This is a genomic window from Candidatus Neomarinimicrobiota bacterium (assembly GCA_012964825.1).
Classification (GTDB): Bacteria; Fidelibacterota; Marinisomatia; order Marinisomatales; family S15-B10; genus UBA2125.
Window position 1 is genome coordinate 1 of the sequence record DTTI01000028.1, and the last position, 57,671, is coordinate 57,671.

General features: G+C 47.2%; 55 protein-coding genes, 1 pseudogene and 1 riboswitch (1 of these 57 running past the window's edge). Of the genes and pseudogenes, 19 read left to right on the top strand and 37 right to left on the bottom strand.

What is annotated here, in order from left to right:
- The 7 genes from EYO21_01960 to EYO21_01990 all read left to right on the top strand — a co-directional run.
- Positions 1–99 (top strand): homocysteine S-methyltransferase family protein (locus EYO21_01960; GenBank protein ID HIB02576.1); only part of this gene is annotated, 99 nt, incomplete at its 5' end.
- A gap of 49 nt (positions 100–148) precedes the next feature.
- Entirely contained in the window at positions 149–574 is a 426-nt protein-coding gene (locus EYO21_01965; protein ID HIB02577.1) for a MarR family transcriptional regulator, read from the top strand.
- A gap of 23 nt (positions 575–597) precedes the next feature.
- Positions 598–1,671, top strand: a complete 1,074-nt coding sequence (mutY, locus tag EYO21_01970; GenBank protein ID HIB02578.1) for an A/G-specific adenine glycosylase — start codon at positions 598–600, stop codon at positions 1,669–1,671.
- 60 nt (positions 1,672–1,731) lie between these two features.
- Positions 1,732–2,595 carry a 1-acyl-sn-glycerol-3-phosphate acyltransferase gene (locus EYO21_01975; protein ID HIB02579.1) on the top strand — a complete coding sequence of 288 codons (864 nt, stop codon included), beginning with the start codon at positions 1,732–1,734 and terminating at the stop codon, positions 2,593–2,595.
- Between the two features lie 68 nt (positions 2,596–2,663).
- Positions 2,664–3,407 carry an HAD family hydrolase gene (locus EYO21_01980; GenBank protein HIB02580.1) on the top strand — a complete coding sequence of 248 codons (744 nt, stop codon included), beginning with the start codon at positions 2,664–2,666 and terminating at the stop codon, positions 3,405–3,407.
- Entirely contained in the window at positions 3,389–3,883 is a 495-nt protein-coding gene (locus tag EYO21_01985) for a hypothetical protein (protein ID HIB02581.1), read from the top strand. Before EYO21_01980 ends, EYO21_01985 begins: the two co-directional genes overlap by 19 nt.
- 20 nt (positions 3,884–3,903) lie before the next feature.
- A complete protein-coding gene (locus tag EYO21_01990) occupies positions 3,904–4,440 on the top strand; it encodes a TlpA family protein disulfide reductase (protein ID HIB02582.1) in 537 nt (178 codons plus the stop codon).
- 52 nt (positions 4,441–4,492) lie between these two features.
- Here the strand turns inward: EYO21_01990 and EYO21_01995 are convergent, their stop codons facing one another.
- The 6 genes from EYO21_01995 to EYO21_02020 form a co-directional block, all read right to left on the bottom strand.
- Positions 4,493–6,007: a hypothetical protein gene (locus EYO21_01995; GenBank protein ID HIB02583.1), complete on the bottom strand. Its 1,515-nt coding sequence runs from the start codon at positions 6,005–6,007 to the stop codon at positions 4,493–4,495.
- Positions 6,008–7,258: a hypothetical protein gene (locus EYO21_02000; GenBank protein ID HIB02584.1), complete on the bottom strand. Its 1,251-nt coding sequence runs from the start codon at positions 7,256–7,258 to the stop codon at positions 6,008–6,010.
- A gap of 79 nt (positions 7,259–7,337) precedes the next feature.
- Positions 7,338–8,273: a malate dehydrogenase gene (gene mdh / locus EYO21_02005; GenBank protein ID HIB02585.1), complete on the bottom strand. Its 936-nt coding sequence runs from the start codon at positions 8,271–8,273 to the stop codon at positions 7,338–7,340.
- A 20-nt stretch (positions 8,274–8,293) separates the two neighbouring features.
- Entirely contained in the window at positions 8,294–8,545 is a 252-nt protein-coding gene (locus EYO21_02010) for a 50S ribosomal protein L27 (GenBank protein ID HIB02586.1), read from the bottom strand.
- Between the two features lie 2 nt (positions 8,546–8,547).
- Entirely contained in the window at positions 8,548–8,916 is a 369-nt protein-coding gene (gene rplU / locus EYO21_02015) for a 50S ribosomal protein L21 (protein ID HIB02587.1), read from the bottom strand.
- A 59-nt stretch (positions 8,917–8,975) separates the two neighbouring features.
- A complete protein-coding gene (locus EYO21_02020; protein ID HIB02588.1) occupies positions 8,976–10,508 on the bottom strand; it encodes an Rne/Rng family ribonuclease in 1,533 nt (510 codons plus the stop codon).
- A gap of 367 nt (positions 10,509–10,875) precedes the next feature.
- Positions 10,876–10,952, top strand: a riboswitch (SAM riboswitch).
- A gap of 25 nt (positions 10,953–10,977) precedes the next feature.
- Here EYO21_02020 and metH point away from each other — a divergent pair.
- From metH to EYO21_02045, 5 genes and pseudogenes are all read left to right on the top strand, one after another.
- Positions 10,978–14,511, top strand: coding sequence for a methionine synthase (gene metH, locus EYO21_02025; GenBank protein HIB02589.1), 3,534 nt, complete (start codon positions 10,978–10,980; stop codon positions 14,509–14,511).
- A gap of 17 nt (positions 14,512–14,528) precedes the next feature.
- Positions 14,529–14,935 (top strand): annotated as a pseudogene (locus tag EYO21_02030) (EVE domain-containing protein).
- Between the two features lie 102 nt (positions 14,936–15,037).
- The gene (locus tag EYO21_02035; GenBank protein HIB02590.1) at positions 15,038–15,856 is read left to right on the top strand and encodes a 3'(2'),5'-bisphosphate nucleotidase CysQ; all 819 of its coding nucleotides are present in this window, start codon (positions 15,038–15,040) and stop codon (positions 15,854–15,856) included.
- On the top strand, positions 15,849–16,820 hold the full coding sequence (locus tag EYO21_02040; protein ID HIB02591.1) for an FAD-dependent thymidylate synthase: 972 nt from the start codon (positions 15,849–15,851) through the stop codon (positions 16,818–16,820). The genes EYO21_02035 and EYO21_02040 overlap by 8 nt, the downstream gene beginning before the upstream one ends.
- Positions 16,821–16,919: 99 nt before the next feature.
- Positions 16,920–17,504: a pyridoxamine 5'-phosphate oxidase family protein gene (locus tag EYO21_02045; GenBank protein ID HIB02592.1), complete on the top strand. Its 585-nt coding sequence runs from the start codon at positions 16,920–16,922 to the stop codon at positions 17,502–17,504.
- A 35-nt stretch (positions 17,505–17,539) separates the two neighbouring features.
- Here EYO21_02045 and EYO21_02050 read toward each other — a convergent pair whose 3' ends face one another.
- Both EYO21_02050 and EYO21_02055 read right to left on the bottom strand, forming a co-directional pair.
- On the bottom strand, positions 17,540–18,862 hold the full coding sequence (locus tag EYO21_02050; GenBank protein HIB02593.1) for a 2-oxoglutarate synthase: 1,323 nt from the start codon (positions 18,860–18,862) through the stop codon (positions 17,540–17,542).
- A complete protein-coding gene (locus EYO21_02055; GenBank protein HIB02594.1) occupies positions 18,855–19,949 on the bottom strand; it encodes a pyruvate flavodoxin/ferredoxin oxidoreductase in 1,095 nt (364 codons plus the stop codon). Before EYO21_02055 ends, EYO21_02050 begins: the two co-directional genes overlap by 8 nt.
- Positions 19,950–20,048: 99 nt before the next feature.
- On the opposite strand from EYO21_02055, the gene EYO21_02060 reads away from it, so the two are divergent.
- A complete protein-coding gene (locus tag EYO21_02060) occupies positions 20,049–21,218 on the top strand; it encodes an acyl-CoA dehydrogenase (protein HIB02595.1) in 1,170 nt (389 codons plus the stop codon).
- 2 nt (positions 21,219–21,220) lie between these two features.
- Here EYO21_02060 and EYO21_02065 read toward each other — a convergent pair whose 3' ends face one another.
- The 4 genes from EYO21_02065 to EYO21_02080 all read right to left on the bottom strand — a co-directional run bounded on the left by EYO21_02065 (position 21,221) and on the right by EYO21_02080 (position 25,132).
- The gene (locus EYO21_02065) at positions 21,221–22,003 is read right to left on the bottom strand and encodes a biotin--[acetyl-CoA-carboxylase] ligase (protein HIB02596.1); all 783 of its coding nucleotides are present in this window, start codon (positions 22,001–22,003) and stop codon (positions 21,221–21,223) included.
- Positions 22,004–22,079: 76 nt separating this feature from the next.
- The gene (locus EYO21_02070; protein HIB02597.1) at positions 22,080–22,733 is read right to left on the bottom strand and encodes a LysM domain-containing protein; all 654 of its coding nucleotides are present in this window, start codon (positions 22,731–22,733) and stop codon (positions 22,080–22,082) included.
- A gap of 150 nt (positions 22,734–22,883) precedes the next feature.
- Positions 22,884–24,377 carry a methylmalonyl-CoA mutase gene (locus tag EYO21_02075; protein HIB02598.1) on the bottom strand — a complete coding sequence of 498 codons (1,494 nt, stop codon included), beginning with the start codon at positions 24,375–24,377 and terminating at the stop codon, positions 22,884–22,886.
- A 2-nt stretch (positions 24,378–24,379) separates the two neighbouring features.
- On the bottom strand, positions 24,380–25,132 hold the full coding sequence (locus EYO21_02080) for a molecular chaperone DjiA (protein HIB02599.1): 753 nt from the start codon (positions 25,130–25,132) through the stop codon (positions 24,380–24,382).
- Positions 25,133–25,235: 103 nt separating this feature from the next.
- On the opposite strand from EYO21_02080, the gene EYO21_02085 reads away from it, so the two are divergent.
- The 4 genes from EYO21_02085 (at position 25,236) to EYO21_02100 (ending at position 27,841) form a co-directional block, all read left to right on the top strand.
- Positions 25,236–25,790: a hypothetical protein gene (locus EYO21_02085; protein ID HIB02600.1), complete on the top strand. Its 555-nt coding sequence runs from the start codon at positions 25,236–25,238 to the stop codon at positions 25,788–25,790.
- A complete protein-coding gene (locus tag EYO21_02090; protein ID HIB02601.1) occupies positions 25,787–27,001 on the top strand; it encodes a hypothetical protein in 1,215 nt (404 codons plus the stop codon). The genes EYO21_02085 and EYO21_02090 overlap by 4 nt, the downstream gene beginning before the upstream one ends.
- An 82-nt stretch (positions 27,002–27,083) precedes the next feature.
- Positions 27,084–27,527, top strand: coding sequence for a hypothetical protein (locus tag EYO21_02095; GenBank protein ID HIB02602.1), 444 nt, complete (start codon positions 27,084–27,086; stop codon positions 27,525–27,527).
- Positions 27,524–27,841, top strand: a complete 318-nt coding sequence (locus EYO21_02100) for a DUF3467 domain-containing protein (GenBank protein HIB02603.1) — start codon at positions 27,524–27,526, stop codon at positions 27,839–27,841. Before EYO21_02095 ends, EYO21_02100 begins: the two co-directional genes overlap by 4 nt.
- Before the next feature lie 93 nt (positions 27,842–27,934).
- Here the strand turns inward: EYO21_02100 and EYO21_02105 are convergent, their stop codons facing one another.
- The 7 genes from EYO21_02105 to EYO21_02135 all read right to left on the bottom strand — a co-directional run bounded on the left by EYO21_02105 (position 27,935) and on the right by EYO21_02135 (position 40,020).
- Positions 27,935–28,831, bottom strand: a complete 897-nt coding sequence (locus EYO21_02105) for a cation transporter (GenBank protein HIB02604.1) — start codon at positions 28,829–28,831, stop codon at positions 27,935–27,937.
- A 58-nt stretch (positions 28,832–28,889) separates the two neighbouring features.
- The gene (locus tag EYO21_02110; GenBank protein ID HIB02605.1) at positions 28,890–32,507 is read right to left on the bottom strand and encodes a hypothetical protein; all 3,618 of its coding nucleotides are present in this window, start codon (positions 32,505–32,507) and stop codon (positions 28,890–28,892) included.
- A gap of 74 nt (positions 32,508–32,581) precedes the next feature.
- Positions 32,582–34,444, bottom strand: a complete 1,863-nt coding sequence (locus EYO21_02115; GenBank protein ID HIB02606.1) for a T9SS type A sorting domain-containing protein — start codon at positions 34,442–34,444, stop codon at positions 32,582–32,584.
- A gap of 274 nt (positions 34,445–34,718) precedes the next feature.
- Positions 34,719–36,059 carry a hypothetical protein gene (locus EYO21_02120; GenBank protein HIB02607.1) on the bottom strand — a complete coding sequence of 447 codons (1,341 nt, stop codon included), beginning with the start codon at positions 36,057–36,059 and terminating at the stop codon, positions 34,719–34,721.
- Between the two features lie 428 nt (positions 36,060–36,487).
- Positions 36,488–38,146 carry an electron transfer flavoprotein-ubiquinone oxidoreductase gene (locus EYO21_02125; protein ID HIB02608.1) on the bottom strand — a complete coding sequence of 553 codons (1,659 nt, stop codon included), beginning with the start codon at positions 38,144–38,146 and terminating at the stop codon, positions 36,488–36,490.
- A gap of 125 nt (positions 38,147–38,271) precedes the next feature.
- Positions 38,272–39,252, bottom strand: a complete 981-nt coding sequence (locus EYO21_02130; GenBank protein HIB02609.1) for an electron transfer flavoprotein subunit alpha/FixB family protein — start codon at positions 39,250–39,252, stop codon at positions 38,272–38,274.
- A gap of 3 nt (positions 39,253–39,255) precedes the next feature.
- A complete protein-coding gene (locus EYO21_02135; protein ID HIB02610.1) occupies positions 39,256–40,020 on the bottom strand; it encodes an electron transfer flavoprotein beta subunit/FixA family protein in 765 nt (254 codons plus the stop codon).
- A gap of 153 nt (positions 40,021–40,173) precedes the next feature.
- On the opposite strand from EYO21_02135, the gene EYO21_02140 reads away from it, so the two are divergent.
- On the top strand, positions 40,174–42,627 hold the full coding sequence (locus EYO21_02140; protein ID HIB02611.1) for a hypothetical protein: 2,454 nt from the start codon (positions 40,174–40,176) through the stop codon (positions 42,625–42,627).
- Positions 42,567–45,107: a hypothetical protein gene (locus EYO21_02145; GenBank protein HIB02612.1), complete on the top strand. Its 2,541-nt coding sequence runs from the start codon at positions 42,567–42,569 to the stop codon at positions 45,105–45,107. Before EYO21_02140 ends, EYO21_02145 begins: the two co-directional genes overlap by 61 nt.
- Before the next feature lie 25 nt (positions 45,108–45,132).
- Here the strand turns inward: EYO21_02145 and EYO21_02150 are convergent, their stop codons facing one another.
- From EYO21_02150 to EYO21_02235, 18 genes are all read right to left on the bottom strand, one after another.
- Positions 45,133–45,558, bottom strand: coding sequence for a dCMP deaminase family protein (locus EYO21_02150; protein HIB02613.1), 426 nt, complete (start codon positions 45,556–45,558; stop codon positions 45,133–45,135).
- Positions 45,555–45,842, bottom strand: coding sequence for a DUF2480 family protein (locus tag EYO21_02155; protein HIB02614.1), 288 nt, complete (start codon positions 45,840–45,842; stop codon positions 45,555–45,557). The genes EYO21_02150 and EYO21_02155 overlap by 4 nt, the downstream gene beginning before the upstream one ends.
- Positions 45,812–46,159: an iron-sulfur cluster assembly accessory protein gene (locus tag EYO21_02160; protein HIB02615.1), complete on the bottom strand. Its 348-nt coding sequence runs from the start codon at positions 46,157–46,159 to the stop codon at positions 45,812–45,814. The genes EYO21_02155 and EYO21_02160 overlap by 31 nt, the downstream gene beginning before the upstream one ends.
- Before the next feature lies 1 nt (position 46,160).
- Positions 46,161–46,517, bottom strand: coding sequence for a DUF59 domain-containing protein (locus EYO21_02165; GenBank protein ID HIB02616.1), 357 nt, complete (start codon positions 46,515–46,517; stop codon positions 46,161–46,163).
- A gap of 1 nt (position 46,518) precedes the next feature.
- The gene (locus EYO21_02170; protein ID HIB02617.1) at positions 46,519–46,917 is read right to left on the bottom strand and encodes an Rrf2 family transcriptional regulator; all 399 of its coding nucleotides are present in this window, start codon (positions 46,915–46,917) and stop codon (positions 46,519–46,521) included.
- 57 nt (positions 46,918–46,974) lie between these two features.
- Positions 46,975–48,183, bottom strand: a complete 1,209-nt coding sequence (locus EYO21_02175; protein HIB02618.1) for a cysteine desulfurase — start codon at positions 48,181–48,183, stop codon at positions 46,975–46,977.
- A 52-nt stretch (positions 48,184–48,235) separates the two neighbouring features.
- Positions 48,236–48,787 carry a putative Fe-S cluster assembly protein SufT gene (gene sufT, locus EYO21_02180; GenBank protein ID HIB02619.1) on the bottom strand — a complete coding sequence of 184 codons (552 nt, stop codon included), beginning with the start codon at positions 48,785–48,787 and terminating at the stop codon, positions 48,236–48,238.
- Entirely contained in the window at positions 48,784–49,239 is a 456-nt protein-coding gene (locus EYO21_02185) for an SUF system NifU family Fe-S cluster assembly protein (GenBank protein HIB02620.1), read from the bottom strand. The genes sufT and EYO21_02185 overlap by 4 nt, the downstream gene beginning before the upstream one ends.
- A complete protein-coding gene (sufD, locus tag EYO21_02190) occupies positions 49,220–50,491 on the bottom strand; it encodes a Fe-S cluster assembly protein SufD (GenBank protein HIB02621.1) in 1,272 nt (423 codons plus the stop codon). The genes EYO21_02185 and sufD overlap by 20 nt, the downstream gene beginning before the upstream one ends.
- A 3-nt stretch (positions 50,492–50,494) precedes the next feature.
- Complete coding sequence (sufC, locus tag EYO21_02195; protein HIB02622.1) at positions 50,495–51,247, bottom strand: Fe-S cluster assembly ATPase SufC; 753 nt, start codon at positions 51,245–51,247, stop codon at positions 50,495–50,497.
- 65 nt (positions 51,248–51,312) lie between these two features.
- Positions 51,313–52,764, bottom strand: a complete 1,452-nt coding sequence (sufB, locus tag EYO21_02200) for a Fe-S cluster assembly protein SufB (protein ID HIB02623.1) — start codon at positions 52,762–52,764, stop codon at positions 51,313–51,315.
- A gap of 161 nt (positions 52,765–52,925) precedes the next feature.
- Positions 52,926–53,900 carry a selenide, water dikinase SelD gene (gene selD / locus EYO21_02205; protein HIB02624.1) on the bottom strand — a complete coding sequence of 325 codons (975 nt, stop codon included), beginning with the start codon at positions 53,898–53,900 and terminating at the stop codon, positions 52,926–52,928.
- 180 nt (positions 53,901–54,080) lie between these two features.
- On the bottom strand, positions 54,081–54,368 hold the full coding sequence (locus tag EYO21_02210) for a hypothetical protein (GenBank protein HIB02625.1): 288 nt from the start codon (positions 54,366–54,368) through the stop codon (positions 54,081–54,083).
- A 144-nt stretch (positions 54,369–54,512) separates the two neighbouring features.
- The gene (locus EYO21_02215) at positions 54,513–54,755 is read right to left on the bottom strand and encodes a methyltransferase domain-containing protein (GenBank protein ID HIB02626.1); all 243 of its coding nucleotides are present in this window, start codon (positions 54,753–54,755) and stop codon (positions 54,513–54,515) included.
- A gap of 145 nt (positions 54,756–54,900) precedes the next feature.
- The gene (locus tag EYO21_02220) at positions 54,901–55,539 is read right to left on the bottom strand and encodes a bifunctional 4-hydroxy-2-oxoglutarate aldolase/2-dehydro-3-deoxy-phosphogluconate aldolase (protein ID HIB02627.1); all 639 of its coding nucleotides are present in this window, start codon (positions 55,537–55,539) and stop codon (positions 54,901–54,903) included.
- On the bottom strand, positions 55,536–56,021 hold the full coding sequence (locus EYO21_02225) for a hypothetical protein (protein ID HIB02628.1): 486 nt from the start codon (positions 56,019–56,021) through the stop codon (positions 55,536–55,538). The genes EYO21_02220 and EYO21_02225 overlap by 4 nt, the downstream gene beginning before the upstream one ends.
- Before the next feature lie 47 nt (positions 56,022–56,068).
- The gene (locus EYO21_02230; GenBank protein ID HIB02629.1) at positions 56,069–57,241 is read right to left on the bottom strand and encodes a S58 family peptidase; all 1,173 of its coding nucleotides are present in this window, start codon (positions 57,239–57,241) and stop codon (positions 56,069–56,071) included.
- Position 57,242: 1 nt separating this feature from the next.
- Positions 57,243–57,671, bottom strand: partial view of a hypothetical protein gene (locus EYO21_02235; protein ID HIB02630.1) — the 3' portion only. The gene runs 390 nt beyond the window's last position; the window shows 429 of its 819 coding nt (coding positions 391–819); the start codon falls outside the window, past its right edge — the gene reads right to left on this strand; its stop codon occupies positions 57,243–57,245.

The window sequence follows — 57,671 nt, forward strand, 5'->3', positions numbered from 1 at the left end:
GAAGCCATGAGAGAAGCGATTTCAGCAGGGGCGAGAATTGTCGGTTCCTGTTGCGGCTCAGGTCCGGAACACACAAGGGCACTCAGAACCCTTTTGTGAGTTTGTGATGATTGTTTCGCTAACAGAGAGTTAATTGTAACTTACAACCATGGATTTCGGTGAACTGCTGAATGAACTTGCCCTCTCTCTGAATGCTCTTCACCGCCGCAATGTTTGCGGACAGGGGGAAACTTTGGCACAATGTTTCATTCTTTCATCCGTTCCTGATGATGGTATACATATGAGTAGCCTCGCCAGGAAACTAGGCATAGACAACAGCACCTTGACACGACTGATGGAAAATCTAGAAAAACACAATTTGGCATTTCGGAAAAGAGGTGAGAATGACAGGCGGCTTGTTAATGTCTTCCTGTCGGAACAAGGCCAGGCTGTCATGTCCCGGTTTGAGGAGCGTATTGAAGATCTTGGCAGTCGAATCCTTGAGGACCTGCCACCTGAGAAGCGGGAACCGGTGAAGGAATCTCTGGAATTGCTATTGTGGAGTCTTTCAAAAGAACTTTTACGAACGAGCTGATCTATAATTTGCAGAATACAAGGATGCACAGTCGTTTTTCATCGCTCCTTCTACAGTGGTATGACAAGGCCCAGAGGGATTTGCCGTGGCGGGGAGAGGAGGACCCTTACAAAATCTGGCTCTCAGAAGTGATGTTGCAGCAGACACAGGTTGATACAGTGATACCTTATTACAGAAAGTGGGTGGAACGTTTCCCTTCCGTCGAGTCTGTGGCATTGGCCACTCAGGATGAACTCCTCAAGTTCTGGGAAGGTCTCGGTTACTATTCACGTTGCCGAAATTTCCACAAGGCATGTAAGATTGTTACTGCCGGGCACGGTGGAAAAGTACCAGGTGAATGGGAGACATTTCTCAGCCTCCCTGGGGTGGGGGGTTACACTGCTGCCGCTGTGTTATCTATCGCATTTAATCAACCTTACTTTGTCATTGACGGAAATGTGAAGCGCGTCATGGCTCGTCTACTCGCATTTAGTGATATAGTCGAAAAAGGGACAGCTCTCTTTGAAGGAAAACTGGATAAATGGCTTAATCAGGACCGCCCCGGTGATTTTAATGAAGCCATGATGGAATTGGGAAGTCAGATTTGCCGACGGAATGAGCCCCACTGCTTTGAATGTCCTGTAGAATATTTCTGTAAGGCAAAAGCAGAAGGGAATCCTGTTGTGTATCCCAATATTCCTAAAAAGAAAGAACGGCCACACAAAACAATCGTGGCCGGAATCATCTGGAATGATGGCAAGTTTCTCATTCAAAAGAGACCAGATGCAGGACTTTTGGGTGGTCTGTGGGAGTTTCCCGGAGGTAAAGTAGAAAACGGTGAGGCGTTGGACAATACCCTCGTCCGGGAGATACGAGAGGAAACAGGATTAAGCGTTGAGCCAGGCAAAAAAGTAGGTGCTGTTGATCACGCATACACGCACTTCTCTATCACGTTGCACCTTTATCACTGTAAACTATCCAGGTCTCTGAAAGCCAACGATGCCCTCGATACTCATCGTTGGATCCAGCCAGAGGAGCGGTCTCAATTTGCTTTTCCTGGTGCAAATCACAAATTGTTCCATATACTTGAATCTCAATCATGGACAAATCATGAGTGATCTGCAATATCATCTGATCCGACTTGCAAGAAAATTAGATAAATTTGCAGGGTCATCACTATGAGTTGGTGGATTTGGCTTGTTGCTGCTGTTTTGGTCTTTTTTGCCATTACCGCCGGTAAGATACTCAGGACGACTGAGGTTCATGGTCAAGAGACATCTGGGGAAACCACTTCACCCTTCGATTTCCGCCACTCAATTTTTTCTTTCATTTTTTATCCCATAGGTTTTTTCACATTTGTTTTTACTGTTCTTACGCTGACACCACTGATCTTTGTTTTTCATCCTAAACGTGTACATTGGGCTATCCGTTTTTACGGGAGATTGATGCTCTTGAGTTTTGGCGTCATTGTTCGGCTGGAGGGGAAGGAAAAACTCAAACGGGAAAAGGCATATCTTCTTCTCATCAATCATGAGTCGCTATTTGATGTGTTTCTCATGGCGTGTCTCACATTTCGTCAGGTAACAGCCTTGGGTGCTGCTTATCAGTTCAAATTGCCACTTTGGGGACTTATGCTGAAACGTTACGGCATCATCCCTTTAATGAGAAGGAACATCAGTGAAGCGATGGAAGCTGTAGAAATGGCACGGGAGAAGCTTGAATCAGGCATTTGCGTTTTCATAGCACCGGAAGGAACGCGTACTGAAACAGGAGAGTTGAAACCTTTTAAAAAAGGGCCGTTTCACCTGGCATTTGGTGCAAGGGCCGATATTTTGTTCGCCGTTTTTAAAGGGGCGTTCGAGATCAAACGAAAAACTGACTGGCGCATCCGACCGGGAATTATAACTATTGATGTTGGTGATTTTATCTTATACGAAGATTATAAGGATGACACCATTGAAGAACTTCAGTCCTTGGCTCGCAGTGAAATGCTAAGATTGTTGGGTAAAGAAAATAGGTCAGAAGAAGGGGCACCCACATGATCGACTTCTTTGGGCTTTCCATCTCTCAGTGAAGTGGGCAGGGCAACTTTTTGTGACAGTCTTTCTCGCTGCACTCTTTTTTAAATTCGGAATGTATTATTGATCTAATTGTGCAAAACAGAACCAAACAGCTTATTCTTTTCGACATCGATGGTACCCTCATCCATCCCGGAACAGTGGCGCGAAAACTTTTGGACAACATGGTGGAGGAGGTGGCGAATTCATCCCCGAAGCTCAAGGTGGAAGATGTTGCCGGTTATACTGACCCCATTATCTTGGAAACAGCTCTGAAACAGCTCGACTATACAGATGGTTCCTTATCAGACATAATAGAGACAATACTCTCCAATTACCCCGCTCGTTTGAAGGAAGTTTTTGACGATCATGAAGATGCTTATGTGTATGACGATGCTGTGAAACTCTCTAAGGCGTGTAAAGATGAAGGGTGGCAAGTGGGACTTCTTACCGGCAATGTCCGTAAAGCGGCGGAGATCAAGTTGAAACGCTTCAAACTTTGGGACATTTTCGAGTTTGGGCTGTTCGGCAGCGATGCACGAGGCAGGGAAGATTTGGTCTGGATGGCCGAAGAGGCGGCGTGGGAGGCACTGGGAGAATCTTATACTCATGACAGAATGGTTCTTGTTGGAGATACAGCCCAGGATGCAACGGCGGCGCGGGCCAATGGTGTCCGTTCTCTCATTGTCTGCAGGCGGTTGGAGAGTCGGACCGCCATCGAGGCAGCGAATCCCACCTGGTTGGTTGATTCACTGGAAGAAACAGAAAGGATAATATCATGGCTGAAGGCGGAATAGTCTACAATCTCTATCTCATTACACACTTTGTTTTGGCATCGGTTTGGCTCGGTGTGGCATTTTATCTAGATTTCATATTTCTAAGCGGCTTCCATAAAGCGACAGTTGAAGGAAAGAAAACAATGATTATACAAATGCGTACTTTGTCCGATAAAACTGAGATGGTGGCTTCATTCTTTTTGCCGCTTGTAGGCGTACTCATGCTTATCGATCGGACGTTTTGGCTGAAGGTGGGCGTTATGCATGGGAAAATAACTATCGCTCTTATCGCCATAGGCCTCTATCATGCCTCCCGAGGTGTACTGAGAAAATTGGAAACAGCTCTAAATGATGGAAGCCCAACGGAAAGATTGCAGAAACGTTATGTCCTGTTTAGGATGATTGTTCTTGTTTTCCTTGTTTCCATCGTAGCCATGATGATTTCCTACAAAGGAGTCGTATCGACTTTCTTCCTTATCAGTTCCTGGCTCGGTTGAACCAGTAATCATAAGTCACGTTGAAGGAACACCATCCCCACGAATACTCCGAAATTGAGTCCTTCTCAGATGTCCCACTGGCCCAAGAACTGAACTTTTCCGTTCTAACCCATTCGGGTGGCCAGAAATTGCTTTTGGGGAAATATGAAACAGAAGGTTTCCCCAAGGTGTTACTTATTTCATTCATGGCTGAATGGTGCCCCAATTGCCATTATGAAACACCGGTGCTGAACAGCATTTACAATGCATGGCACAGCAGCGGTTTTGATATGATCATTGTGGCGGAATATTCAGATCCGGATGTGTGGGAGCATAGGTTCATGCAGAAACATGGTATTCACATACCCTATGTTCTTGGCGAGTTAAATGAGAAAAATGAATCCCTGAGAGACAACATTGCACACACCCGTATCCGAAAATTAATGAATGATCGGCGAGTGTGGGGCGTACCGCTTCATATTTTGATAGTTGCTGGAAGTCTGAAAGAGGCCTGTTTTGTTACTGGCGAGTTTAAACCCGGCGCACTGGAACAGTTTTTGAAAGATCACGTTAGCTAAAAGTTACATCATAAACGAATCAACCTTTGAGAGAGGCATTCCCCTTATCATTCTAGAAATTTAGATTGAAGCGGAAAGTGGTTTCCCAGGTATTCCTGCCACCGAGAGCCCATGCAATATTTATACGCCAGTCCAGGTCCTCATTGCCAATCCCAATGCCCACAGCTGAAATTGCACTGTCCGTGATCGAGCTGAAATCTGAAAATGAGTAATCGCTCTTGTCCCATGCATGACCGGCATCGAAAAAGAGAGAAAAGTAGTGATCACCGCTCATAAAATCAGGGAGGAGTATCAGTTCGGTATTCATTTGCATCATTCTGTTCCCGGTCTGCACTTTGTATGGGTGGGCGCTGACCGAGCCCAGTCCTCCCACACCAAAAGCCCTAAATTGTGGCAGTTCACCCTTGGAATTCCCCACCATGGTCCGGCTGTGGAAAACAATATTAGGGGACAGCTCCCAGTTGAAAGAAGCTGTGGCTGAAAGTCTGTCGAATTTCTCCAAGCTGTCCGCAGCCAGAGTTGTCTCACCCTCTAAAATGATGCTCAAGCCCGTGGCGAGAAAACTTTTGTGAACAGCACCCAGGCTTACTGTGCCTGCTACGGAGGAAACGTTTCCTCCCAGAAGTTGAAGGGGCGACCGGAACTCTCTTTCTCCATGGAACCATTGGGCAAGGCGATTAGTAGGTTTAAAAGAAGAGGTATATACTGATCGATAGGCGACTTTACTCTCAAGGTTGTCAACGTGGAAAGCAGCGCCTGCTTCATACCCTTTTTCATTCCACCTGTCGTAAAAATCCTGTCTCGCAAACAAAACGGCAAGGGAGTTTTCTGATACTGGTAATCTGAAGGCGTCATCGGTGCGGCTCTCACGAAAAGCTGAAAAGAACAGGGAGGGACCATTGTTGATACCGAATGATTTTTCTATGGTTGTTCGTCCTGCCCACTGTTTTTGTCCAAACCGGTAACCAAGACTGAAATATATTTTGAATGAGGATGTTCCATCTCGGTCAAATCGCCAGTCAAAAGGGGTCCAGACGAACCCTTCATCTTTATTATAGATAAATCCACTGACATCCGGATGGATGGAAAGCAATTTATGTTTTTCTTCATAGTCGGGGGAATCATCATCAAATTCAAAGGTATCCGATCTCTTCTTAGATTGGGGCCCCTCATTACGGGAAAGATTAATTCCTTCTCGGATATTGGCTTGGACAATCTCACCGTTTATGATGGAACCTTCTTTCCTAAAAATTGACCCCCCAATGGCCACCACCCGGCCATTGACGACGGCGGTGGATTCAAGGCAGGCGTCCCCACCCACCACAATAATCTGTCCGTCCACGGTTCCAGCCACGAAGAGATCACCGCCTAAAACACGAACATTTTCTTTCGATATCTGGCCTGCTCTTACATAATAGTCGCCGAAAAACTTGATCTCGATCCCTGTCTCCTCGAACTCTTGAAGTGGGTCAAGGGATTCCATGGCCACTGTGGTATCTACTTCCTGAGCGGTCGACAATTGGAACATTGCCACTATAGAGAAAACCGTTGTTAATGTGTTCCTCATCTAATCTTCCCGCCTGATTCTGATTGTTCCCATGGACGTCTCAACATGGACGTTGAACTTTCCGCCGTTGATGCTCTCTTCACCCTGGGTGACAGCGTGAGAAGCTGAAATTTCCATGGGAAAGTCTGAAAGAATCACTTCTCCAGGTTTTCTACCTGGGTAAAGAATCCGAAGTCGGAAGCTGGCAGGAAAATCTTCCGGCAAGGTCACTTCAATATCCCCACCTGATGTTTTCACATCAATCTCGTGGTCTTCATACTGCCTGTCCCAGATTTTTGACAGTGAAATGTCACCGCCGGATGTTCTCCCGTGAAAGGCGCCGTGTACCACCTCAGCGTTTATCTCACCGCCCGATGTCCAAACCTTTGTTTCTCCTCTCACGTCCACAATCTTAATATTCCCGCCGGAGATGGAAGCTTCAAGATCACCGGTAATATCCTTAAGATCAAGGTCACCACCGCTGGTATGCAGGTCAATGGTTGTTTCAGCGATGAGCTCACGAGCTGTAATCTTACCTGCGCTGGTTCGGGCGTAGATATCCCTGCCTACCAGATTATAAAGGTCGATATCTCCGCCTGAAGTCTCCAGTGAGATACTACCCTGAATATTTTTCGTCTCTATGTCGCCCCCGGATGTTGTTGCACTTAATTCACCTTTCAAATCACTGAATTGGAGGCTCCCACCAGAAGTCCTTGCGGAGATTCCCCCACTGAGGTTATGGCCTTCAATATCTCCACCCAAAGTATTTACCGACATTTTTCCCGTTAGATCTCTTAGGTTAATATCCCCGCCGGAAGTTGAGATATCCATTTCGCCCTGGAGTGAGGCAAGTTCAATATTTCCGCCGCGGCAGTCCAGAGCTACGGAAAAAATCTGTGGGACAGTAATGACCAAGTTGTCATTAATCCGGCGCCGCCACTCTGTTTTCCCTTCTACAATTATGACTGTTTTCCCTGTTTCATCTTCTGTCTGATTTACAGTTACCTTGGCCTCCTGGTACAAGTTTCGGGCGCGCTTTTCAGAATTCGCTTTAATGTTTGTTTCATTCACGATTGTCACCGCATTGTCGGATTTGCCTGTGACTGTGATATCTCCGCGGAAATTCTTTACAATCAACTCACCTCCTGAGGAAACCTTAAATGTGTAACTAGATTTTGCCTCATACCTGTTATAAGACAGCTGTTGGAGATCCTGTGCGATTAACAGCGAAGGAATCATTAATACAAAAATATATCTATGTAATGAGACCATTTTATTATTACATGATCTTATTCCCAGAGGGTCTGTAAAAGTTAGGCTGAGGAGAGAAAAGTGGAAAGAGGAGAGGTGATTAAAGTCCAGTCTCGGAAACGGTGACTTTTATCTTCTCAAGCGTGCTTTGAAGCAACTCTTTTTCTTGGTCAGTAAGATCCACTTCCAGAATTTTTTCAACACCACCAGCACCTATAACCGCCGGTACACCGATAAAATAGCCGTCGATCCCATATTCACCTTCACAGTAAGCGGTGGAAGGGATGACCCGTTTCTTATCTCTGAGGCACGCTTCAATCATTTCTGTGATGGCAGCAGCAGGGCTGAAGAAAGCACTCCCTTTTCCGTAGAGTTTCACCAGTTCTGTTCCTGCTTCCTGGACCCGCTTTACGATGGCATCGATCTCCTTTTGAGCAAGGACGTCGGTCAGGGGTACGCCCCCCACAGTTGCAGTCCTTGTTATGGGAACCATGGTGGGTCCGTGACCGCCCATAACAATACATGAAACATCCTGAACCGAAAGACCCGTCTCCATGGCGATAAAGGTCCGGAAACGGGCATTGTCCAGAGCGCCAGCCATGCCTACTACGCGATTTTTTGGGAGACCGCTCACCTTGTAAAAGGCGTAAACTATGGCGTCCAGCGGGTTGGAAACAACAATGACAAAAGCGTCAGAAGCATATTTCTTAACATTTTCCGCTACGTTGGAAATAATATTGAGGTTGGTCTCCAAAAGATCTTCCCGGGTCATGCCCGGTTTCCGGGGCACTCCGGCGGTAATGGCAACCACATCAGCTCCTTCAATTCCGCTGAAATCACTAGTCCCGAACAGATCGGAATCGTAACCGTCATGGGGGCGTGCTTCCATGATGTCCAGTGCCTTACCTTTTACCATTCCTTCAACTTCAGGTATGTCTACGATTACAACATCGCCAAGCTCTTTCTGGGCGCAGGCCAAGGCTAGGACGCCGCCAATCTGACCACCACCTATGAGGGCAATCTTTTTTCTGGACATTGGTTCTGTCGGTAAGAGTTTTAGTTCAGGACACTTACAACCTTGCGGTTGTGTCGTTTTCGGTCAAATTTGACAGTGCCATTAGCTTTTGCGAACAGGCTGTCATCGCCGCCGATACCGACATTGACACCAGGGTGAATTTTGGTGCCTCGTTGTCGGACAATGATTGAACCGGCTGTCACAAACTGTCCATCAGAAGCCTTTACACCAAGCCTTTTGGATGCACTATCACGGCCATTCTTGGTACTTCCCATCCCTTTCTTGTGGGCCATAACTAATCTCCTTTTGCCTCGTTTTTGGCTTTCTTTTTAGTTGTTTTTTTCTTGGAAGAGTTTGTTTTGATATTATCTACCCGTATGAGTGTGAATTCCTGCCGGTGCGTATTCTTGACTTTGTATCCCTTCCGGCGTTTTTTCTTGAATACAGGTACCTTTTTACCCCGACCGTGCTCCAGAATAGTCGCTTCTACCTTGGAGCCGGTAACGATGGGTTGTCCCACCGCTACGCCCTTGCCATTATCAACCAGTAATACACGTTCAAAAAAGACTTTTTTACCGGGCTTTTCTTTCTGATGCGGCACCTTTAATTCCTGGCCTTCTTCAGCCCGGAACTGTTTACCTGATATATCTACGATCACATACATTGCTTCCAGTCAAATTTCCTAGCTAAGAAAGTTATCTCCCTCTTTCCAGATGTGTCAAGCTATTCTTCCAGTTTCAACTCTGCCCCATTTTTTCTTGAGAAGAAGCGGAATTCACTGGGGCCTAGTGTCTCATCTGTATCCACATTGATATAAACAAAATTCTTCCACATGAATTTGCGCATGACATTTTTTTTCGACTCTTCTAGATACTCCGCCATAGCGGGATGAAGTTTGAGCGTAAGGCGGAGGTCTTTTCTCTTCTGTTTGAAATTTCTAATCCAGCTGTCAATCTCACTGATGACTGCATCCTTGGATAAAACCCGACCGCTTCCGTTACAGGTGGGGCAGTTTTCACTGAGTGAATCTCTTAGAGATAGGCGTATGCGTTGTCTTGTCATCTCAAGCAGGCCAAACTCGGTTATGGGGGAAACCGCCATCTTTGCCCGATCTTTTCTCAATTCTCGCCTCAACTCATTGTAGACCTTCTTCTTGTTGGCTAATTCCTGCATATCAATGAAATCGATAACGATGAGCCCACCGATATCCCGGAGTCTCAGCTGCTGGGCCACTGCCTTGGCTGCCTCAAGATTGATCTTGAGAGAATTTACCTCGTGGTTGCTTTTACCGACAAACCGCCCACTGTTAACATCGATGACCACCATTGCTTCGGTGTGTTCGATAATGATGTAGGCACCACTTTTCAGCCAAACATGACTTCTGATGGACTTTGCCGCCTGATCATCAATCTTAAAATGCGTGAACATGGGTGTCTTGCCGCGGTACAATTCCAGCCGTGTGGTCATATCTGGTGCCACGTTCTGCAAATAATTGTGTGTTTGACGATGAAGTTTTCTGGAGTCTAGTGTGAACTTGCTTACATCCTCGCCAAGTATGTCCCGAATAACTGTTGAAACTGTTTCAATATCTTCATAAATATTGGCCGGAGCTTCCGAGCTGTCAGCCTTCTTGGCCAAAGATCGCCATTGCTTGAGAAGGATGTTAAAATCTTTCCTGACAACCGTATCACTCTTTCCTTCAGCTTCTGTCCGCACGATTATACCGACATCATCGGGCAAGAATTCACCAATAAATTTTCTCAGCCGCCTTTTCTCGTATTTATCCCATATCTTTTTCGAGATGCCGATGAAACTGGCATTGGGAACGAGGACAACAAGATGTCCCGGGATAGCAAGATTTGTGGTGACACGAGGTCCCTTGCCAGAAAAAGGTTCCTTGATGACTTGAACAAGAATCACTTGGTCCTTCTGGAGCTCAACTGCGATGTCTTTTTGAGGTGATTGTTTGCCATTCCTATTACTGTTGTCGTCCTCTTCTTCAGATGTGGAAGCCTCTTTGAGGTATTCGGGGTTTTTAATCTCTGAGAAGGGCAGAAATGCATTAATGTCATATCCGATATCAACAAAAGCAGCCTGCATTCCCGGAAGAACATTTTCAACCTTCCCTTTGTAAATATTACCGACCATCCCCATTTCATCTGGCTTTTCAATGTAGAATTCAACCAAGTTTCCGTCCTCTTGGACGGCAATACGCCTTTCACTTGCCGTTTCACTGACAAATATTTCTTTTCGCATCAGGTACTCACTTTATGCTTATATGCCGACTGGACCCGGGTATGCCCCGGCCTGTACCAATCAGCCGTTTACTGAATACGTACTGAGAATGCATGTGCCGAATCCGCAAGCGGCTGTCTCATTGTACGTCACCTTTTCTTTGTTGTCCGCACCGACGAACCTTGAGGGAGGGGTTAAGGGAAGGAAAAAAAGAACTCTTTTTTCAGGAAATCGACGCCTTATGGCAATATCGAAAACACTTATGTCAAAAAATCGCCGGGGACCTTCCTAAGTCTCCCTCAGATTGCGAAAATAAGCCTAAAATGAGCCTATCCAAAGTATTTTATGAACTTTTTATAGTTGTTTCGTTCGATTGTGAAGAGGCGTAAACTTCCACAGTCGTGATTTGCGTCCTATTGCCGCGACATTAAAGAATGGTGCTAAAAAGGCCGAGAGCCCCTAAAAGTACTGGGGCTTTTTTGTTATGAAGATGCTACAGGAAATAACGAAAGAACGGATACTTCTCATCGATGGAGCTATGGGGACCATGCTCCAGGCCTATAAGCTGGAGGAGGCCGATTTCCGTGGTGACCGATTCAAAGATCATCCCTCTGACCTGAAGGGGAATAACGACCTGTTGAGTCTGACGCGCCCTGATGTAGTGGAAGCTATACACACCGCCTACCTAGAGGTCGGGGCCGACCTTATTGAGACCAACACCTTCAACGCCAATGCTATCAGTCAGTCCGATTACGCAACCGAGGATCTGGTTTATGAAATAAACCTGGAATCAGCAAAGATTGCCCGAAAAGCGGCGGACAGTTTTACCGAGAGCCCTAGGTTTGTCTGCGGAGCTCTGGGTCCCACGAACAGAACTGCATCCCTTTCTCCCGATGTGAATGATCCGGGCTTCAGGAATGTTTCATTTGATGAATTGGTGGTTGCCTACAGCGAGCAGGCGAGAGGACTGCTGGACGGTGGTGCGGACATTCTGCTTGTGGAGACTGTCTTCGATACACTTAACTGTAAAGCAGCTCTGTTTGCCGTTCAAAGTTTGCTTGAAGAGAGGGGAGAAGAAGTCCCAATCATAGTCTCTGGCACCATCACCGATGCCAGCGGCCGGACGCTGTCTGGACAGACAGTGGAGGCGTTTTGGCACTCCATACGTCATGTTGATCTATTTTGTGTAGGGCTCAACTGCGCATTGGGCGCCGAACAGATCCGGCCCTTCCTCGATGCTCTCTCCATGGTAGCTAACACCTTGGTCTCTGTCTATCCCAACGCCGGCCTGCCCAACGAGTTCGGGGAGTATGACGAAACACCGGAATCCATGTCGGCAGTCATCGGTGAGTTTGCCCAAAGCGGCCTGGTGAACATTATAGGCGGCTGCTGCGGCACCACGCCTGAACATATTTCGGCTCTGGCTGAAGCTGTGAAGGGTATACCCCCAAGACAAATTCCGGAAGTTGAAACAGTAACCCGCCTTAGCGGCCTGGAGCCGGTGTCCCTTCGTTCGGATGCCAATTTTGTCAACGTGGGCGAGCGTACGAACGTGACAGGTTCTGCCCGGTTCAAGCACCTCATCTTGGAAGATAATTATGAAGAGGCACTCTCAGTGGCCCGGCACCAGATAGAGGGGGGAGCCCAACTCATTGATGTGAATATGGACGAAGGGCTTCTGGACTCTGAAGCGGCCATGGAAAAATTCCTCCGCCTCATTGCCTCGGAGCCGGATATTTCGAAGGTTCCTATCATGGTGGATTCCTCAAAATGGACTGTTATCGAGACGGGATTAAAAAATATGCAGGGAAAGGGTGTTGTCAATTCCATATCTTTGAAAGAGGGAGAAGGACCGTTCTTGGAACAGGCCCGCCTCATTCGGAAATACGGTGCCGCAGTTGTTGTCATGGCTTTTGACGAAGAGGGTCAGGCTGACAACACTGAGCGAAAGGTAAAAATTTGTACCCGGGCCTACCACATTCTGACGGAACAAGTAGGCTTCCCGCCGGAAGACATCATCTTTGATCCCAATGTTTTCGCTGTAGCAACAGGCATTCGGGAACACAACGAATATGCCGTTGCCTACATTGAGGCCGCCCGGAACCTAAAAGAAAAATTGCCGAGCATCCATATCAGTGGCGGCGTGAGTAATCTTTCTTTCTCATTTCGTGGTAACAATGCTGTTAGGGAAGCCATGCATTCGGTTTTTCTTTATCACGCCATCCAGGCAGGAATGGATATGGGTATTGTTAACGCCGGCCAGCTGGCTGTCTACGATGATATCGATAAAACAATTAAGGACGCCATTGAGGATGTTCTCTTCAACCGCCGGGAAGACGCCACAGATCGCCTTGTAGAACTGGCAGAATCTTTCAAGGGTGAGGGAAAGAAGAGGGAAGTGGATCTGTCGTGGCGGGAAGGTGATGTGGAAAAACGGTTGAGGCACGCCCTTGTAGAGGGGATCATGGATTATGTGGTAGACGATACGGAAGAAGCACGGCAGAAGTTTGACCGCGCCATCGAAGTGATCGAAATCCCTCTCATGGACGGGATGAATGTGGTAGGTGATCTTTTCGGTTCAGGGAAGATGTTTCTCCCGCAGGTGGTGAAGTCGGCACGGGTAATGAAAAAGGCGGTGGCCTATCTTATCCCTTTTATAGAAAAGGAAAAGGATGAACTGGGACTAACGGACAGATTCAACGGTAAGATCGTGATGGCCACTGTGAAGGGGGATGTGCATGACATTGGGAAAAATATTGTGGGCGTAGTTCTTGGCTGTAACGGCTATGATGTCCTTGATCTGGGTGTTATGGTCTCTTCTGATAAGATACTGAGTACAGCTAGGGATGAAGGTGCCCATATTATCGGTCTTTCCGGGCTCATCACCCCAAGCCTGGATGAGATGGTCCATGTGGCAAAAGAGATGGAACGGCTGGAGTTTGATGTACCGCTTCTCATCGGCGGTGCTACCACTTCTAAGACACATACGGCGGTGAAGATTGAGGAGAACTATTCCGGCCCCACCGTTCATGTGATAGATGCCTCCCGGGCTGTGGGGGTGGTGAGCAAGCTCATGAACGACAGCGAGCGGGATGCCTTTGTTGCTGAGCGACGTCAGGAATACGAAGGTATAAGGGTTCAGCGAGGTGATGGTAAAAAAGTGAAGCAGCTGTCACTACAGGACGCTAGGAAGCGGAAGTTTGCCGCCAACTGGAAAAGTTATCAAGTCCCAAGTCCCAAGCTCAAAGGGATCAAAGTATTTGAGAACTATCCACTGGATGAACTGGCGGATTATATTGACTGGTCCCCGTTCTTCCACGCTTGGGAGCTGAAAGGGAAGTACCCGGCTATTCTGGAGAGTCCCAAATATGGTGAAGAAGCGAAAAAGCTGTTTGAGGATGGTCAAGGCATCCTTAACAGAATTTTAACGGAAAAACTCATTAGTGCTAAGGCTGTCATAGGGCTTTTCCCGGCTAGAGCAGAAAACGAGACCGTTACCCTTGATGGCACCGAGTTCCACTTCCCGCGTCAGCTTGTGGATAAGGGAGCGAATGAAATGAACTACAGCCTGGCAGACTTTATTTGCTCTAATGGTGACTGGCTGGGTCTTTTTGCCGTAACGGCCGGTCACGGAGTGGAGGAATCGGCTAAGAAGTTTGAGTTAGAAAATGATGACTATAACGCCATCATGGTGAAGGTTCTTGCTGATCGGTTGGCGGAAGCACTTGCTGAACGGATGCACGAGAGAGTGCGAAAAGAGTTCTGGGGGTACACAAAGGATGAAGAACTGGATAACGAGGAATTGATGAATGAGAAATACCGGGGGATTCGCCCGGCGCCTGGGTATTCTGCCTGTCCTGCTCACGATGAGAAGGATAAGATATGGGAATTGCTTGATGCGGAAAAGAATGCGGGGATAAGACTGACAGAGACTCGCGCCATGTATCCTGCCGCCTCCGTGTGCGGATGGTATTTTTCCCATCCCGAGTCAAGGTATTTTTCCGTAATCTTAACTGAGCGCTAATTCGAAAGGAAGTACCGATGAACTACTGGCTGCTGAAATGCGAACCTGATCACGACTACAGCTATCAGGAGCTGGAAAAAGATGGAAAAACCTACTGGGATGGTGTTACCAATAACTGGGCTCTGAAGTTCATTCGGGAGGTGAGTAAAGGGGACAAGGCATTTATCTACCACACAGGGAACCAACGGTGTGTTGCCGGTGTGGCAAATGTGATCTCTGACCTTATCCCGATCCTGAAGCGGGGGATGAAAAACTGGTGGTCTTTGATATAACGCCTGGCAACGCGCTCGAGAATCCCGTAACACTAGCTCAGGTAAAACAGGGCGGTCGCTTTGATGAATTCCACCTGGTAAAGTTCAGCCGTCTTTCTGTCATGCCCGTTTCTGAAGAGTATTGGAACATGATCTTGGAGATGTCCCGTTGAGATGAGTTCCGCAGAGGGCCTGTCGAAAAGAATATAGTTACAATACCTTTTTGGCCTCAGAATTGACTCACCTTTGATAGACCTGTTTTCTAAGTTTGGGTGATGAAACATGAACTTGAAGTTGCCCGAAGCGCGGCACTGGAATCGGGAAAAATACTTCTCGATTATTACGATAACGATTATAAAATAGACGACAAGGGGGCATCCCTGATGTATTCCGGGTTGAACCCTGTCACCGATGCGGATCGAGCGTCAGATGAATATCTTAAATCAACACTGACGTCTGAGTTTCCTCACTACGGATGGCTCTCGGAGGAGACAAAAGATTCACCTGATCGGCTTTCCAAAGAGCGGGTCTGGATCGTCGATCCACTTGACGGGACCAAAGAGTATATTGAAAAAGTGCCCATGTGGGTCGTCAGTATAGCGCTGGTAGAGAACAAGGAGCCAGTCTTGGGGATCCTCTATAATCCTGTGAAAGAAGAACTGTTCAGTGCGGTAAAAGGTGAAGGGGCAAAGCTGAACGGTGAAAGAGTCTCCTGCTCTACTGAAACCGATCCTTCTCAAATGGTGATCCTCAACAGCAGGACGGAGACTCGGGACGGCCTTTGGCTCCCCTACAAAGATGAATTCAAAGAGTTGAAAGGTATCGGGAGTGTTGCTTATAAACTCGGGCTAACGGGCGCGGCAAAGGCTGATATTTTCGCGACCCTTCGGCCCAAGAATGAATGGGATATTTGCGCCGGCCACTGTATCGTTAATGAGGCGGGTGGTAAAATGATCGATCTCAATGGTGCGGAGGTGACTTATAATAATAAGAATACGCTTATTGCATCAGGAATGGTAGCCGGTTACCCCAAGGCCGTAGATAATACCTTCGCCCTGTTAACCGCTGGGGACTCGGAGAGAGCCTATGGTTGAAAAACCGAATCTTCCTAAAGGGACGATCCTCTGTCTTGACAAAGGCTTTGTCCGCCTGGTGGATTCCATGGGCGGGGATGATGCCATTGTACAGGCGGCTCGGGTGAGTTACGGAAAAGGAACCAGCAAAGTCAGTCAGGACCGGGGGCTCATCCGCTATCTTATGCGCCACCGCCACACCACACCCTTCGAAATGGTAGAGTTCAAGTTTCATGCCAAGATGCCCATCTTCGTGGCGCGGCAGTGGGTACGTCACCGGACAGCCAACATCAATGAATATTCCCTTCGCTACTCTGAAGCCCGAGATGAGTTCTATACTCCCGATCCGGAGCATATCCAGTTCCAAAGCGCCCTTAACAAACAGGGGAGGGCAGGGAAAGTACCCAAAAAACTGACTGATAAGGTCATAAAGTATTTTATGGAGATCTCCGAGCGCAGTTTTGAAATGTACCAGGAGCTGAACGAGGCGGGCCTAGCCAGGGAACTGATCCGAGCCATCCTGCCGGTGAACCTCTACACAGAATGGTACTGGAAGAATGACCTTCACAATCTGCTCCATTTCATCGGTCTCCGCTCTGACCCCCACGCACAGTATGAGATCCGGGTTTACTCAGATGCCATGGCGACCTTTGTAAAGCAGGTAGCACCCTTCGCCTGGGAGGCCTACCAAGATTACGTTGTGGATGGCATGCGTTTTTCACGGATAGAACAGGGCCTTCTTGAGAGCCGTCTGCCTGATCGCGTTATTGATGATGTGTTAGAAGATCTTGCTTACCAGATCACGTCAACGCTTCATAAAAACAAGCCGAGAAAAGACGGTGAACTTTATTCCCTTTATAAAAAACAGGATGGTTCTGATACCGAGTTCGATTTTCAACTGAAGTGGGATTCCGGTGAGATTGAGACCGGAAATGTCAGAGAAATGCGGGAATTCAAGCAAAAGTTAAAGCACCTTAAGAAATAACCACAGAGTTCACAGAGAATGGAATTTATTCCTTTGCCGACCACGGCCTTTTATAAAAAGCAACAAAAAAAGAATGATTAAATCATGAAAAAAGAAAAACTGAACAAATACGATCCATCCATAGCATCCATTAACAAACAGCGCCGGCCAAAGAATGTCATGGACGACAACTGGATTATCCAATTTCTTAATGAGGTTCAGATCGGTCATATTGCAACCCGGTGGGACACTCAACCTTTCATAAACCCGTCGACATTCTGGTACAATCGTGACAAGAATGAGATATACTTTCATTCCAATGCAGTGGGCCGGGTTAGGACAAACAGTGAAATGCATCCCGAAGCCTGTTTCGAAGCGTTTCGGTCCGGCAGACTACTTCCTTCCAACATACCTCTGGAGAAAAGTATGCAGTACGAGAGCGTGGTCACTTTTGGAAAGATTCGCGTGGTTGAAGATTTTGGTGAAAAACGGGAATATCTTCAGGGACTTTTGGACAAGTATTTTGGAGAAATGGAGTCAGGTAAAGATTACAGGCCCATCACTGATGATGAGCTGAAGCAGACTTCGGTCTACGTTATCGGTATTGACAGCTGGAGCGGAAAGCGAAACTGGAAAGACCGGGCCGATCAGGGTGAAAATGATGAATGGCCTCCCCTGGATGAAAAGTGGTTCGACCATTACTGATATTATTAAATGGTCATTTTTCGCCGTCTTGATAATTAAGATTCAAAATGTGCGAACACGCCCAAGTTGATTTTGGCGATCTTTGGTTTCTGGATTTGCTGGGTCGCCTCTTGCAGGGCTTCGAAGGGAAATAAGCCCAATTGTTGGGTAAGGTAACCTGCCGTGAGGGCAGAAATATTTTTGCGAACTTCTTTTTGAGCACTTTCCGGAAATGCCAGGGGTAATAGTTTGGCTTTTGAATTAACATTGCCGAGTCCTTCCGCAAAATAAATAGTATCAGTTTTATCCATAGCCTGGGTGAGGCGCGCAATCTTATCCCTGCCTTCCGGTGCAATAAGGGCTGCCACGTCAGGTTTGATGACACCTGAATAAAGCACCGGTTCGGGACTGATGATGATTTCCGCTACGGAGAACCCGGTCTGGATGGTGATGGGGAAATCGGCCCGGCGGCTTGTCCACAGTCCCGACAGTGTTGCCGCTGAAGCCAGTAGGTTACCAGCGGAAACGACCTTCTGTCCTGCGGCACCGGCCAATACAATACGCACCGGTTTATCAAGGTCGGATGTAAACTTGGTTTCCAATATCAACCCGCTCATGGGCTTCTGTTGTCCGGCCTGTTCCTGAATGCCCTTATAGCTGGTCTGGAAACTAGGCCGGTTTGTTTCCTGTAAAATGCCCGATTCCATATTCATGCTGTCCATGTAACTCATCATTTCCTTGCGGCCAAAATCATTTCGCACCACGTAATAGGCGGTGCAAAGTTCCCAGATATCAATGAGTGAAAATCCGTCGTGATCCATGGCCTTGGCGATCATTTCAGGCAGATCTTTGTCGAAGGCAGTGGCGCGGGCAATAAAACCTCCACCGTTGACTTTGGCCGTTCCAGCGATGTCCATGGGGGCTTCGGTGCTGCCCAAAGAGGTGGTGGGAGTGATGCTGTCCAGAGGCGTTGTGACAGAATGCTGACCACCGGTCATGCCGAAATTGAAATTATTGAATACTAGGACAGCTATATCCGTATTTGAACGGGCTGCATTGAGCAGATGGTGTCCGCCGATGCCACAGCCACCATCTCCGATAAGCACCACCACTTTCAAGTCCGGATTCTGCATCTTGATCCCGGAGGCATAGGTAATGGCCCGGCCGTGGAGTCCGTGGAAAGCGTGAGTCACAAAATATTTATCCGAAAGTCCCACACATCCAATATCGGTCACAATCACTACTTCCGTGGGATCCAGTTCCTGCTGTTTCAGGCTGTCGCTTACGGCGCCCAACACTTTTCCGTGGCTGCACCCAGGACAGAATTCGTAGGGTAAATTTTCTTCGGCGATGTAGGTATCAAGGCCCATTTCAGCCATGATAAGCCTCCACGATTTCTTCCGGTGTAATGAGGAAGGTATCCACCCGGTTCACACCCACCAATTCAATGGTGCTATTGGTCAGTCGTTCTATTTCGTGCCGGTACTGGCCGTGGTTCATCTCAGGGATAATGATCCGCTTTATATCTTTCAGGTATTCCAAAATTTTCTTTTCCGGAATGGGCCAGAGGGAATAAACTGTTAAAGCAGAAACCTTTTCACCTTTGGCACGTAGCTGATTCACGGCTGCTTCCATAGACCGGGCCGAAATGCCATAACTCAAGATCAGCGTATCTGCACCATCATCTAAATCAGATTTCACTAGAGAGAGCTCATCCACTCGGCTTTCAATTTTTTCTCTTAGTCTTTCATTCAGATCAGCGATAATACTTGGATCTTTTGTAATGTGTCCTTCTTCCGTATGGCTGGAACCGGTATAATGATGGATCTTGCCGTTCACTTGATAAGGGTCCAACAATTCGCCCACTGGTTCATCGGGGACTTCAGGCCAGTCCGGTGTTTCGGTCATTTCACTGACAGCCACCGATTCAGTGGTCATAACCGTTTCCTTGTCAGTAGCGATAAAAACGGGATTTCGAAAGCGCTTGGCAAGCTTGAACGCTCTTTTGGTTAAATGATACGATTCGGGGATATTTGTTGGCGAAAGGACAATAACCGGATAACCTCCGGAATTGCACCAGCGCATGAACTGGATATCGCCCTGGGCCGCGGCTGTGGCTGCGCCGGTTGAAGGACCCAGTCTTTGGGAAATGGTGATAACTAGAGGCACTTCCATCATGATGGCCAGTCCAATATTTTCAGAATAGAGGGAGAGACCCGGGCCGCTGGAAGCAGTGAAAGCTGTAGCTCCAGCGGTGGCTGCACCAATGCAATGTCCAATGGAGGAAATTTCATCTTCCCCTTGGATGCCTGTACCGCCGATCTTGGGGAGTTCCCGTAGCATATGGGTTAAAATTCCTGATGCGGGAGTGATGGGGTATCCAGCAAAAAAGTTGCAACCCACATCTAGGGCTCCCCGGGCGATGGCCGCCGCACCATCCACCATTTCTCTCCGCTCACTATTCAAGTCATTACTCCTTTAGATCTATTAAAAAAAGTTACACCAGTATATACAAGCAATTCATATTAAAATTGTAACTTGTACTCTTGTTCTAAGGTATCATCCATGAAGTATATCGGTCCTGACTTTTTCGACATTTCCAGTCAACTCAGCGAAGAAGAGCTCCTCGTTCAGAAGACGGCTAACGACTTTGTGAAAAATGAGTTCTTGCCCGTAGTAAATGAACACTACCATGCTGGAACATTCCCTGTGGAACTGATTCCCAAACTGGGGAAACTCGGTTTTCTCGGGTCAAGTCTGCCTGAAGAATCGGGAGGAGCCGCTGTGAGCAGTGTCGCTTATGGTCTTATTATGCACGAGCTGGAGCGCGGTGACTCAGGCCTACGTTCTTTCGCCTCTGTCCAGGGAGCCCTGGTCATGTATCCCATCCATGCCTATGGTTCTGATGAACAAAAATCCAACTGGCTTCCAAAACTGGGCAGCGGTGATACCATCGGCTGTTTCGGCCTCACGGAGTCCAACTTCGGTTCCAATCCAGGCGGCATGATGACCCGTGCTTCCAGGGACGGTGATGAATGGGTTATCAACGGTTCCAAAATGTGGATTACCAACGGTACCATTGCCGATGTGGCCTTGGTTTGGGCAAAGGATGATGATGGCGTTGTTCGCGGCTTTCTTATAGAAAAGGGGATGGAAGGTTTCTCAGCCCCGGAGCAGCACGGTAAGCTGAGCCTCAGGGCTTCCATTACCTCGGAACTTGTCTTGGAGAATGTTCGTGTTCCCGATTCAGCACGCCTGCCGAATGTAGAAGGGTTGAAGGGACCATTGTCATGTCTGACACAGGCCCGCTACGGAATCACCTGGGGTGTTATTGGTGCAGCGGTGGACTGTTATGAAACAGCCCTTGATTACAGCCTGCAACGCAAACAGTTTTCTAAGCCTATTGCGGGCTACCAGATGACTCAGGCTAAACTAGTGGAGATGCTCACCCACATTACAGAAGCGCAACTGCTGGTCCTCCGCCTCGGCCGCATGAAGGATGAGGGCACTATGGATTTCAGTCAGGTTTCAATGGCGAAGCGGGCCAATGTGGCCATGGCGAGAGATATTGCCCGGACTTCCCGGGAGATTCTAGGCGCCAACGGAATCATCGATGATTACTCTCCCATCCGCCACATGGCCAACATGGAGACCGTCTATACATATGAGGGGACCCACGAGATGCACACTCTCATCTTGGGTGAGAAGATTACCGGTCATTCGGCCTTCGATTAAGATCAGATTTCGAGAGAAATTTCTTCGCCTGTAAGTGAGATTTTGCCATCAGAGGTCTTGATCAAGGCGGCGCCGTTGTCGTCAATTCCTGAAAAGGTACCCCTCTTTTTTACACCATTTTTGGTGAATACGACGGTCTTGTTGATATGGTCACACTTTTCCAGCCAAGCTGATCTGAGCGAATCGCTCTCTCCACTTTTCACCGCATCAATCCACTTCTCAAGAGCGTTCAGGATCCACGCCACTACCAGTTCCCGCTGAAGGGGTGACCCTTTTTCGGCGGAGAGGGTTGTGGCGGTTTGGCGAAGTTCTTCAGGAAGTTCAATAAAACTTTCATTGACGTTCAGTCCCATGCCAACTACAGCATATTCTATGGAATCTTTTTGCACTTTCGTTTCCACTAGAATACCGCCGCACTTTTTTCCCGAGATGAGAATATCGTTGGGCCATTTCAGGGCAGGCGTCAGCCCAAATTTTTCCACCGCTTCTGCCGCAGCCACGACAGCAGCGAGGGAAAGAAATCCATTCTGTTGTACTGAGATTTCCGACCGGAGAATAACAGAAAATGTGACCGCTTTTCCCGGTGAAGCAAACCACGACCGCCCCTGTCTTCCTTTTCCCTTATACTGATGATCTGTGATAACCATTGTCCCATCCGTTATCCCACCCTCATCGATGAGTTCAAACGCTTCAACATTGGTTGATTCCAGCCGCTGGTAGTATTCAATCTCACGGCCGAGAGATTTTGTCTGGAGGTTTGCTTTTATGAGTTGTGGAAACAGCATTGCTTGAATATGGACTTAAACAAAAAAGCCACTGACGAACCAGCGGCTTTCTAACAATTAAATCGTCTGCTTCTGTTCAGGCCTTAGGATCGATTTTGTCTCTGATTTGTAGCTTCATTCCGGGGTCGAGGAAATTGCTGTTTCCGTTCAGCCGGTCGGTATTGTCCAGATAGAGGATAATCCAAGCCACATGATCGCCGTATAGTTTACCGGCAATGCCCCACAGTGTTTCACCTGAACTCACTTCGTATTCGGAAAAACCGGGTTTGAACTCTTCAACTTTATTTTCCCGCTTCAAAGTTAAATAGTGAAAGGGGTAGATAAGATTCGGGTTGTTACCGATATCTTCTCTATTCCAGTTGTAAATCTCACGCCATCTGCGAAAGTTTCCGTATTGTTGGCTAGCAATCTTGATAAGAAAATCACCTGGAACGATCAAATATGTATCCCAATCAGTGAGGGCAATGTCACTGCTCATTACGGGCGCTTCCATAACAACTTCTGGTTCAGGTATTGTGAGATCCACGGACGGGCCGCTTTCTGTTTCAGCTTCGTCAGGGATGTTGACCTCAACATCATTCTGCTCCAAACCCATGCGGTCTACTGACTCGTCAGCTGAGGCGAGCCTCTTGGTGTCTTCCGGAGAAACCGGAGGTGCGGACTGTTTTCCGCAAGAGACCACGAGCGTCGCAATTGCAATAGTACTGATAACAAATTTAGTATATTTCATTTCTTTATTCTCCAATTTGGAAACCGTTTAACCATTTCTACGATTACCACCACTGTCAGTTCCCACGAAAAGTTTTTGACCAACAACTAATACGCGAGCGTGAACCCCGAAGGTATTAAACTAGTTGAATATAAGGCAACCAATTGTTGATTAAGCAGGTGTGTAGTCACCAAATACGTTTCTGAGTGTGTAGGAAATTTCACCCAGGGAACATTTGTTTTTCACGCAATGAATGATTAATGGCATAAGATTAGCATCTCCTTCAGCGGCACTCCTAAGTTGTGATAAGGCCTGATCCACATCGCCTTTTTCTCTGTTATCTTTATATCGGTTCAGTCTTTCCAACTGCCTGTGAACAGCAGCCTGGTTGATAGCATGCAAATCAATTTGTTCAGGCTCGCTGTGTTCAAATTTATTTACACCCACTACAATCTGTTCTCCGGAGTCTACTTTCTTTTGATAATTATATGAGCTACGGGCGATCTCTTCCTGTATATAGCTTGTCTCAATGGCTGATATGGCGCCTCCGAGATCATCAACCTTTTTGATCAACTCGAAAGCTTCCTCTTCAAGACGGTCTGTTGTTTTTTCTACATACCATGATCCCGCCAACGGATCCACTGCGTTTGTGACACCTGCTTCATGAGCGATAACCTGCTGTGTCCGCAATGCCAGCTGTGTGGATGCTTCCGTAGGGAGCGCCAGCGCTTCATCCCGGGCGTTGGTATGAAGTGATTGGGTGCCACCAAGTACCGCTGATAGGGCTTCAAATGCTGTCCGTACTACGTTGTTATCAATCTGTTGTGCAGCCAGTGAAGATCCGGCTGTCTGAACGTGAAACCGGCACATCATGGACTTCTCGTTATTTGCATTGAATCTCTCTTTTATGATTCTTGCCCAGATACGTCGTGCGGCCCTGAACTTTGCGATTTCTTCAAAAAAGTCCATCTGTGCGTTAAAGAAAAATGAGATACGGGGAGCAAAGTCGTCTAGATCCAGGCCTCGGTCTAGGGCGGCCTGAACATAGGCGATGCCGTTGGAGAAAGTGAAAGCAAGTTCTTGCGCGGCTGTGGCCCCCGCTTCACGGATGTGGTAGCCTGATATGGAAATTGTGTTCCATTGTGGCATTTGGCGGTTACAATATTCGAAAATATCAGTGACGATTCTTAGACTCTGCTTTGGGGGATAAATGTGCGTTCCCCGGGAGATATACTCCTTTAGGATGTCGTTCTGCACTGTCCCCCGTAAACTTTTGGTGTTCACGCCATTTTTCTGAGCTATCATCACATAGAACGCCAACAAAATGGCCGCAGTGGCGTTGATGGTCATGGATGTGGAGACTTCGCCAAGGGGGATGTCTTTCAGAAGTATCTCCATATCTTCCAACGTGGCGATGGGAACCCCAACACGACCTATCTCTCCATCGGCCATTGCGTGGTCAGAATCGTACCCCATCTGGGTCGGGAGATCGAAGGCCACCGATAGACCAGTGACGCCTTGATCCAGGAGATTGCGGTAACGTTTGTTGGATTTTTCGGCAGAGGTGAAGCCGGCATACTGGCGCATGGTCCAGAGCCGGTCTCTGTACATGTTGGGATAGATTCCGCGGGTAAAGGGGTACTGTCCAGCTTTTTCAGTGGACACGGCTAATTCAGATTTCTCTCACTCTTGATTTTTTCATAGGCGTTGTTCACAGCCTTGAACTTATTCTCCGCCAACTGCCCGAACTCTTCTCCCAGGTGTGCTACCTTGTCGGGGTGATACTTGGCGGCCATTTTTCTGTAAGCCCGCTTTACTTCGGTATCGGTAGCGGAGGGATCCACTTCAAGTATGATATAAGTGCCTGTGGTCTGGCTCACAAACATGGCTTTCATGGATTCGAAATCGGAAGGAGAGACACCAATATAATTGCAGATCTTCCTGATCATATCATCTTCCAACTGATGGAGCTCGCCATCAGCATGAGCGAGCCCAAATAGTCCGTGGACCAGTTCCAGCCGGGCCGCATGGTCCATCTCCTTCTTGATCTGACGGCAGATGGATGGGAGGGCGTAGTCCTGCTTTAAAATGTCTTTGAAGAGTATCATGAGATCTTTCGCATTTTCCTGTCCAAAATGTTTTGTAAGGAACTGTTTAACAAATGCCAGTTCCGATTTCAAAAGTTTATTGTCTGCCTTCATGACTTGGCCCAGAAGAACCAGCAAGGAGACAGCAAAGTCGCCGGGACGGGTGCGGGGATAATCTTTGGGACTTTTCCTTGGGCCATAGTGCATTCTGTAGGGTGAGCCTTCCGGCGGCTGTTCAGAAAAGGCCGCCAACGAAAATCCCACCAGCGCGCCGATAGGACCGGCCAGTACCCAGCCGAGTCCGCTCCAGAGTATTTTCTTTCCTACAGGCATCTTATGTTTGTAAAACTGTGCATTTCAGATCTGCAAAGATACAGAGTTCTGCTGGAAAATCGTCAGTAACTAAAAAGTTTCTTTTTTCAGCAAAAGTCCTATATTGCACAGTATGCGCCGCCAACTGGAACAATGGAAAACATGCGGGACCATCACCTGGTTTCGGTTGACACGAAAATTGAAGAAGCCAGATTTCACTGGTGCTATCCGAAAGGGAGGCTCAGGGATTCGCTCTGCACTCATTATCCTGCCGGAAGGTCGTGAGAACTCCAGAATTGCCCGTTATTTCCTGAAATCCATCTACCAAAACGAGCATGCTAAAATCGATTTTCTGATGGATAAGAGGCTTTATCACACATTTCAGGACTCACTTCCGGAGAAGGTGAAGGTGTATGAGGATGAAGATTTGAACTGGCTCAGGTTGCCGCGACAAACCATGGTGGACCGAATATTTGACAGGCAGTACGAGGCGGTTGTAGATATGCATCCCGGCTTTAATCTACCGTCAGCCTACCTGACGCACATTTCAGGGGCACCGTTGCGAATTGGATTTGCCAGTAAATATTCGGAACATTTTTTCAATGTGGAGATTGACAGTTCGAAAAGTGAATTTCTTGAAAGGAGTTATCTGGCAGTACAAAAGTTGCTGAACTTATGAATATCTACCTTTATGAAACCCGGGCTTCGGCCTTGAAGCTGGAGCCCATTACTCTGACACGCACCGTGTTTGAACTGAGGTGCGGCGCCTTCACATTCTTGGAACGTCTGCGTCTGTTGCGTTCTGACGGTTCCGTTTCGCTGTTCGTTCGGGAAGAACTTGTGGGCATCACTGAGGCACGTTTTGACGAGTTGGCGGTGAATCCACAATCTGTTTCTGAAGGTCTTTGGCTCAATAGTGCGGTCCTCTGGAGCGAAGCGTTGCTAAAGCTTTTGGAATCGAAGGAGGGGGTCCTCACATCAGACGGCTGTGTGGTGGGAGCACATCTGTCATCAGATGCGGGTCAAAAGTGGCTTGAGGCCGGGGGTCCTGTGGAAACACCATGTCCCGAAATCTTAGGGAAGGAGGCCGATGATCTGAAAATAATTACTTACCTATGGGATTGCATCAATGAGAACGGTCATGCTATCGAGGAGGACGCTACCCACTTCCCGCTGGGAGAAGTGAAAGGCGATATTGATGATGGTGTCCATATCTTAAATCGAGATAACATCTATGTGCCTGAGGGCACTAAAGTTAAGGCAGGGGCCATTCTGGATGGTGAATCGGGCCCGGTCATCATTGGCGAAAATGTGACCGTTCAGTCCGGTGCTTATCTTGAGGGTCCCCTTTATGTTGGTGATTGTACCCTTATTAAAGCCGGTGCAAAGATCTTCGGAGAGACCTCTCTCGGTCACGGATGTAAGATTGGCGGGGAGGTGGCTGAGTCCATTTTCCAGAGTTGGAGCAACAAACAGCATGACGGGTTTATCGGTCACGCCTACATCGGGGAATGGGTCAACCTCGGTGCAGGAACCAATAACAGCGATCTGAAAAACAATTATACTTCCGTGGAAGTGACTGTACACGGCGAGCTGATTGACACAGGAAGTCTTTTTGTGGGGTTGTTCATGGGTGATCATTCAAAGTCGGCCATCGGTACCCCTTTCAACACTGGAACCATCGTAGGCCCGGCCTGCAATGTGGTGGCTGCCGGTTTTCCGCCGAAGGTGATACCGCCTTTCTCATGGGTCATGAACAGGGAATTTCAGAAATACAATTTCCAGAAGTTTGTTGAGACAGCGAAGGCGGTAAAGGAGAGGCGGGGACAGTTATTCTCAGAGGTTGAGGAAAGTTTCTTCCGCCGAATAGCTGAAAATAATAATAAATGAAAATTTTGAAATTACTGTTGACGAGGGGCAGGTCGCCGATTATATTAACGCCTTCAAATCGAGGATAATACGAGGAACTGTCATGTTATCAGAAGGTTTAATCTGCCCAGAATGCAAAACTCCCCTTGGAGAAGAGGGTCTCAGAGAGTCGTTGGTTTGTGCTGATTGCAAGACCGATCTACAGAATGCGAAATACCTGGATTTCATAGAATACCTTGTGGCCAACGGTATTGTAAAGGATATAGACTTTTTCGATATGAAAGTCTACAAGGATGAGATTGAACGTCTCGACCCCACCGATCAGGAGGAGGTGGACCCGCAGACTTTTGAAAAGAAAAAAGACACCTTTTCTCTTTTTGAAGAAGAGGTACAAACCGTAGAAAAAGATACTACAGAAGAGATAGACGTTTGGGAAGGACTGGAAGAAGATTGGGAAGAATTCAATCTCCGTAATAAGAGTGACGATGAAAACCCGCTTTTAAAGAAGAAGAAAAAGTCGCGAAGAGGGAGAAAGAAAAAAACGTGAGTAAAAATAAAGAACAGCATATCAACATTGAGCTTGATGAGAAAGTTGGGAGTGGCGATTATGCCAATTTTGTGGTCATTACTCACTCTCCGGCTGAGTTTGTCATGGATTTCACCCGCCTCCTCCCGGGTATGCCAAAGGCGAAAGTGAATTCAAGAATCATCATGACCCCATCTCATGCCAAGAGTTTTCAAAGGGCTCTGTCAGATAACATCGGAAAGTATGAAAAGCAATACGGCGAAATTGCTGTGCCGAAGAATGAATCTTTTGATCAATTCGGGGTCAAACCACCTGAAGGATCATTGCCGAATTAACCATTTAATGAGTCTGCTAACAGGAAAAGACCCTGAAAGAACTTTTGGTTTTATGCTGGTGTTAGCTTGGCTATTTAGGCCAAAAGGCACCGGCTAATGCTGGTGCTCAAAGCGGTGTGAGTGCTCTTCAGCCCCTTTTTCCGTCTCACACTCCAGTGTAATATCTCTCACATCGAACTCTTCCTGAATGATGGATCGGATGTTCTGTTTGATGGGCTCCGCGGCTTCCAGAGAATCCACGGAGACGACGACGTGAGCCGTCCCGACTGTCAGATGTGAACAGACCTGCCAAAGCCTCACATCGAGAAAATCTTTAACGCCGTCAATTTCCAGCACGCGCTGCCGGACATGGTCAATATCCTGGGGTGATTTCTGTAAAAGAATTTCCGCGCTGGAATAGAGAACCCTACCAGCACCTATGAGCAAAAGCAACGCCACAAAGGCGGCCACAACGGGGTCGATGACGGGCATATCAAAAAGCTTGATTGCGATGATGCCAACCACCACGGAAACTGAGGCGAGGATATCCCCCATGATGTGCAGGTAGGCACTCCTGATATTCACATCCTTGTCTTTGTCCGGTGTGTGATGAAAGAAGCGGATGACGATAAGGTTTACCACAAGTCCAATGACAGCAATCACCAGGGCGCCGCTGGTTTCGATTTTGCCTGGATTCCGGAACCGCTCCCACGCCTCCAGGAAAATAACAGCCGAAATGATGCTGAGAACAATGCCGTTAAAAAGGGCACTCATCACCTCCAGACGATGGTAGCCGAAAGCCATTCTCTGGGTGGGGTGCCGCCTTTGAGCCACAGAAAGGGCAAAAGAAGCGATAAGAATAGAACCGAGATCGGAAATAACGTGAAATGAATCTGAAATGAGGCTCAAGCTGCCGAAAACAATACCACCCAGCAGCTCAGCAAGGAATGTGATACTCAGGAGCAGGGCTGCTGTCTTGAGAACTTTTTGAGAAGTGAAATGACCGCTCATGGGAAAAAGAAATTTACTTCAGACAGGGGAGAGTTGTGAGGATTGGTAAGGCGGTGGATTAAAGCTCAGCCTGGAGGCGGAGCATAACCAGGCGGCCGATGGCCGGGCCACCCTGAATCTCAATATGACGATCGTTGAAAAGGTTGCTGACACTCATCAGTACAGCCACCTTGTCTATAAGTTGATATCGCGCGTGGAAATCAAATATATGGTAAGGGCCTATGGTGCCGAAATAGACGCCTGATTGCCAAGGGAAGGCGTCCACATAACGATAATTGAATGTGCCACCAAGCTTCGATTCCGGAGGAGAGTACCGCAGCTTTATACCTCCTTTATGCTTGGGAGCGTTAATGGGATCCTTTGCATTGGTGATTGGGTTGATGAAGTCACTCATGCTGAGATAAGAGTATGTAATGTCCGCACTCCATGTTCGGTTCAGTAAGAATGAGAGGCTCATATCCATACCGCCCATGTTCACATTCCCGTAATTGAGGTAACCCACAACAACAGGAGGGTTAAAGCCTGCTGTTGTATCCATGGAAGCAATGCCTTCAAGATGTGTGAGCCAGACGTCAAATGATTCATCCAGATCATCTTCATCCAGAATGTTATCCGGGTCTTCATTAATGACCCCGTTCCCATTATAGTCTGTGGTCAACACTTCTTTGTCAAGCACAATAGGTGTTATAAAAGTAATGGCACTGACGAATGAACTGTAGTTGCTCCTGAAGATATCCATTGTCCCATAAATGGTGGGGGCAATGCGGCCTTTGTAACCGAACTCCAGTGTGTGGACTGTTTCGGGATAAATGCCGCCCTGATCTGGAATATCGTCCTTAAAGAATCCCCTGTTTCTAGGGTCTGTAGAAGGGTAGAAGAAAACGTGTGTAGTTGAATCAAACTCATTTACCTCAAAAGCATTGTAAGGGCTTTTCCAGAAGATATCCCCATCTTCACTCCTGGGATACACATACCCTTCATGAGCACCACGGGCATATACCTTGTAAGTGGCCACCCTGGTCACAAAAATATCCAGAAACAGCGCCTGGTTGGATGGTGTGTTAAACGCTTTGGCCCATGTGAGTCTGAAGTTCTGGTTTTCCCGGGGACGGTACACCAGGCCGATCTTTGGGGAGATTTGCATCCCTTCAGTTTTGCCGAAATTGAACTTCCAGTTAGTAGGGCTGTAATTATAGTCGTAGTTGTTGAATTCAATGAAGTCAGTCAGGCGGTCGTGAGCGTCAAAACGAGTGGCATGGATCAGCTCATATTTTGGATTGAGCTTCCAATTGATCTGATAATAGGCACCGAACTCATTAACAACATAGCGGTTGTCCTCAGCCGGCTCATCAATGCCCTCATCGATGAGGCCGTCACCGTCATTGTCAATGCCGTCCGCAACCGCATGCAGGACATTATCTGTAGTTCCCACCAGGCCATCCTGCTTACCGTTATCAGTACCCCACCTTGTATACATCTCACCTCGATCGTGTCTAAGATTGTCATTATAGTCGGCCCAGGTAATAGGCGAGCCGGCCTCACCGTTTCCGTTATCGTCCCTGCCGTTAACCCCCTGGTCATCTGAAAGTATTGAGCCTCTTGTGTCCGGCATGGTCAGAAAGTAATCGGCGCCCCATACAAACCTAAGATCACTATTCATGAATTCCATTGCATGCTGAAACTGGGTACTGAACTTTTTGGACCGGTCGTAGATGGTTCCGCCGGTGGCCATATTTCGGGTAGGAGAGTGAGCCAATGGGTATTTAGGGTTGTACTTTCCGGACATACTGGTATTCAGATAAGTTTGCCAAAAAAAGTTCTTGTACCTCAGCCGACTCTGGTAGTATTGATAGACCCAACCATCGGCCAGGTAGCGGGCGATACCGGTGATGTTGATGTTTTTTGCTTTTGCCAATCCGTGGGAAAGGCTGAGGTTGAAATCGCTGTTTGGGTCATAATCAAAACGAAGATCGTAGCGGTAGTTTTCCACATTAAAATCAGGAAAGTCATCCAAGCCGTCTCCGTTTGCATCCTTTATCCAACGACTCAATTCCCCTCTTGTCAGCTTGAAATCCTCCGGGTCTCCAAATACACCGTTGCGATTTGTATCGAACAGAAGATTACCTTCATCATCATATTCATAGTCGCCAAAACCGAAACCATATCTGTCCAATTTTGTTGTATCACCTGAAGCATAGCTTCCGAAGCGGTTGAGCCAATAGTTTGCAACGGTTTCATCATCCTCATCTATCAGTCCATCTCCATCATTGTCTATACCATCAAAGAATAATTCATCACTTCCATCAATACCGGTATCAATCCCCTCATCGATCGCTCCATTACCGTTGTTATCAAGGCCATCTTTGAACTGTTTGCCGATCCTGTCTGAAGTGACACCCCAGAGAACTATCCCCTGGCAGTTACCACTGAATGAATTGATAACACCATTAATCACGCACAGCCGGTTAAACGGGTCACTTGCGGCCTGGGTGACCATCACCTGTGTAATCTTAGGCGAATTCTGTTCGGTGCCGAAAGGGAACCAGTTAATCATACCATCGGCATAGGCGTAGCCAACCATATCCATTGTTTCATCAATAAAGCCGTTGCCGTTATCATCAATACCGTTGTTAGGCACTTCACCAACGGTCAGCTCCCTGAGCATGTCTTCCGTAAATGTGGGGCTAAAAAGTTCAGGACTGGATCCGCCGTTATCTATACCATCGCGGGAGAGGTGGGGTCTGCCGAGAAAAGCAGGGTCGTGCCCTTGAAATTCATCATCATTGTAATGCTCCCAGTCGTAGGCGTTCAGTGCCACACTGGACACTTTGAACCCAAAATCTTTCCAGGCTGAAGCATGACGAAACGATATTTTCTTCAACGGTTTTCCACCCGGCTGGGCGAGGAAGCCTGTTTGAACATTGAAAGTGGTCCCTTTTGAGTCTCTGGGCGCGCGCGTGATAATATTAAGAACGCCACTGTGAGCGTTAGGTCCATAGAGGGCAGAAGAAGGGCCCAGCACTACCTCGATTTGCTGCACATCTTCGAAAGAGACGGGGATAACATTGTATGCAACAAGTCGGAGGGACGGTACATTGGCCATTCTTCCATCGGTCAGAGTCAAAAGCCGTGAACTAAAGGAGCTGTTGAAACCCCTGGCACTCAGGTTGTAACTGTCGATACCAGACTGAGTGAAATCGACCCCTTTCACCGATTTCAGATAATCACCAAGGTTTGTGTTACTCTCTCTTCGAATGGACTTTGCCGTGATCACGCTGATGGCGGCCGGTGCATCCTCAATCCGCTCCCGGCGGCGGGAAGCGGTGACCACATATGTATCGTACTCAATGGCTGAAAGAGCCAACTTAAAATCAAGATATAGGGATTGTCCAGAGTTTAAGGTAATTGTCTCTTCTTTTGTCTCATAACCGATGTAGTTCACTTTAACGACATACTCACCAGGCGGCAGATTGGTGATGGTATATTGACCATTCGCATCAGTTGCACTGCCTGTGGTTTCGGTAAGTGCTTCGCCCGCAACTGTTACGTTGGCGGCAATAAGGGGATCGTTAGATGAAGCGTCGAGTACAGTCCCGGATATTGATCCGCTCTGGGCCGACAGGGTTGTGAAAATCGCGGTAAAAACGACAGAGATTCTAGTTGCGTTTATCTTCATAAAAAAGTTCAGCCCCGTACAAAACGGGGCTGAACTTATGAAAATCGCTTAAATGAACCTAAGAGCCGGTTCTTTTATTTGACAAGCATCATTTTCTTTGTGGCCTGGAATTCGCCAGCAACCACACGGTAGAAATAGACACCACTACCAAGCTGCTGATTCTGATCGTTAACACCATCGAATAAAATGTGATGGCGCCCAGCGTTCATATTGCCCGTATGGAGTGTCCGTATTTTCTGCCCCATCATATTGTAAATAGCCACTTCAGTATAGTTCTCCTCAGGGAGGTCAAAACTGATAGTGGTAACGGGGTTGAAAGGATTCGGGTAGTTGTTATGCAGGGTAAACTGCATAGGGATATTACTCTCATCCGATATGGTTAGAGGTTTAATAGGCGACGTAGGAGCAACCCAGTCCACTGTATTTGTGAAGTGAGCAAATACATCCACGACCTGACGAACAGGTACACATATGCCACCAACTGTATTGGCATCAACCTGGAACAGTAAACGGCCACCTGCTGTGGGTGCGGTGGCTGAAAAGTCATGACCACCATCGTTTACAGTAATCCCGGCGGCAGTCATGGCACCCAGAAGAACTGTAGGCCCAGTGGGAGCAATTTGACCAAAGGCAGTCGCAGCGGCAGTTGCTGCATCCATACCACCAGTCATGAGTGCAGTAACAGCAGCAGTAAAACTAGCCCCAAGGGCTGTCGCAGCGCCCGTTACAACAGCAGCTGCAGTCGCTGCATCCAGGCTAAAGGCTGTAGCAACAGCTGTGGCAGCAGCCGTTATTGCTGCTGTAGGATCTGAAAGATCAGCAACCGCTAAAGCTGCTTGCCAGGCACCGGCAGCGGCAGCAAAGTTTGCAGTAAAGTAGTAACCTGTGAACGCTAATGGCTCATCACCAGAGAAGGGTTTTCCATCGCCACCCCGGACATCGAATGCATATCCAACACCATCCCAGGTACCTCCAACAGAGGTGTGGGTCAAGAGTTGCTCACCTGGAGTGAAAGACAATTTGTCACCATCAAATCCTCGTCCGTTAATCATTGGGTAGTCACCTGCAACGATGGTTGCGCCTTTTGTAGCGCCCCATGCAACCATGCCTGGAATAGTAACTTTGTCAGCGGTAATGGTCACACCGAGCTGTCTGTTAAGTGCCCCATCATCATCAATACCAGCCTCAGCACCACCTGTAGCATAAGGTCCATCCAAAGCGTGCCATCTAATTGTGGCATGCTTAAACCGCATGGTGCCGTCAGAGTTTTCAGTAGCGTCTTTGCCAACAATCATTCCCCATGAAGAATCAATACCGGCGACCTTTGGCGAATGGTTACGATTCGGGTAATGTGTAGCCGGATCAATGGGTTTGAACCAGCTAAAGACAGTCGATTGCTGTATACCAAAACCCCAGACAACATTCCCATTTGGATTAACTATGGGTCCCTTGTAGACGTTCGCCTGATTATCCGTAACGGCTGCTACAGTAAGCTGTGTAACACAATTTTCTGTTAAAGTGGTTGGATATGTACTTGGTCTCGTGGGGTCACCTGGAATGATGGCCGTCCCGTTTTCATGATCCAGCGCCACTGTTAAATCCACTCCAATATAATTAGTTAAATAGAAAGGATCTCTGGCTTCCGGATAAGATTCCACTCGGATATTAGCGCCTAGACCTCCAGTTAAAACTCGTTTGAGGTCGGCCACCCCATCTGCGTTTGCATCCATTGCCACGTATGAGTCACCATAAGGTATGACCCATGTGCCGTAGACGCCGTCAACGTCCGCATCATCGGCATGGGTAGCCGGGCGAACAATGTTATTATAAATAACTCTCACAGAGTGCAACTGGTAGGTCCCCGTAATAGACTGGGCCTCCCCAATGACCATCAGTGCAAGTATAAAAGTTGCAATCGATATCATTCTGGATTTCATGATCTGTTCCTCATCTTAGTTGAAATTATTACCTCAGGGACAGCGATTCCTCGCCCCACAGGTGTGAAAATAGACATTTAATCTGTCTGGGGGCAACAATTTTTTACAATTTAATTTATTGTGTGTTTTAGCTCACACTCCTTGCTGTAGCCAACTAAGGGGAGATAGCTTTAAAGTCAATCAGGAAGTATAGAAACAAAAAAGCCCGCTACTTGGTGGGGGTTTTTTGTTTCTATACAATATATTTATTAATCAGTCTGGTAGCCCCTCTAACTCAGTTAAGACATGGAAAGATAATTTCAAATGCTCCTGTTGTAGTGTAGAAAGAAACCGGTAAATAAGGCCCCATTATCTGCTTTTCTTTACCTATCTCATTTACATTTTGGATTGCATGTTTAAAATCGGGTGAGGCTAACATGTTCCTAATTTGAATAACTGTGACATCTTCATCAATTGCGCCGTCACCATCATCAGCCATCGGTAACCAGCCAACTCCACATTCGGGATGAGCATTCCGAGGACGGTCCTCTTCTCTACTAACCACAATAATATATTCATTATTATTATTCACAGGAACCTGTTCATCAAAAAGGCAATCATTCACCCGGGTATTTGCAAAACCTTGATTAGAACAAATAGACCAGTATACCAGCTCTCCTTTGGACATGAATTCATCGCCATGATAGGTTTTTGGAGTTTTGGGCAACTTCCCTTTCATAACAAATACTTTGCCATTTTTACGATTAATAATAGTCCGTACATAATTATTATCAAGATTTGGATAGAAGCCACCTGTGCTTTTTCTAAAGGATTTTGGCAGCTGTCCGTTATAAATACCTAAAAGAAAATCTCTGTCATATTGAAGATACCAAGTTGTTGGTACCGTCGCTGGCCATGTATCTGGTTTCCCAGCTTGGTTTATAAGTTCCGAGTATACGGTCATAGGTAACCCTATAGCGTCGATGGTGATTTGTGCTGGTTGGTTAGTATGTAATGCTTCGCAAGCTTTTTCTCCTCTTAATTCATCTCCATTATTCAAAATTAAAACAAACTCAGGTAAAGGTACCCCTCCTGATTCATCTTTACCTTTATCAGGGACATAAATTCGATAGATAATTGACTGCTGCCCTTGTCCGTATTGTACCGCATTTAACGAATTTCTGAGACCGGTTTCATTTTGCAAACCAGAACCTTTAATGTCATTTTGAAACTCAAGCTTGGTTCCTTCTTTTCTTCTTATTTCTGGAGGAAGATTTACAATTTCAACAGTATAAGATCTATTCTCATTTGTTCTATTCGCTCCTTCTATAAATGGATTTATTGAATGTTCATCAGGTACAATAAGATAATCAGCCAAAGATTCTATTGGTGCACCCCGGCCGTCATAACTAATTAGTGACATATATCTCGAGTGAGGAAATTTGCCTTCAAGATACAATCGGGCACCTTCTGGTACAGTAAAGGTTGCATTCCAATAAAAAGCACCAGCATCAGGATAGGCAATATTTATGTACGGATCTTTGCTCACTGGACCACGGGTCCAAAAACAAGTCCGCGGCCCAGGGATTATATTATGTTTTTCTTCATGAAAGGACTTTCTATTTCCTAATTCCATTTTGAAAGATACTTCCTTGCTACATGATGTGATGAGACAAGCAAGTGAAAGCGCAATCAATGAAATGAAACTGTATTTATTTAGGGTTCGATTCACCATTTTATGCCTTAGGTGAAATAGCATGATATTCTTAATACTATGCCTTCGAAATATACTGTTAAGGTGAGAATTTATCATTTTGTTGCTGTACCTACCCCCGTAACTTCCCAGGTTGAGACTAGGAAAGTGGTTCCCGAACTCTCATCAACATATTATAACTCTGTTGTATTGGAATCATTTGTAAATGATGTTTGAGAGGTAAAATCTGTAGTATATCTCACATTATTTAAAATCCGTGCAGGACCAATACTCCCTGCCAGACAATGGGTAATAGCGATAAGTGGTATACTACCGCCGATGCGAATTATATTAGAATTTCTAGGATCAGCCTAAAGGTTAATCCAGACTGGACCACCGCCGCCTTCGGGCGGAACCCAGTTTATAATCTGATAGGGATCCATAATATCACACGTTTTGCAATGGACACAGTTTGAGAAGTTGATCTGTAACCGACGATTATTCTCTTCTGTTACGATCTCATAGACGTCGGCGGGACAGAACTTTTCACATGGATTCCCAAATTCCTCAACACATTTAGTGATGCAAATATCCGTATCGTGGACATGTAAATGGGGGATTTGATCTTCATCGTGCGAGGTGGCGGAGTGATAGACATCTGTAACCTTATCGAACAAGTATTTTCCATCGAACTTCAGGTTGTTATAACGGTCATGATATTCCCCCTCAGCGGTTTTATTAAGATTTGTTAGATGAAGGTAATCTTCTTTGGATTGAAGGCGATTGAAGAGCCCCCACGCTCGACCACCAGTGACCAGTCCAAACCCGGCGTTAAAAAGGCCCGCCAGAAGTCCTCTGTCAAAACCCTGGTGGAAGTTCCTTACCTTCCAAAGCTCATCATGAATCCAGCTTTCCTGTACTTTCGTCTCAAAAGAGCTGAGCATTTCATCATCAAATCGGTTATTGTCTAAGGCGTCCCTAATTACATCCGCCGCCAGCATACCAGATTTCATAGCGAGATGGATTCCTTTCAATCGCTGTCCGTTCAAAAAACCGGCGGAGTCACCAATAAGCATGGCACCACCTACAGTAAGCTTTGGGATAGAGAAGTAGCCTCCCTCAGGCAGTGTCTTGGCTCCATAGGCAATCATTTCTCCTCCGTCTAGGAGTGACCTGACCCATGGGTGAGTCTTCAGAGATTGAAGCTCGTGGTGGGGGTCAACGTTGGAATCGCTGTAGTCGAGCCCTACAACGATTCCCACATTCCAAATATCATTTTTCATGCCATAGATGAAACCGCCACCAAAAATGTCGTGTCCCAAGGGGAATCCCATGGTATGAGCTACATAACCTGCCGGGACGGTATCCGGGGGCATTTGCCACAACTCTTTTACTCCCAACGCCCAGACCTGGGGATTCTTACCCGATCTTAGGTGGCATTTGGTTATGAGTTCCTTCGTGAGATTCCCGTGTGTCCCTTCCCCTAGAACAGTGACTTTTGCGCGGATATCTCCGCCCGCCTCGTAATTCGGTTTTGGTTGACCATTCTTGTCTATCCCGCGATCTCCCAATCGGACCCCTACGACTCTATCATCCTCATATAAGAGCTCGGATCCCGAAAAACCACAGAATATATCTATGCCTTGCTCCTCGCAGATATTACCCAGCCAGCGTGTGAGTTTGCCCAGGGAGGCGACATAACATCCATGGTGGGACATTGACTTTGGAATGAAAGGGAAAGGGAATTTTCTGGATAAGCTCAGGTAATACATGTGTTCTTCTTTAACCTCAGATTCAAACGGTACACCCTTATCCATATAATCAGGAATCAGTTCTTGAAGAGCTCTCGGATCTACAATGGCACCGGATAGAGAATGAGCACCGACTTCTGCTCCCTTTTCAATAATGGCTATTGAAGGTTCCTCCCCATTTTCTTTTAGGAGGCGATTAAGATGGATGGCCCCGCTGAGGCTGGCTGGCCCGGCCCCGACGAATAGTACATCAATTTCCAGAATCTCTCGCTCAGGCATTTTCAATCTCTTACATCAGACGCTTGGTACTAGTCCAAACTCTTTCCATTCCTTTCTCTTTGGCTGGGAGTGGCCAAACGCCTGACCGTATGACACTGAGTCACTCACTGTTTTTGAGAAATAGTTCATGTCTTGACTCCTAAAAGTGCTTCCGTCAGTTTTGGAACAATCTCAAGGATATCTCCGATGATGCCGTAGTCGGCCAGTTCAAAAAGGGGTGCTTCCGGGTCCTTGTTGATGAGTATAATATTTTTGGATCCTTTCATGCCTACCACATGCTGAATGGCTCCAGAAATGCCAAGAGCAAGATAAAGCTTCGGCGCCACGGTCTGTCCTGAGCTGCCGATCTGGTGGTACGGTTCAAGCCATCCTGCATCCACAACTGGGCGAGACGAAGCTACTTCGGCTCCCATGGCCTGAGCCAGATCCTTCACCATTGGTAGATTTTCTTCTTTGCCAATACCCCGACCTACAGATACGATCACTTCAGCACTGGAGAGATCCACAGCCCCGGCCGCCTCCTGGAAGGGGTCTCCCGATGTGCTGTGTATGGCACTTTCCTCCAGAGAGACGGACACCGCCCTTGCGGCAGCGCCGGATCCTTCTGTCACATCTTCTTCCTGAAAAGAGGCAGATTGAAAGGAGATGATACACGGCCCATCACTGTTGAGCATGGTATCCGCCACAAGTTTTCCGGCAAAAACCTGTTTTGACAGTACCAAAGATCCTTCATTTACACTATAGTCAATGTTATCGGCAAGAAAGGGGATCCTCAGCTTTGCGCTAACACGAGGGAGAAAATCTCGCACCATGTAGGTGTGCCCCATGAGCACGTACTTAGGAGATTCTGCTTCAATGACTTGGGACAATGCGGAAGAAAATCCGTCAGCACTGTAGCCACCGAGCAGGGTATTTTCAACTGTCAGAATTTCTTGAACATCTTTTGATTGAAAAGAATTGGCTAAGCCGGAAACATCCTCACCCATAAGTACCACGGACACAGGAAGGCCTAAATCGCGTCCCACCGCCTGAGCTCCGGCCAGAGCCTCCCAGCTCATACGGTGAACAGTACCGTTATTCTCTTCAACACCAACAAGTATGCTCATAACCTAAATTATTCTTAAATCTTTCTTGAGTACATCCACAAGACGCTCTACCTGTTGATCAACTGTTCCTTCAATTATTTCCGTTCGCTTTACTTTTTGAGGGATATATACCTTTGAGATAGACTGTTTTGCTTCATCACTGGAATCAGCTGTCACCTGTTTAAGTTCTTTTTTCTTAGCGCCCATGATCCCCTTTAGAGATGGATAACGCGGCGTATTGATGCCTGACTGAATACTGATGGATGCAGGAAGATCAAGGTTCACCCACTGGAACCAGCCAGACTCCAGCTCCCGCTTGACTTTGATTTTACCATCGGCAAGTTCAGTTGCGATAACCAGAGTAGCTGTGCTCATCCCCAACATCTCTCCCAGAAGAACACCCACCTGGCCGAAACCGAAGTCATCGGACTGCAATCCGGTCAGAATCAAATCAAACTTTTCTCCTTCCAGAGCACTGGCAAAAGTCCTGGCAATTTGCAAAGGATCGGATGCATAAGGGTAAGACTCTTCAATGTGTATTCCTCTGTCTGCCCCTTTTGATAATGCCTCCCTTATGGTTCTTTGGGTGCGATCCGGGCCCAGGCTTACCGCTACCACTTCACCTTCGCCCAGGTTTTCTTTGAGTTGAAGCGCTTCCTCAACGGCGTAGCTATCGCTCTCGTTGGTGATGAAATTGATATGCTCTTCCTTTACCCAAAGCTGGTCATCGCTGATTCTAAGGGGGGAATCGCCACCGGGGACTTGTTTAACGAGGACGGCAATTTTCATGTCTGATTAGTTTCCGTTTCGAGTTGGTAACGGACGATTACTCCAATTTACAAAATTTCAGGGCTGTCACGACGATAAGAATCGCTTTTCATCACAGTTTTCACACTCCGGTGTATAGCGGTAAGTTTGTAGCCTTTTGAAAGCGTGTTTATAATGAATAATCGAATTCCATTTGCGGCAGTCACAACTGCTTGTATAGCCTTCATCTCAATTGTCTCAGCTCAGGGACAAGTGGATCCGGAAAGCTTACTCTCCAAAACGACCCGAGCTATTCGAGTCGATTCACCTCCCACAATTGATGGCTGGCTTGATGATTCTGTATGGGAGAAAGCTATTCCCGTGACCGACCTCATCCAGACTGAGCCAGACAATCTGGCAAAGCCTACAGAATTCACGGAAGTGCGCATCGTCTACGATGACGATGCACTCTATTTTGCTTTTCGGTGTCACGATTCAGAACCGGACAGAATCATGAGGCGTCTGGCCCGCCGTGATGAATGGCTGGAAGCAGGGAATGACAATTCAGATTGGATAAACATTGCCCTGGATCCTCAGAATGATAACAGGACCGGTTACGTTTTTATTGTGAATGCCGCAGGGGTGAAGATGGATCTCTTCATTCCTGATGATGAGAATTATGACTCCTCTTGGAATGCGGTTTGGGATGCTAAAGTGTCAGTTGATGATGGAGGCTGGTCAGCCGAAGTTGCTCTACCGTTCTCTGTTTTCCAGTTCAACTCCCAAGGAGAGCAGATATGGGGATTGGAGCTGAACCGTACCATTTATCGCAAACAGGAGTGGCATGAGTGGCCGGGAAAACCGCGTGGTGTCAAGGGGCTTGTTTCACGGTACGGTACTCTGACCGGTCTGGAAAACATTCCTCCCCCGAGACAGCTAGAAATTCTTCCCTACGTTTTGGGTGGTAAGCAGTTAGGAAGTGTCACTGACAACACAGGCAGTCTGGGTGTAGATATGGAATACGGCCTCGCCACAAACAGTGCCGTATCCATCGCCATAAACCCTGATTTCGGTCAGGTTGAGGCAGATCCTTCAATTCTGAACCTGACGGCCTTCGAAACATTCTATCCCGAAAAGCGACCTTTTTTTGTTGAAGGGGGTTCTTTCTTCACACCGCAGTTTGGAGAGGAAATTGAATCTTGGCTGGAAGGTTCTTTCACGCTGGCACCCATCAGACTTTTCCATTCTCGCAGGATTGGCAAGGCGCCGTCCTATCTCAGTCCGTCCAATGGTTTGATTGTGAGTCAACCCGATGCTACCACCATCTTAGGTGCGGTAAAAGTCTTGGGGAAGACGCCATCGGGTATTTCCTATGGTTTTATTGAAAGTTTGACCGATGAGGAAAACGGTACTTTAGAAATAGATAACGGAGGAAATGTATCCCGGGAGAATTTTCTTATTGAGCCGCGAACCAACTATTTCATCGGTCGCGTTGAAGCACCTGTAATCAACAGTTCATCCATTATCGGTGCAACAATGACGGATGTCCGACGTGCATCAGCCAGAGGGATTTCTGTGGCTTCATTCGACTGGCGCCTCAGGTTCGGAAACAACCGGTTCGATTTCAGCGGCCAGGCGGCAATGTCTCAATCTGAAGACAAAAGAGATTTTGCCTCCCGTCTTTACCTGGCTTATGACAACTTTAAGTGGTGGAGTGCCGATCTCATTACAACCTACTACGGTGATTCATTTATGAACAACGACCTCGGTTTTCTTGAGCGAAATGGGGTATGGGCAGTAAGAGCGGGTGGTGGAGTCCGTAAACAGGATCCCTGGGGACCTTTCCGAAGTAACAATTTTTCAATGAGATTTTTTCAATACGCCAGGACGGACGGTATAGTTTTGTCTCGTCGAATAGAGTGGAATCTTATGAATATGTTCAAGAGTTTCTGGATGTTTGGCATGGGCGGTATGTTTCTTTTCCCAGCCACTGATGATGGTGACCTGTTTAAGGATCCCAATGCGTGGTTGGTGGGCATTTCCCCGCGCACAAGGCTATTTGTTTTCATGAGCAGCGATCCGAGGAATCGTATTGTTTTGAACCCTTCAGTAGGAGTCGGCAAAGCCGAAAACGGAAGTTTTGGTATTGTCCCTACACTCAATGTGACCCTGAACCCAACCAACTTCCTGAGAATCTCCCTTGAGACACGGTACTGGAAAGAGATCAGCTATGAACAATACGTCACCGTTCTGGAAGATGATAACGGATACCACAGGATATACAGTCCTTTTGATCAAGAGATGGTTGATACAAAAGTGAGAATAAACTGGACATTTTCTCCCGATCTTTCCTTCCAAGTGTTTGTTCAGCCTTTTGTGGTATCAGGAGACTATTACGGTTTCAAGGAATTAACGGAAGAATCAACACTGAACTTTTCCCCCTATCCACAATATACTTTTAATCCTGATTTCCAACTGCGTAATACGGTGGGAACCTTTGTCATACGATGGGAGTATTCCCTGGGAAGTACCCTCTACCTGGTATACAACTTGAATGATTCAAATGCCTACTCAGGGGAAGCGGATGCATGGTTCTCAAGCGGGTCAAACTCCCTGTTCCTAAAGCTGAATTACTGGTTTCAGCCTTAGGGGTATCTATAAAACAACTGGTTACACTTAATACTAAATTCAATGCTATGGTGAGACGGGTTTTCTGTATATCCATAACCTTATTTTCTGTTCTGTCGGCGATAAGGAGTAACTCGGACACCGATTTTGATCCCGGAACTCTTGTTCTTAAGGAGGTTTTTGCAAGAAGAACAGATACTCCTCCCAAAATCGATGGAGACCTCAGTGATTCTGTTTGGGATAAAGCGCCTGTCATTTTGGATTTTTTTCAGACAGAGCCTGAAGATCTGGCTCAACCTACAGAAAAAACTGAAGTAAAACTGCTTTATGATAATGACAATATTTATGTTGCTTTTATGAACTACGACTCTGATCCCAAAGCCATCGTATCGAGATTCTCCAGGCGTGACAGCTGGGCCCATAGCGAAGGTATGCGGGGTGGGTCGGCATCAGGGATTAACAATTCCGACTGGATCGGTGTTGCTGTCGATTCTAGGAATGACAATCTTACAGGATACAGTTTTATTGTCAACGCCGCAGGATCAAAGCTAGATACCTATGTTTATGATGACAGCCGCTATGACATGTCTTGGGACGGAGTCTGGGATGCCAAAGTCAATAGAAACGAGCAAGGGTGGAGTGTAGAATTTCGCCTTCCATTCTCACTATTTAATTTCCCCAACAGTAAGGAACAGACTTGGGGATTTATGATGAGGCGCTTCATTTTTAGAAAGCAAGAACGGATGGAATGGCCCGGTAAAAAGCGGGGGATGAAAGGGAATGTTTCCCGTTTCGGGGTGTTGAAGGGACTCAGTGAAATACCGCCACCTAAACAGATAGAACTGACTCCTTACACTTTGGGAGGTTACCACGCCAACGGCGGCGACCAATTTACAGGCGGAGCCGGTATAGATATGGAGTACGGTGTTGGGTCAAATACCACAGCATTTATGACCATTAATCCTGATTTTGGACAGGTGGAGGCAGATCCGTCAGTGCTTAATCTGTCAGCTTTTGAAACATTTTATGATGAAAAACGTCCCTTTTTCGTTGAAGGAATGTCCATTTTTCAAAATCCCCATCAGGGTTTTGAAGGGGATCTTTTCCATACTCGTCGTATAGGGGCGAGGCCCAGCTACTTTTCACCTGAATCAGGTGCCATTGTAGACCGTCCTGATGCCACCAATATTGTCAGCGCAGCCAAGATGCTGGGTAGAAGCAGTTCTGGGTTGGAATTTGCTGTGGTCAATGCCATGACGAACCATGAATATGCTACTGTAGAATCTGATTCGGGTGGCTTGAGTGAGTTTCTTATTGAACCTTATACAAATCACTTTGCTGGAAGAATAAAAAAGAGTGTTATTAACGATCTTTCCACTATAGGTGTGATGGTGACTGATCAGCGAAGGCAATTGGGGCATTCAGCCACAGTCGGCAGTGCAGACTGGCGGATGAAATTCGCCGACAACAGGCTCACTTTTTCCGGTCAGCTTGTTTCTTCATCTACAAAGGATAAAAGTGGTAATGCGGGGAGGGTACACTTTGCTTATGATGATCCTGTGTGGTGGAATGCAAGTGCCACTTTCCAGGCCTACGATGATGATTTTGATATTAATGATATGGGATATCTGAAGCGTGCGGGGATTCAAACCTGGGATATGAATTTCAGGATCCGCCAACAGGATCCCTGGGGTCCAATTTTAAAAAGTAACCTCGGCGTTAGTTATGATCTCAATCATCGGAATGACGGTGTAATGATCAAGCAACAAATGAACTTTAGTGGATCGGTTACCACCACCAACTACTGGAGTTTCGGCATTCATCACGGACAGATTCTACCCTCTTATTCCGATGATGATCTGTTCCGTGATTCTAGAGCTTGGATCAAAGAAAATCCTATCGGATACCGGGGAGGAGCCTGGCTTTCCACAGACGCAAGGAAATGGATTTCATTCAGACCGGGATTGGGTTACGGTTGGAAAGATAACGGTTATGGTGGTTACCGTGTCAACCTTTCAACCACAATAAGAGCTTCTCAGCGTTTGAGTACAAGCATCAATATTGCTCAGCACCTTCGACTCACCCCTCAGCAATGGGTCGGCATAGTATCTGATGAACTGGGAGATCACCGGGTCTATGGGCAGGCCAGACAGATAACGGATGAAATTACAGTTCGCCTGAGTTATGCATTTTCACCGGATCTCTCTTTTCAAACATACCTGCAGCCATTCAGGGCAAAAGTTGATTATTCCGATTTTGTTGAACTTGCCGCCCCCATGACCCGCCATTACGTACCCTTCAATTATACTGACAACAATAACATTATCATGGATAACACCATTGGTACTTTTGTCATGAGGTGGGAATATCTGCCTGGCAGTATTCTTTATGTGGTTTATAATCTCAACGACCGGAATTACTTTTCTGCCAGCTCGGACAGCTGGTCACCTTCCAAGTCCAATACACTCTTTATTAAGTTAAACTACTGGTTCCAGGCATAGAGCCGGCAGTTCGCCTTTCTTTTTTCTATTTCAGGTGGATTAGATCGATGCCCAGTTCGGCAGCGTGCGCTTTAATTCTATCGTCCCGATAGAATTCCGCATAATAGATAGCTGTAATGCCGGCATTGGCGATCATCTTGAAGCAGTCGTAACAGGGTGATGCAGTAACATAGATCTCACCATTTTCAATCCGGACGCCGTTCCGGGCTGACTGAACAATAGCGTTGGCTTCAGCGTGAATCGTTCGGACACAGTGGTCATTCTCCATCTCATGGTCAGCATCATCGCAGTGGGCTAACCCCCGGATGCTGCCGTTGTATCCGGTTGCAAGGATTGCTTTGTCCCGTACGATAACAGCACCAATATGTTTGCGGTTACAAGTAGAACGCGTTGCCACCTCCCTGGCAATGTTCATGAAGTACTGTTCCCAGCTGACACGTTCGTTGCTCATAAAGGGGTAGAGCCCTTTACAAAAATTTTTACAGCAGAGCGCAACTCCCCAAAATAGATTCGATCCACATATTCAGCTAGATGTGCGGTGATGATCAGGAAAGCCCAAGTTGGGACAGGGACATTGGCACAACCCCGGAGGAGTACCCGTTTACCTTGATATTGAGTCCAGTCGATTTGGGCAATCTTCTCCCTGAAAACTTTCTCCTTGATGACTCCTTCATGTAGGAAATCATCCAGGTGAATTGTTTCCACTACACAGAGAAGGAGGTCCCGCAGCCGCAGGTTCGGGAGGCGTTGGGATTGACAAACTGAAAACCGCCGGAGAGAAGATCGGAGGAGAAGTCGATTGTCATGCCCTTGAGATAAAGCAAGGACTTCAAATCAACAGCAACCTTAATGCCGTGATTTTCATAAATCTTATCAAATTCTCCCAACTCCTTGTCCCAAGCGAGATCATAATTCATACCAGAGCAGCCGCCGCCGGAGACGGAGGCACGAAGATAATCACCGTCTTCATCAGTACGGACTTGAAGGAGACGCTCCGCAGCATTTTCCGTGATGGTTATCCCTTCCAGAATCTCTTCCTGAATTTCACTCATATTATTCCCAATCTTTTTGTTTTTCTTCTTCTCGCGGTTTTGGATCAAAGCCGAGTTTTGATTTACCTTCATCCGTCATTTTCTCAGGCGACCAGGGCGGATCAAAAGTGATTTCAACAAACGCTTGATTTACTTCATCAAGGTTTTCAAGTTTTTGTCGAATATCATCCGCCATGGATTGCCCCATTCCACAGCCCGGTGTGGTGAGAGACATGGTGATATTTATGTCTGACTTATCTTTTTCAAAAGCTTCCTGAATATTGATATTGTAGATGAGGCCGAGATTCCAGAGATCAATAGGAATCTCCGGATCATAGCACTGCTTTAAAATATCGATGACTTTGTCTTCAGCAACCATTTCAGCAAGTTACATCATTTAGGGTCATCTCATCAAACATGTTTCTCATATTTTCATTGAGCCGCTGTATGGGTGAACGGATGTTACAATTATCGAGCAACTCACAGTTTGAATCAAAATAGCAGTCCATAATACCTAGCGGACCTTCCATCAGCTCAAAAAATTGTGTCATCGTAATGTTGTCTCTCTTGGTCTTCAGACTGTAACCGCCTTTAGGGCCCTGAACCGGTTTCACGAAATCGTGCCGGGACAATTCCTGGAGCACTTTTGCAAGCAACGGTTGAGGAATATGATACTGCGCAGCAATATCCTTAGCGCTGACAACTTCGTTTTCATCCACCAAATGAAGATGTCGCAAAGCGATGAGGGCGTACTCGGTTTTTCTTGTCAGTTTCAGCATGAATGATGAAAAAGGTACTTCAAATTACATTGTTGATATATACCAGTCAAGATGCTCTTACCTCAAAAAGTCTATGGCTTTTTCTAATGATGCTAACAGACGATCCACATCTTCAAAATCATTATAGAGGTAAAAACTGGCTCTTGCAGTTGCCGCTATGCCCAATTTTTCCATAACGGGCTGGGCACAGTGATGGCCCGCCCGGATGGCTACACCATCCCTGTCGAGTATTTGAGCAAGGTCGTGAGGGTGAACGCCTTCTAAGTTGAAAGTAATAACCCCGCCCCGTTCAGGAGGGGAGCCGTAGATGGTTACTTCCTCAATCTCGTTAAGTTTCTTCAGTGCATAATCTGTAATAATCTTTTCATGCTCATGAATTGTATCCATGCCGATTTCAGAAAGAACATCCACCGCAGCACCTAGTCCAATAGCTTGGGCGATGTTGGGTGTCCCTGCCTCGAATTTCCATGGCACATCGTTCCATGTAGATTCTTCCAGAGTTACTGTCTGAATCATTTCACCTCCGCTAAGAAACGGCTCCATCTGTTCAAGCACATCTGATTTTCCATAAAGAACACCCACACCGGTAGGCCCCAGCATTTTATGACCTGAGAATGCGAGAAAATCACAGTCGAGTGAAGATACGTCCACAGAGAAGTGGGGCACACTCTGTGCCGCGTCGATAAGTATTAAAGCGCCTACACTTTTTGCCAGCGAGATTATCCTTTCCACAGGGTTTACGGTGCCAAAGACGTTGGACTGATGGATGACCGATACAATTTTGGTTCTTTCAGTGAAATAAGATTCAATATTCTCCAGTGTTCCATCCGATCCAAAAGGGATATATTTCAAGGTAGCGCCAGTTTCACGGGCAGCCAGTTGCCACGGCACGAGGTTGCTGTGGTGTTCCATCTCCGTTATTAGAATTTCGTCACCTTCCCCAAGATTGTGTCTTGCCCAAGCATAGGCTACTAGGTTGATAGCTTCCGTGGTACCCCGTGTGAAGACTACCGACCGGGACTCTTCAGCCCCTATAAAGCGAGACACTCGTTCTCTTGCCGATTCGTACGCTTCCGTGGCCTTTTCACCAATAGCATAAATGGCTCTGTGAACGTTGGCGTTGTAATCTGAGTAGTACTCTGCTACTGCCTCTACAACTTGTCTCGGTGTCTGGGAAGTGGCAGCACTGTCGAGATAGTAGAAAGGTTCATAGGCCAACCTGTTATGAAAAATAGGAAAGTCACTCCTGATCTTGGCTACATCCAGCGGCAGGGATCGTACTGCTGACGGTTCTACTGTAGCACTCTCAGCTATCATATTAGTACATTCCCAGTTCCAGCCGGGCAGCTTCTGAGATCATATCCTTCGTCCAGGGTGGCTCCCAGACAAGTTCTATATTCACATCTCTTACGCCAGTGACACCAAGGACTTTTGCTTTCATCTCATCCACCATCATGGGTCCCATACCGCAGCCCGGTGCCGTCAGGGTCATTTTAATCTCCACATTGGTGCCGCCTTCTACAGCATCTGTGAGTTTACAGGAGTAGATGAGACCCAGGTCTACCATATTTATGGGAATTTCCGGGTCGTAACAGGTTTTGAGTACTTCCCAGATTGCTCCTTCGCTGGCGGTTCCTGTTATTTTTTTCTCTTCCGAAGCATCTTCTGTCACCTTTTTGCCTATGGTGTCGGCATCTTTTCCCTCAATCCTGAAAAGGGAGCCTCGGGCCGTTACCGTATAACTACCGCCCAGGGCCTGGGTGATACGGACCTTATCCCCTTTTTTCAGGGTAAAAGCATCACCAAAAGGAATAAGGGTGGCATCACAGTCCCGGGTGAGGGTAATGAGTTCATCACTGAATGTGTTCATTCTGTTTTCGCGACCTTATCTGCCCCGGTAAGACAGTTGTTTAAAGTGTGCCAAGCCAGTGTTGCGCATTTTACTCGGGCAGGATATTTATGAACACCAGCCATGACGGTTAGCTTTCCCAAGTCTTCTGAGCCCGTTTCCCCGGTGGTGACTAGCTGGTGGAAAGAGTCAAACAGAGATTCAATTTCAGTGGTTGATTTGCCTTTAACTACAGTGGTCATAATTGAGGAGGAGGCTTTTGATATGGCGCACCCTGAACCGTCAAAGCGGATATCTTTCACTCTGTCTCCTTCCACTTCCAGGTGCAACTTAAGTTTATCCCCGCAAAGGGGGTTGTAACCGTCACCGGAGTGTGTGGGAGACTCCAACTGGCCAAAGTTCTGGGGGTTCTGGTTGTGATCAAGGATCACTTCCTGGTAAAGTTCACGTAGGTCATCCACCGGTAACTCCATTGAGCCATGATTCAAGGAGACCCCGGGCGTACTCTTGAGCTTCTTCATTATTTATATCATCTACCACTTCATTGGCAAAGCCGTTAATGAGCAGTGCCTTGGCGGAAAGAACGTCAAGCCCGCGGGACCTGAGATAAAAGAGGGCGTCTTCGCTGATCTGGCCCGTGGTAGAACCATGGGTACACCTCACATCATCGGCATAAATTTCCAGCTGAGGGTTGGAATTCATGAGAGCATTGTCGCTCAACAGCAAATTGTTATTGGTCTGGTTAGCGTCAATCTTCTGAGCATCTTGGCGAACTACGGCGCGGCCGTTAAAAACACCCGTAGATTTGTCGGCAAGAATGTATTTAAAGAGCATGCGGCTGGTGACATGTTCTGAGGTATGATCCATAATAATGTTGTGATCCACATGCTGGGACTCTTTGGAAAGGCAAAGACCATTGAGGGTAACATCGGCCCCTTTCCCGGAAAGAACAACGTTTACATCATGCCTGTGGAGGGAGGAGCCCAAGGATATATAAGAGCCGTGAATATTACTGTCCGCCGGCACCTGATAGAAGGTAGCGGAAAGGTGGGAGGCTGAAGGGGCTTCGTTTTGGATGCGAAGATGATGCAGATGACTGTTGTTACCGGTCCTCATAATGGTTAGGGCGTTGTTCCAATATGAGACGGTACCATTCCCGCGGTATTCTTCAATGAAGGTGGCCTGAGTGTTTTCCGCCACATCCACTACGAGTCTTGGGTGATTCATAATGGGCTCTGAAAGTTTTGTGGTGATATAGAGCAATCTCACGGCGGAGGAACTGTCAAATTCTTCAGAAAAGTGAATATGAAGACCACTGTTCATCATGGCAGTATTCAGTATAGCAAAGGGGTTCGCGCCTGCATCGTAGCCGTTGGTCACAAGTTTGGCATCCTTATTGTAACTGTCCAGTAGTGTATTGAGGGTGAGGCCCGGCGGGATGGTTGAGAGGTCAGGCTGGTAGTGGCCATTCACAAATAGAAGTGTAGGGAGAGAAAGACTGTCTTTCCCCTCATCACCGCGTTCAGGTAAGTCAGCCTCTGTGGAGAGGCGAAAAGCGTTTTTCTCCACCATCGTAGTATTGGTGAAGCGATAAACTTCCCAGCTCTGCCTCGGAAAACCGATTTCTTTAAAATGGTTAAATGCTCCTTTTCTCAGTTCCTGAAGAGAGTGAGGTTCATGATCAGCGGGGGAAAGGGTTGAAAACTGTTTTTCCAGGTGTTTCATGTTTTAGGCGACCACGGTTTCTTCCAGCCAGCCGTAACCTTTTTCTTCCAGTTCGTGAGCCAGGTTCTTACCACCGGAGCGGATAATACGGCCGTCCATGAGAACGTGAATCTTGTCCGGATCCATGTATTGCAAAATTCTTTGGTAGTGAGTGATAACAACTACAGCCCGGTCCTCGCGCCGGAACTTGTTTACGCCGTCAGCCACTATCCTTATAGCATCAATGTCCAGTCCCGAATCGGTCTCGTCTAGAACAGCTAGGGTGGGGTCCAGGACGAGCATCTGAAGGATTTCGTTCCGCTTTTTTTCACCGCCGGAAAAACCGTCATTCACAGCACGCTTCAGATAGCTTTCATCCATCTTCACCTGTGCCAGTTTCTCCTTAATAAAGCTCAGGAAATCGACAGCATCCATCTCAGGTTCACCCCGGTGCTTCCGGATAGCATTTACCGCCGCCTTCATGAAATAAGCGAGATTGACGCCAGGGATCACTGCGGGATACTGGTATGACATGAAAACACCTTCCAGGGCCCTTTCTTCAACATCCATCTCTAGCAGATTATTTCCGTTGTAGAGAATTTCACCATCTAAAACTTCATAGATTTTTTGACCGGCGATAACGTGGGCCAGCGTGCTCTTTCCGGAGCCGTTAGGTCCCATGATGGCGTGGAGTTCGCCGGTGTTTACTACCAGGTCGATACCTTTCAAGATAGGTTTATCCTCTACAGCGACGTGGAGGTTCTTTATCTCGAGCATAAAATATTTTCCAAAATTTTCTTTCAGTTAAATCATTTTCATCAGGGGAACGGGATGATCGATGGTTAGCCGACGCTGCCCTCCAAACTCACTTCCAACAGCTTCTGTGCTTCCACCGCAAACTCCATGGGGAGCTCTCTGAACACTTCCTTGCAAAAACCATTTACGATCATAGAGACAGCATTTTCTGTGGAGATGCCACGCTGGTTGCAGTAGTAGATCTGATCTTCTCCGATAGCGGAAGTGGATGCTTCGTGCTCCATCTGTGCTGAAGGATTCCGTACATCAATATAAGGAAATGTGTGGGCACCGCACTTGTCGCCGATAAGAAGTGAGTCACACTGGGAGTAGTTCCGGGCGTTATCGGCACCCTTCATGATCTTCACGGCGCCGCGGTAGGTATTCTGCCCCTTCCCGGCGGAGATACCTTTGGTGATAATTGTACTCTTAGTATTCTTCCCAATGTGGGTCATCTTTGTTCCGGTGTCGGCCTGCTGAAAGTTGTTGGTGAGGGCCACCGAGTAGAATTCGCCGACCGTTTTATCCCCTTTGAGAATCACGCTGGGATATTTCCAGGTGATGGCCGAACCAGTCTCCACCTGCGTCCAAGAGATCTTGGAGTTGTCCTCACGGCAGATGCCCCGTTTGGTGACGAAGTTGTAGATGCCGCCTTTGCCCGTTTTTGGATCACCGGGATACCAGTTCTGAACGGTGGCGTATTTAATTGTAGCATCCTTGTGGGCGATCAGTTCCACCACGGCTGCGTGAAGCTGGTTCTCATCGCGCATGGGTGCGGTGCACCCCTCAAGGTAACTCACATAGCTGCCCTCATCGGCGATGATAAGGGTCCGTTCGAACTGGCCTGTGTTGGCTGCGTTGATACGGAAGTAAGTGGATAGCTCCATGGGACACCTAACGCCCTTAGGGACGTAGACAAAACTGCCGTCGCTGAAAACAGCTGAGTTGAGTGTGGCGAAGAAATTATCGGTATAGGGCACCACCGAGCCGAGATACTTTTTGACCAAGTTAGGATGTTCATGGACCGCTTCGGAGAATGGGCAGAAAATCACCCCCGCTTTTTCCAGTTCCTTCTTGAAAGTGGTTGCTACGGAGACCGAATCAAAGACCGCATCTACAGCTACACCGGTAAGCATCTTCTGTTCTTCAAGAGGAATGCCCAACTTTTTGTAGGTTTCCAGCAGCTCCGGGTCCACCTCGTCCAGGCTTTTCGGGCCGTCTTCTTGTGATTTTGGCGCCGCGTAGTAGCTGATGGCCTGGTAATCAATTTCATTATACTTAACCATGGACCAGTCCGGCTCTTCCATCTTGAGCCACTGCCTATACGCTTTCAGCCGCCACTTAAGCAGCCAGTCCGGTTCATTTTTCTTCAGTGAGATTGTTTTAACTGTCTCTTCATCGAGACCGGGGGGAATAGTTTCCTGATCGATATCAGTGACGAAGCCGTACTCATACTCTTGCGAGAGCCGGCTCTCGATAGTCTGCATCTCTTCGCTCAATACTTTCTCAACTGATCCGTTTTTTGTCATCACTTTACCTTTTTGCTGGAGTGAAATTACTGGCTATTCCTCTCTCCAGTCAAGAAAAATCCGACTAAAATAGTCTTATTTATTCCGGTATTCAAGTAGTAAAGGTCTTTTTTAAGGGAGAATCGATCCTTTTATAGGAGAGAGATACGTTTTTCCCCGCCGGAGGGACAGAAGATGCCGATCTTGCAGGCGGCGTAGGGTGATTTGGAATTGAATTCTGAGATGAAAGATGAGGCGTTCTCTTCAGGCATGGCAATAAGCAGTCCGCCAGACGTTTGTGCGTCGGCGGCCATGAGTTGCTCATGTTCCTGCAAACTTTCTCTAAACTCAATTTGTTGAGACGCATGGTCGAGGTTTCTCTCCGTCCCCTTGGGGACCACACCTTTTTCGGCAAGAGCCGCCGTGCCGTCTATGAACGGAAGCTGGTCAAATTTGACTTTAGCCGACACATCACTGACTTCACAGATCTCCAGAAGGTGACCGAGGAGACCAAATCCTGTCACATCGGTGGCGGCAGAGGCCCCGTATTTGAGCATCAGTTCAGCAGCCAAGGAGTTGAGAGTGGTCATGAGAGCTGTGGCTTCCTGTATCAAACTCTCCGCAGCTTCACCGTGTTTGATAGCTGTAGTGATAATGCCCGTCCCTAACGGTTTCGTCAGGACAATTGCATCACCGGGCTTGGCGCTGTTGTTCCTGACAATTTTGTTAGCAGAAGCTTCTCCTGTCACCACAAGCCCGTACTTCGGTTCTTTGTCATCAATGCTGTGGCCTCCGAGAATGGAGATGCCCGCCTCTTTTGCTTTGGATGCGCCCCCTTTAAGAATTTCCCCCAACACTTCCATGGGAAGGTCATCTATTGGAAAAGCGACAATGTTCAGAGCAAAAAGCGGTGTGGCGCCCATGGCGTAGATATCGGAGAGGGAATTGGCGGCGGCAATCTGACCAAAAGAAAAGGGGTCATCGACGATGGGGGTGAAGAAATCCAGGGTTTGGACTAGGGCTCTATCTCCATCAATGCGCACCACTGCCGCGTCGTCAGACCCGGAAAAGTCGACCACGACATTTTTGTCTTCAACAGGAGGCAGCTGGCTCAGAACCTGAGCCAGGTCTTTTGGACTGAGCTTACAGGCTCAGCCTGCGCCGTGTGAAAACTGGGTAAGTCGTTTGGTCATTGTCTCTGCCATAGGTGAGGAATTTAGCCGGGTGATGGCAGAGAGAGGAGAGGAAAATGTTATTGGCTAGCAACAAAACTCAACAGCATTTTGGATAATTACACGTATAGTAGCTTAGCTGTTTTTTCCTGACTCAAGGAGGCTTTGTTTTGTTCGTTCAAATTTTTGGTGTTGGAAATCAAGGATATTAAATCGGGTTTTTTCGAATAGGTCAAAAAAGAATGCTCTTTCATAGCGAACCCTGTGCAGCGGACCAACTGAATGTCTGTCAAGGTATCCCTCAGGATTCTCTTCAATCTGAGGAACATCCTCTTCAATGAACGCTGTAACGTACATAACCCCTTTTTTACCAAGTGCTTTATGCAATTGCTCAAGATAGAACTCAACGTCATCAGATAGCATGTGTGAGAATACTGAGTTGAGGAATGCAACATCAAAACTGTCAGCTTTTAAGGATAAAGCTTGTCGGGACTTTGATGACGGATTATAACGTGCATTGTGAGCAGCAACATGAAGAAAAGTAAAGTTTGGATGAAACCGGTTTATTCAGCGGTTGCACCATTTGATAGCTTTAACATTTGTATCAATGCCACAATAATTTCCGAAATCAGGAAATTTCAGGATAAGCCCATTAGCAAAACGTCCCTGGCCGCACCCAAAGTCCAGGATGCGCGTATCTTTATTTAAAGTACAATAATTGCGAAGGGAGTCAACTTGTTTAACAGCTGAGTTGACATATGCTTGGTCATCAGAAAGTTTCTCATTAAAACGCTTTGAAGGGAGGTAGATGTTTTCGAATCAGCGGGCCTGCCCGAGTCGTACTTGTTTAAACACTTTATATAAACTCATTTTCTGTCAATCAACTACTTACTTTAATGCACTTAATTCTTTAAAGTGCACAAAACAAGTGGGTTATACGTTGTCTTATCGGAAATCATAACTGAACAAGCCGGTCACAAATCTGTGATGCCCTTTTACGGATAGCATCAAAATTCCGATCCTGCATCAGTTGTGGGTCAAAGAGGGGTCTCACAAAACCGGCACCGGCGGCGCCTGCCTCCAGCACTTCTAGCATATTGTCAAGGTTTACACCAGAGGTAGGGAAAATTTTCAGGTGGGGCTGGGGCCCAAGAATATATCTTATATATTCCGCCACATTTGTGGGTGCGGGGAAAAGTTTCACAAAGTCAGCGCCAGCTTCATGGGCATTTTGCATTTCGGTAGGTGTCCGTGTACCGGGGATGGAGACCACATCCAGTTCCTCGGCTTTGTTGATTACCTCCGTGTCAAAGATGGGAGAGACCACAAACTGGGCCCCGGCGTCCACTGCTTCCTTGGCCATTTGGGGTGTCATGACCGTTCCGGCGCCTACCAGCAGGGTGTTATCTACGGCCCGGAATTGAGTGATGAGTTCCAAGGCCCCCGGTGTGTTGAGGGTGAACTCAATGACCCTGAAGCCCCCTTCCACTGCAGCCGCCATGGCCCGCTCAGCCACGGACTGATCATCGGTCCTCACAATGGCGCTGATCTTTCTTGCCAGCAAGCCGTCCCGTATTTCTTTTCGGCTACTCATCTTGAAAGGGTAAATGAATCGAGAATATTCTGCTGCAGGGAGTCAACTTTCTCATTCTGTGTTCTGAATTCCAGTGCCAGAAAATTGCTGTCAAGTTCAATAACGTAGGAGACTGTCCGCATATAAAAAGGACCATCGTAATGGTTGTAGATATATTGCTTCCCGGTTTGGCCTGCCAATTTGATTTTTCCAGCAGCTTCATGGTCCGCCCAGAGGCCCCGTTCGTCGGCCTCTCCCTTTGTGGTGTAGTTTATGGCCATGGCAGGGAAGCCGTTGTGTCTAAAAAGAATATCTCTGCTTGTCTCGCTGTTCTCTAAGGTGTATGCAACGGGGTATTGAAGTGTATACCCCACACGTTCATTCTTATAGGTGACCCATCGGACACTGGCCATGGAGAGCGACGGAGGGGGTTTGTTCTCACAACCGGAAGTCAGGATGAAAAGAGGCAGAACAAAAAAAAGATGTTTTGGAAGACGCTTCATGTTCTTAAGAACCTGTGAGGAATTTTCAGGTTCCTGAACTTTCTCATCTATTCCGAAAGCCTGTTGTACTTTTTCAGGATGGTTCGTAGGCGGTCGTGAGGCAGTGCATAAACCGTGTTGCCGTTTACGCCTACCATATCCTCAGCAGCCACCAAAGCATTGATAATAGCTTCTTCCGTGGCCTGGACGGTGGCCTTAAAAAGAGGATTCATTTTCCCATTCGGCACCATGTTAACCGACACAGTGCCTTCGGCATAGGCCGCTCCGGGATTAGCTGTAGAGAAAGTAATGAAAATATCGCCGGAGCCGTTGTGTGCCACGGTCCCGACCCGGGCGATGCCGAGGGGAATACGGCGAGCCAACCGCTTGCACTGATGGGCAACAAGGGGCGCATCCGTTGCAACAATAACAATGATGGATCCATCGCCGTCCTGCGAGTCCCGGTTTCTCACCCGCTGAAGGTCTGTGATCTCTTTTCCCACAGGTACGCCCGATACCATCAGGTCTTCACGGGCGCCGTAATTTGCCTGAACAAGTGCGCCAAGGGTATAGGTTTCTCCAGCTACCTCAATGATGCGTGATGAGGTGCCGATTCCTCCTTTGAAAGAGTGACAGATCATGCCGGTACCGCCGCCCACACCCCCTTCTTCCACCGATCCGGTGGAAGCCCGGCTGAGGGCCTGGTGCGCGTGTTCTTCCTTTACATGAAAACCGTTGATATCATTCAGGAAACCGTCATATGTCTCTGCCACAACAGGGAGGGACCACCAGTAGCCGCTGGCATCTGCACCGCCCTTATTGACTCGCCATGAAATAACAGCATCTCTTACAATACCTACACTGTGTGTGTTTGTGATCATGACTGGGCCTTCCAAAAAACCCGACTCTTCAACCCAGGTTGTCCCTGTCATTTCGCCATTACCGTTCAGGGAATACCATCCGGCAAAAACAGGGTCTGAATAACTTTTATCACCCCTTGGCAAAACAGCTGTAACACCAGTCCGGACAGGACCTTTCCCTACTTTCAGCTTGCCGTTGCCTTTGATGATTGTTGAATGACCTACCTTTACGCCCTCTACATCTGTAATGGCGTTCATCTTTCCCGGTTTGCCATCAAAAGGGACGCCGAGATCTCTGGCACGGGGTTTATCATTCGCGGATAATACTTGCAAAATAATAGATAGTACAATGGCCATTGTACCCAGTTTCAGATACTTCATTCTAAGTTTCACTCCAAATGGATTTGCTCAAGTTTATTACATCATTAACGGTGAAAATCTCAACATCTCTCAGATAATCGAGATGGATCGATTTGAAATCGAATTGAATATTTACCTGTTTCAAAAATGACGCAAGGTCAGGGGGGATGTGGGCTGTTTTAAGTGCGATTGCCAGTGTGGGAAAATCAGCGGTGGTCTTGTTTAGGGAATGCAAAGTCAAGTTTTCTGACTCAATCTTTTTCCGAAATTCTTGAAGGTCAGCCAGCAACAGTTTGTCCGAAAATTCCCAGGGAGCTGTATCGTCTTTGATCGATTCCAGGAATCGGTAACCTATCTCAAACGCTTTCAGGAAGTGTTGGCCATAGGTCCTTCCGGACAGAGCGTCTGTAAGAAAGCCGGCCAATCGCTGTTCCTGTTCCCTGACAAACTT

What these genes read in the sequence shown, in the direction of transcription:
- EYO21_02145 (HIB02612.1), top strand. Translation starts at nt 42,567, where the DNA reads ATGGTTCTCAAGCGGGTCAAACTCCCTGTTCCTAAAGCTGAATTACTG.
- EYO21_02225 (HIB02628.1), bottom strand. Translation starts at nt 56,021, where the DNA reads ATGAAGCGTCTTCCAAAACATCTTTTTTTTGTTCTGCCTCTTTTCATC.
- EYO21_02150 (HIB02613.1), bottom strand. Translation starts at nt 45,558, where the DNA reads ATGAGCAACGAACGTGTCAGCTGGGAACAGTACTTCATGAACATTGCC.
- EYO21_01995 (HIB02583.1), bottom strand. Translation starts at nt 6,007, where the DNA reads ATGAGGAACACATTAACAACGGTTTTCTCTATAGTGGCAATGTTCCAA.
- EYO21_02000 (HIB02584.1), bottom strand. Translation starts at nt 7,258, where the DNA reads ATGGTCTCATTACATAGATATATTTTTGTATTAATGATTCCTTCGCTG.
- EYO21_02090 (HIB02601.1), top strand. Translation starts at nt 25,787, where the DNA reads ATGAATATCTACCTTTATGAAACCCGGGCTTCGGCCTTGAAGCTGGAG.
- EYO21_02140 (HIB02611.1), top strand. Translation starts at nt 40,174, where the DNA reads ATGAATAATCGAATTCCATTTGCGGCAGTCACAACTGCTTGTATAGCC.
- EYO21_02110 (HIB02605.1), bottom strand. Translation starts at nt 32,507, where the DNA reads ATGAAGATAAACGCAACTAGAATCTCTGTCGTTTTTACCGCGATTTTC.
- EYO21_02125 (HIB02608.1), bottom strand. Translation starts at nt 38,146, where the DNA reads ATGCCTGAGCGAGAGATTCTGGAAATTGATGTACTATTCGTCGGGGCC.
- EYO21_02050 (HIB02593.1), bottom strand. Translation starts at nt 18,862, where the DNA reads ATGGCTGAAATGGGCCTTGATACCTACATCGCCGAAGAAAATTTACCC.
- EYO21_02035 (HIB02590.1), top strand. Translation starts at nt 15,038, where the DNA reads ATGAAACATGAACTTGAAGTTGCCCGAAGCGCGGCACTGGAATCGGGA.
- EYO21_02115 (HIB02606.1), bottom strand. Translation starts at nt 34,444, where the DNA reads ATGAAATCCAGAATGATATCGATTGCAACTTTTATACTTGCACTGATG.
- EYO21_02060 (HIB02595.1), top strand. Translation starts at nt 20,049, where the DNA reads ATGAAGTATATCGGTCCTGACTTTTTCGACATTTCCAGTCAACTCAGC.
- EYO21_02220 (HIB02627.1), bottom strand. Translation starts at nt 55,539, where the DNA reads ATGAGTAGCCGAAAAGAAATACGGGACGGCTTGCTGGCAAGAAAGATC.
- EYO21_02135 (HIB02610.1), bottom strand. Translation starts at nt 40,020, where the DNA reads ATGAAAATTGCCGTCCTCGTTAAACAAGTCCCCGGTGGCGATTCCCCC.
- EYO21_02020 (HIB02588.1), bottom strand. Translation starts at nt 10,508, where the DNA reads ATGCGAAAAGAAATATTTGTCAGTGAAACGGCAAGTGAAAGGCGTATT.
- EYO21_02095 (HIB02602.1), top strand. Translation starts at nt 27,084, where the DNA reads ATGTTATCAGAAGGTTTAATCTGCCCAGAATGCAAAACTCCCCTTGGA.
- EYO21_02130 (HIB02609.1), bottom strand. Translation starts at nt 39,252, where the DNA reads ATGAGCATACTTGTTGGTGTTGAAGAGAATAACGGTACTGTTCACCGT.
- EYO21_02080 (HIB02599.1), bottom strand. Translation starts at nt 25,132, where the DNA reads ATGCCTGTAGGAAAGAAAATACTCTGGAGCGGACTCGGCTGGGTACTG.
- mdh (HIB02585.1), bottom strand. Translation starts at nt 8,273, where the DNA reads ATGTCCAGAAAAAAGATTGCCCTCATAGGTGGTGGTCAGATTGGCGGC.
- metH (HIB02589.1), top strand. Translation starts at nt 10,978, where the DNA reads ATGCTACAGGAAATAACGAAAGAACGGATACTTCTCATCGATGGAGCT.
- EYO21_02210 (HIB02625.1), bottom strand. Translation starts at nt 54,368, where the DNA reads ATGCTATCTGATGACGTTGAGTTCTATCTTGAGCAATTGCATAAAGCA.
- EYO21_02065 (HIB02596.1), bottom strand. Translation starts at nt 22,003, where the DNA reads ATGCTGTTTCCACAACTCATAAAAGCAAACCTCCAGACAAAATCTCTC.
- EYO21_02165 (HIB02616.1), bottom strand. Translation starts at nt 46,517, where the DNA reads ATGGTTGCTGAAGACAAAGTCATCGATATTTTAAAGCAGTGCTATGAT.
- sufD (HIB02621.1), bottom strand. Translation starts at nt 50,491, where the DNA reads ATGAAACACCTGGAAAAACAGTTTTCAACCCTTTCCCCCGCTGATCAT.
- EYO21_02185 (HIB02620.1), bottom strand. Translation starts at nt 49,239, where the DNA reads ATGGAGTTACCGGTGGATGACCTACGTGAACTTTACCAGGAAGTGATC.
- EYO21_01965 (HIB02577.1), top strand. Translation starts at nt 149, where the DNA reads ATGGATTTCGGTGAACTGCTGAATGAACTTGCCCTCTCTCTGAATGCT.
- EYO21_02160 (HIB02615.1), bottom strand. Translation starts at nt 46,159, where the DNA reads ATGAGTGAAATTCAGGAAGAGATTCTGGAAGGGATAACCATCACGGAA.
- mutY (HIB02578.1), top strand. Translation starts at nt 598, where the DNA reads ATGCACAGTCGTTTTTCATCGCTCCTTCTACAGTGGTATGACAAGGCC.
- EYO21_01975 (HIB02579.1), top strand. Translation starts at nt 1,732, where the DNA reads ATGAGTTGGTGGATTTGGCTTGTTGCTGCTGTTTTGGTCTTTTTTGCC.
- EYO21_02010 (HIB02586.1), bottom strand. Translation starts at nt 8,545, where the DNA reads ATGGCCCACAAGAAAGGGATGGGAAGTACCAAGAATGGCCGTGATAGT.
- EYO21_01985 (HIB02581.1), top strand. Translation starts at nt 3,389, where the DNA reads ATGGCTGAAGGCGGAATAGTCTACAATCTCTATCTCATTACACACTTT.
- EYO21_02170 (HIB02617.1), bottom strand. Translation starts at nt 46,917, where the DNA reads ATGCTGAAACTGACAAGAAAAACCGAGTACGCCCTCATCGCTTTGCGA.
- EYO21_02105 (HIB02604.1), bottom strand. Translation starts at nt 28,831, where the DNA reads ATGAGCGGTCATTTCACTTCTCAAAAAGTTCTCAAGACAGCAGCCCTG.
- sufT (HIB02619.1), bottom strand. Translation starts at nt 48,787, where the DNA reads ATGAACACATTCAGTGATGAACTCATTACCCTCACCCGGGACTGTGAT.
- sufC (HIB02622.1), bottom strand. Translation starts at nt 51,247, where the DNA reads ATGCTCGAGATAAAGAACCTCCACGTCGCTGTAGAGGATAAACCTATC.
- EYO21_02120 (HIB02607.1), bottom strand. Translation starts at nt 36,059, where the DNA reads ATGGAATTAGGAAATAGAAAGTCCTTTCATGAAGAAAAACATAATATA.
- EYO21_02230 (HIB02629.1), bottom strand. Translation starts at nt 57,241, where the DNA reads ATGAAGTATCTGAAACTGGGTACAATGGCCATTGTACTATCTATTATT.
- EYO21_02040 (HIB02591.1), top strand. Translation starts at nt 15,849, where the DNA reads ATGGTTGAAAAACCGAATCTTCCTAAAGGGACGATCCTCTGTCTTGAC.
- rplU (HIB02587.1), bottom strand. Translation starts at nt 8,916, where the DNA reads ATGTATGTGATCGTAGATATATCAGGTAAACAGTTCCGGGCTGAAGAA.
- EYO21_02070 (HIB02597.1), bottom strand. Translation starts at nt 22,733, where the DNA reads ATGAAATATACTAAATTTGTTATCAGTACTATTGCAATTGCGACGCTC.